43 protein-coding genes and 5 pseudogenes (1 of these 48 running past the window's edge) are annotated in these 57,671 nt (G+C 66.9%); 17 read left to right on the forward strand and 31 right to left on the reverse strand.

Annotation, left to right across the window (positions count from 1 at the left end; genetic code table 11):
• Window positions 1-674 precede the first annotated feature (674 nt).
• Both ACFY0U_RS39435 and ACFY0U_RS39440 read right to left on the reverse strand, forming a co-directional pair.
• The gene (locus ACFY0U_RS39435; protein ID WP_388644370.1) at window positions 675-1,346 is read right to left on the reverse strand and encodes a YdcF family protein; all 672 of its coding nucleotides are present in this window, start codon (window positions 1,344-1,346) and stop codon (window positions 675-677) included.
• Window positions 1,289-1,726: pseudogene (locus tag ACFY0U_RS39440) on the reverse strand (hypothetical protein); the annotation flags it as partial. The pseudogene ACFY0U_RS39440 and the gene ACFY0U_RS39435, both read right to left, overlap by 58 nt.
• Window positions 1,727-2,005: 279 nt before the next feature.
• Here ACFY0U_RS39440 and ACFY0U_RS39445 point away from each other — a divergent pair.
• From ACFY0U_RS39445 to ACFY0U_RS39455, 3 genes and pseudogenes are all read left to right on the forward strand, one after another.
• Entirely contained in the window at window positions 2,006-2,638 is a 633-nt protein-coding gene (locus ACFY0U_RS39445) for a hypothetical protein (protein WP_388644372.1), read from the forward strand.
• A pseudogene (locus tag ACFY0U_RS39450) lies at window positions 2,635-2,901 on the forward strand (ASCH domain-containing protein); the annotation flags it as partial. The gene ACFY0U_RS39445 and the pseudogene ACFY0U_RS39450, both read left to right, overlap by 4 nt.
• A gap of 716 nt (window positions 2,902-3,617) precedes the next feature.
• A complete protein-coding gene (locus ACFY0U_RS39455) occupies window positions 3,618-3,803 on the forward strand; it encodes a peptidoglycan-binding protein (RefSeq protein WP_388644374.1) in 186 nt (61 codons plus the stop codon).
• A 27-nt stretch (window positions 3,804-3,830) separates the two neighbouring features.
• Here ACFY0U_RS39455 and ACFY0U_RS39460 read toward each other — a convergent pair whose 3' ends face one another.
• The gene (locus tag ACFY0U_RS39460; protein WP_388644377.1) at window positions 3,831-4,682 is read right to left on the reverse strand and encodes an MBL fold metallo-hydrolase; all 852 of its coding nucleotides are present in this window, start codon (window positions 4,680-4,682) and stop codon (window positions 3,831-3,833) included.
• Between the two features lie 710 nt (window positions 4,683-5,392).
• Here ACFY0U_RS39460 and ACFY0U_RS39465 point away from each other — a divergent pair.
• Both ACFY0U_RS39465 and ACFY0U_RS39470 read left to right on the forward strand, forming a co-directional pair.
• Window positions 5,393-7,021: a serine/threonine-protein kinase gene (locus ACFY0U_RS39465; RefSeq protein WP_388644380.1), complete on the forward strand. Its 1,629-nt coding sequence runs from the start codon at window positions 5,393-5,395 to the stop codon at window positions 7,019-7,021.
• Between the two features lie 54 nt (window positions 7,022-7,075).
• Window positions 7,076-9,088: an FHA domain-containing protein gene (locus tag ACFY0U_RS39470; RefSeq protein ID WP_388644381.1), complete on the forward strand. Its 2,013-nt coding sequence runs from the start codon at window positions 7,076-7,078 to the stop codon at window positions 9,086-9,088.
• Window positions 9,089-9,322: 234 nt separating this feature from the next.
• Here the strand turns inward: ACFY0U_RS39470 and ACFY0U_RS39475 are convergent, their stop codons facing one another.
• Window positions 9,323-9,496, reverse strand: a complete 174-nt coding sequence (locus ACFY0U_RS39475) for a hypothetical protein (protein ID WP_388644384.1) — start codon at window positions 9,494-9,496, stop codon at window positions 9,323-9,325.
• Here ACFY0U_RS39475 and ACFY0U_RS39480 point away from each other — a divergent pair.
• The 3 genes from ACFY0U_RS39480 (at window position 9,495) to ACFY0U_RS39490 (ending at window position 11,488) form a co-directional block, all read left to right on the forward strand.
• Entirely contained in the window at window positions 9,495-10,016 is a 522-nt protein-coding gene (locus ACFY0U_RS39480) for a hypothetical protein (protein ID WP_388644386.1), read from the forward strand. The two genes, ACFY0U_RS39475 and ACFY0U_RS39480, sit on opposite strands and share 2 nt — an antisense overlap.
• Entirely contained in the window at window positions 9,952-10,485 is a 534-nt protein-coding gene (locus tag ACFY0U_RS39485) for a CbrC family protein (protein ID WP_388644388.1), read from the forward strand. Before ACFY0U_RS39480 ends, ACFY0U_RS39485 begins: the two co-directional genes overlap by 65 nt.
• A gap of 340 nt (window positions 10,486-10,825) precedes the next feature.
• Window positions 10,826-11,488, forward strand: a complete 663-nt coding sequence (locus tag ACFY0U_RS39490; protein WP_388644391.1) for a hypothetical protein — start codon at window positions 10,826-10,828, stop codon at window positions 11,486-11,488.
• A gap of 31 nt (window positions 11,489-11,519) precedes the next feature.
• Here ACFY0U_RS39490 and ACFY0U_RS39495 read toward each other — a convergent pair.
• From ACFY0U_RS39495 to ACFY0U_RS39505, 3 genes and pseudogenes are all read right to left on the reverse strand, one after another.
• A pseudogene (locus tag ACFY0U_RS39495) lies at window positions 11,520-11,657 on the reverse strand (IS5/IS1182 family transposase); the annotation flags it as partial.
• 79 nt (window positions 11,658-11,736) lie between these two features.
• Window positions 11,737-11,949 (reverse strand): annotated as a pseudogene (locus tag ACFY0U_RS39500) (relaxase domain-containing protein); the annotation flags it as partial.
• Between the two features lie 254 nt (window positions 11,950-12,203).
• Entirely contained in the window at window positions 12,204-14,135 is a 1,932-nt protein-coding gene (locus ACFY0U_RS39505) for a glycosyltransferase family 2 protein (protein WP_388644393.1), read from the reverse strand.
• Window positions 14,136-14,295: 160 nt separating this feature from the next.
• On the opposite strand from ACFY0U_RS39505, the gene ACFY0U_RS39510 reads away from it, so the two are divergent.
• From ACFY0U_RS39510 to ACFY0U_RS39520, 3 genes are all read left to right on the forward strand, one after another.
• The gene (locus ACFY0U_RS39510; RefSeq protein WP_388644394.1) at window positions 14,296-14,616 is read left to right on the forward strand and encodes a hypothetical protein; all 321 of its coding nucleotides are present in this window, start codon (window positions 14,296-14,298) and stop codon (window positions 14,614-14,616) included.
• A gap of 60 nt (window positions 14,617-14,676) precedes the next feature.
• Window positions 14,677-14,865 carry a hypothetical protein gene (locus ACFY0U_RS39515; RefSeq protein WP_388644395.1) on the forward strand — a complete coding sequence of 63 codons (189 nt, stop codon included), beginning with the start codon at window positions 14,677-14,679 and terminating at the stop codon, window positions 14,863-14,865.
• 417 nt (window positions 14,866-15,282) lie between these two features.
• Window positions 15,283-15,891 (forward strand): HEAT repeat domain-containing protein, encoded by a 609-nt coding sequence (locus ACFY0U_RS39520; RefSeq protein ID WP_388644397.1) that lies wholly within the window; start codon window positions 15,283-15,285, stop codon window positions 15,889-15,891.
• A gap of 33 nt (window positions 15,892-15,924) precedes the next feature.
• Here ACFY0U_RS39520 and ACFY0U_RS39525 read toward each other — a convergent pair whose 3' ends face one another.
• From ACFY0U_RS39525 to ACFY0U_RS39540, 4 genes are all read right to left on the reverse strand, one after another.
• Window positions 15,925-16,488 (reverse strand): DUF4265 domain-containing protein, encoded by a 564-nt coding sequence (locus tag ACFY0U_RS39525; protein WP_388644398.1) that lies wholly within the window; start codon window positions 16,486-16,488, stop codon window positions 15,925-15,927.
• Entirely contained in the window at window positions 16,385-23,317 is a 6,933-nt protein-coding gene (locus tag ACFY0U_RS39530; RefSeq protein ID WP_388644400.1) for a polymorphic toxin-type HINT domain-containing protein, read from the reverse strand. The genes ACFY0U_RS39525 and ACFY0U_RS39530 overlap by 104 nt, the downstream gene beginning before the upstream one ends.
• 100 nt (window positions 23,318-23,417) lie before the next feature.
• Window positions 23,418-26,954 carry a LamG-like jellyroll fold domain-containing protein gene (locus ACFY0U_RS39535; protein ID WP_388644401.1) on the reverse strand — a complete coding sequence of 1,179 codons (3,537 nt, stop codon included), beginning with the start codon at window positions 26,952-26,954 and terminating at the stop codon, window positions 23,418-23,420.
• 149 nt (window positions 26,955-27,103) lie between these two features.
• On the reverse strand, window positions 27,104-28,660 hold the full coding sequence (locus ACFY0U_RS39540; protein WP_388644403.1) for an integrin alpha: 1,557 nt from the start codon (window positions 28,658-28,660) through the stop codon (window positions 27,104-27,106).
• A gap of 325 nt (window positions 28,661-28,985) precedes the next feature.
• Between ACFY0U_RS39540 and ACFY0U_RS39545 the strand changes: the two genes are divergently transcribed.
• The 3 genes from ACFY0U_RS39545 to ACFY0U_RS39555 all read left to right on the forward strand — a co-directional run bounded on the left by ACFY0U_RS39545 (window position 28,986) and on the right by ACFY0U_RS39555 (window position 33,497).
• A complete protein-coding gene (locus ACFY0U_RS39545; RefSeq protein WP_388644405.1) occupies window positions 28,986-31,070 on the forward strand; it encodes a glycosyltransferase family 2 protein in 2,085 nt (694 codons plus the stop codon).
• Between the two features lie 192 nt (window positions 31,071-31,262).
• Window positions 31,263-32,000 carry a vWA domain-containing protein gene (locus ACFY0U_RS39550; RefSeq protein ID WP_388644407.1) on the forward strand — a complete coding sequence of 246 codons (738 nt, stop codon included), beginning with the start codon at window positions 31,263-31,265 and terminating at the stop codon, window positions 31,998-32,000.
• A gap of 504 nt (window positions 32,001-32,504) precedes the next feature.
• A complete protein-coding gene (locus tag ACFY0U_RS39555) occupies window positions 32,505-33,497 on the forward strand; it encodes a hypothetical protein (protein ID WP_388644685.1) in 993 nt (330 codons plus the stop codon).
• A gap of 99 nt (window positions 33,498-33,596) precedes the next feature.
• On the opposite strand, the gene ACFY0U_RS39560 is transcribed toward ACFY0U_RS39555, so the two are convergent.
• Entirely contained in the window at window positions 33,597-34,217 is a 621-nt protein-coding gene (locus tag ACFY0U_RS39560) for a hypothetical protein (protein ID WP_388644409.1), read from the reverse strand.
• Between the two features lie 392 nt (window positions 34,218-34,609).
• The gene (locus ACFY0U_RS39565; protein WP_388644410.1) at window positions 34,610-34,984 is read right to left on the reverse strand and encodes a hypothetical protein; all 375 of its coding nucleotides are present in this window, start codon (window positions 34,982-34,984) and stop codon (window positions 34,610-34,612) included.
• Between the two features lie 248 nt (window positions 34,985-35,232).
• On the opposite strand from ACFY0U_RS39565, the pseudogene ACFY0U_RS39570 reads away from it, so the two are divergent.
• Window positions 35,233-35,730, forward strand: a pseudogene (locus ACFY0U_RS39570) (C40 family peptidase); the annotation flags it as partial.
• Between the two features lie 542 nt (window positions 35,731-36,272).
• Here ACFY0U_RS39570 and ACFY0U_RS39575 read toward each other — a convergent pair.
• The 3 genes from ACFY0U_RS39575 to ACFY0U_RS39585 all read right to left on the reverse strand — a co-directional run bounded on the left by ACFY0U_RS39575 (window position 36,273) and on the right by ACFY0U_RS39585 (window position 39,460).
• Window positions 36,273-37,388 (reverse strand): HTTM domain-containing protein, encoded by a 1,116-nt coding sequence (locus tag ACFY0U_RS39575; RefSeq protein ID WP_388644412.1) that lies wholly within the window; start codon window positions 37,386-37,388, stop codon window positions 36,273-36,275.
• Window positions 37,378-37,974 carry a DUF5819 family protein gene (locus tag ACFY0U_RS39580; protein WP_388644414.1) on the reverse strand — a complete coding sequence of 199 codons (597 nt, stop codon included), beginning with the start codon at window positions 37,972-37,974 and terminating at the stop codon, window positions 37,378-37,380. Before ACFY0U_RS39580 ends, ACFY0U_RS39575 begins: the two co-directional genes overlap by 11 nt.
• Before the next feature lie 205 nt (window positions 37,975-38,179).
• Window positions 38,180-39,460, reverse strand: coding sequence for an ice-binding family protein (locus ACFY0U_RS39585; RefSeq protein WP_388644417.1), 1,281 nt, complete (start codon window positions 39,458-39,460; stop codon window positions 38,180-38,182).
• 800 nt (window positions 39,461-40,260) lie between these two features.
• Here ACFY0U_RS39585 and ACFY0U_RS39590 point away from each other — a divergent pair.
• Window positions 40,261-41,157, forward strand: a complete 897-nt coding sequence (locus tag ACFY0U_RS39590) for a helix-turn-helix domain-containing protein (protein ID WP_388644419.1) — start codon at window positions 40,261-40,263, stop codon at window positions 41,155-41,157.
• A gap of 477 nt (window positions 41,158-41,634) precedes the next feature.
• On the opposite strand, the gene ACFY0U_RS39595 is transcribed toward ACFY0U_RS39590, so the two are convergent.
• Window positions 41,635-42,363, reverse strand: a complete 729-nt coding sequence (locus ACFY0U_RS39595) for an SDR family oxidoreductase (protein ID WP_388644420.1) — start codon at window positions 42,361-42,363, stop codon at window positions 41,635-41,637.
• 76 nt (window positions 42,364-42,439) lie between these two features.
• Between ACFY0U_RS39595 and ACFY0U_RS39600 the strand changes: the two genes are divergently transcribed.
• Window positions 42,440-42,817: a MerR family DNA-binding transcriptional regulator gene (locus tag ACFY0U_RS39600; RefSeq protein ID WP_388644422.1), complete on the forward strand. Its 378-nt coding sequence runs from the start codon at window positions 42,440-42,442 to the stop codon at window positions 42,815-42,817.
• A 336-nt stretch (window positions 42,818-43,153) separates the two neighbouring features.
• On the opposite strand, the gene ACFY0U_RS39605 is transcribed toward ACFY0U_RS39600, so the two are convergent.
• The 14 genes from ACFY0U_RS39605 to ACFY0U_RS39670 all read right to left on the reverse strand — a co-directional run.
• Window positions 43,154-44,698, reverse strand: a complete 1,545-nt coding sequence (locus ACFY0U_RS39605) for an MFS transporter (protein WP_388644425.1) — start codon at window positions 44,696-44,698, stop codon at window positions 43,154-43,156.
• A 204-nt stretch (window positions 44,699-44,902) separates the two neighbouring features.
• A complete protein-coding gene (locus tag ACFY0U_RS39610) occupies window positions 44,903-45,973 on the reverse strand; it encodes a methyltransferase (RefSeq protein ID WP_388644427.1) in 1,071 nt (356 codons plus the stop codon).
• A gap of 113 nt (window positions 45,974-46,086) precedes the next feature.
• A complete protein-coding gene (locus tag ACFY0U_RS39615; protein WP_388644429.1) occupies window positions 46,087-46,989 on the reverse strand; it encodes an aromatic prenyltransferase in 903 nt (300 codons plus the stop codon).
• 67 nt (window positions 46,990-47,056) lie between these two features.
• Window positions 47,057-47,527, reverse strand: coding sequence for a hypothetical protein (locus tag ACFY0U_RS39620; RefSeq protein ID WP_388644432.1), 471 nt, complete (start codon window positions 47,525-47,527; stop codon window positions 47,057-47,059).
• A gap of 202 nt (window positions 47,528-47,729) precedes the next feature.
• Window positions 47,730-48,026 carry a DUF1330 domain-containing protein gene (locus ACFY0U_RS39625; protein WP_388644434.1) on the reverse strand — a complete coding sequence of 99 codons (297 nt, stop codon included), beginning with the start codon at window positions 48,024-48,026 and terminating at the stop codon, window positions 47,730-47,732.
• Window positions 48,027-48,116: 90 nt separating this feature from the next.
• Window positions 48,117-48,641, reverse strand: a complete 525-nt coding sequence (locus ACFY0U_RS39630; protein WP_388644436.1) for an anthrone oxygenase family protein — start codon at window positions 48,639-48,641, stop codon at window positions 48,117-48,119.
• Window positions 48,642-48,728: 87 nt separating this feature from the next.
• Window positions 48,729-49,217, reverse strand: a complete 489-nt coding sequence (locus tag ACFY0U_RS39635; protein WP_388644439.1) for a nuclear transport factor 2 family protein — start codon at window positions 49,215-49,217, stop codon at window positions 48,729-48,731.
• 31 nt (window positions 49,218-49,248) lie between these two features.
• Window positions 49,249-49,461, reverse strand: a complete 213-nt coding sequence (locus ACFY0U_RS39640) for an acyl-CoA carboxylase subunit epsilon (RefSeq protein ID WP_388644441.1) — start codon at window positions 49,459-49,461, stop codon at window positions 49,249-49,251.
• 11 nt (window positions 49,462-49,472) lie between these two features.
• Window positions 49,473-51,032: an acyl-CoA carboxylase subunit beta gene (locus tag ACFY0U_RS39645; protein ID WP_388644444.1), complete on the reverse strand. Its 1,560-nt coding sequence runs from the start codon at window positions 51,030-51,032 to the stop codon at window positions 49,473-49,475.
• Between the two features lie 5 nt (window positions 51,033-51,037).
• Entirely contained in the window at window positions 51,038-51,856 is an 819-nt protein-coding gene (locus ACFY0U_RS39650) for a 4'-phosphopantetheinyl transferase family protein (protein WP_388644446.1), read from the reverse strand.
• Window positions 51,853-52,191 (reverse strand): acyl carrier protein, encoded by a 339-nt coding sequence (locus ACFY0U_RS39655; protein ID WP_388644449.1) that lies wholly within the window; start codon window positions 52,189-52,191, stop codon window positions 51,853-51,855. Before ACFY0U_RS39655 ends, ACFY0U_RS39650 begins: the two co-directional genes overlap by 4 nt.
• A gap of 68 nt (window positions 52,192-52,259) precedes the next feature.
• The gene (locus ACFY0U_RS39660; protein WP_388644687.1) at window positions 52,260-53,183 is read right to left on the reverse strand and encodes an alpha/beta hydrolase; all 924 of its coding nucleotides are present in this window, start codon (window positions 53,181-53,183) and stop codon (window positions 52,260-52,262) included.
• 2 nt (window positions 53,184-53,185) lie between these two features.
• On the reverse strand, window positions 53,186-54,679 hold the full coding sequence (locus ACFY0U_RS39665; protein WP_388644450.1) for an FAD-dependent monooxygenase: 1,494 nt from the start codon (window positions 54,677-54,679) through the stop codon (window positions 53,186-53,188).
• A 32-nt stretch (window positions 54,680-54,711) separates the two neighbouring features.
• Window positions 54,712-57,671 carry the 3' portion of an FAD-dependent monooxygenase gene (locus tag ACFY0U_RS39670; RefSeq protein WP_388644453.1) on the reverse strand. It continues 238 nt past the right edge of the window, so 2,960 of the gene's 3,198 nt are visible here — the last part of the coding sequence; its start codon lies off the right edge, out of view — the gene reads right to left on this strand; its stop codon occupies window positions 54,712-54,714.

Genomic DNA, 57,671 nt, shown 5'->3' on the forward strand with positions numbered 1-57,671 from the left:
TCCGTGACGATAGCCGGATTGCTCCGCAATCCGGCCCAGGAATTCGCTCCGCGAATTCCTGAAAAGCGCACCTAGGCGACGGGGTCGCCTGCCCTGGGTTCCGGTCAATTCCCTTGATTGACTCCGCCATTCCAGAATTACCCTCCTTGAGATCACGTAATCTCAACTCCCCTCTAAAATACCGAAACTGATTCCCTCTCAATCCTCCCTGTTTCCCATTGAATTACGTGTGCCGAGAATATACCTGGGTTACTCCCCCGACAGCTATTGACCAGAGGCCGCGCCGAGCGCGGACCACCTACCGCCTCAGAGCACCAGGCCACGCCAGCCACGCCGCCCAGCGCGGAGGCCCCGCCGACGCGCAACACAGGAGACTCCGCCCCGATCCCCGATGCCGCCGCGCCCACCCGCCCCCCATCCTTCTTCTTCACTTGGGCAGGGAGCAGCGGCAGTAGAGGGGATGTCAGACCCCCGACCACGCGCGGGAAACCGGTTTGACCTGTGGATACATCGGTTCTGTCGGAGAGGTTCGTGCAAGAGATGTTGCAAGAGAAGACGCAGGAGTAGTCGCAGGAGAAGGCGGAAGAGTTGTTGCAGGGTTCGGTGTTTGGGTCCCCTCCTCGCACGCGTGAGTGCTCGGCTGGTGGATCGCGCACACCCCACCGGGCGGTGGATCAGGTGCCGATGAGGCGGCTGTCGAAGCCGGCCCGTAGAAGGCGTTCGTAAGCGTCATGCACATCCCCCGGTACGTCCTGCTCGACGGCGAAGCCGAGCTTCGGGTACTCGATCACCCGTTGCAGGTCGCCGACGAGCATGTCGACGACGAGCTTCTCGTCCCCGATGGACTTGATGTAGTCGTCCAACTCCAGCGGCTCGGAGGCGCACACGACCTGGGCGTCGGGCCACAGCTTGCGGCAGGTCGCGTAACTGCGACGCTCCATGTACGGCTTGGAGATCAGCAGCAGCGAGTCCACCTGGACGCCGACCTGGGCCAGCAACTCCCGCGAGAACGTGATGTTCTGGCCGGTGTTCGCTGCCTTCGGCTCCACCAGGATCACCTCGTCCGGCACCCCCAGGCCGAGCGCGTGCTCCCGGTAGTGGACCGCCTCGCCGCGCGGAAAGCGGGCCCGAGTGGTGGGGCTGTTGCCGCCGCTGAACACCAGGACGGGGAACAGGTCGGCGCGGTAGAGATCAGCGGCCGCACTCGCCACGCCGAGGTCGTGGCTGCCCAGGCCGATTGCCGCCGAGCAGGGGCGCAGTTCGTGTCCCATCTGGTGGTAGTTCCAGATCAGCGTCGCGTCGTGGAACTGCTCGTCGGTGATCTGGCGCTGCTGGTGCTGCGGCACTGGCACTCCCTGGCTCCTCCTTGCCGACCGTTTCGGATGCCCTCGATGCTGCGCAGCTGGTGGATCAGCCCGAACTGTTGGGCCACCTGTGCCGCCTGGTCGAGGACGGACAGCCCATCATTGCGGGTCGCCGCATCCGACAGAAGGATGTGCCCGTAGGCGGTGTCCAATCGCACGCGCTGCATGGGGGAGTCGACCGTGCTGGTGGTGCGTGCGATGTCGATGTAGTGCAGGGCCTGATCCAGGTGGCCGGCGCCGCGGTGGGCCAGGGCCAGCTTCTGGTGCGCCACGGACCAGTCCTCCGGCTCACCGAGTACCTCGAACTCACAGGTAGCGGCTGTCATGACCTCGGTGGCGTAGTCGTTGTCGCCCTCCTTCGGCATCCGCACCGAGGTCCTCTTCAGCGCCCTCGACAACACCCCGTACCAGCTGGCCACCGACCCGCTCAGCGGGTACCACTACCAACGGGCCTACGCCCAGGCCGTCGATGCACAGGCCCTCACCGACCTCGTCGACGCCCTCTACCTGCCCCTGTTCACCACCCTGTCCCGGCGCCTGGGCATCGCGTACCGCATCGAGACCTACAGCCGACAACAGGCCGACGAGCACTTCCGCCGTACCTGGCTGCGGCTCCTCCCCCGCCTCGACGCCGCCCGCTGGTGGCTCGCCCCTCCACCGGCACCCCGCACCTCCGGATTCCCTGCCCGCACGCGGGATGCGGCTGGGCCGAGAAACACGCCGAACGCACTCGCGTACGCCTCACCGACCGCGACAGCGCCACCGTCGCCGCGGTCTGCCTGCACCACGGCCCCTACCAGGCCACGATCACACTCACGTCCGGCGCCTACCTCGACCTGGCCACCCTGTATCGGAACCTGGTCAAGGAACTCGCCCTGACCAACCCGACAGCAGGCGGCACCCTGCACGTCATGGTCAAGGGCGGCGACTGGGTCTTCGGCTCCCTCCTCATCGACGAGGCCCTCCAAGCCGTCGGCCTCACCCACACCCAGCTCCCCACCCGCCTGTTCTGCCCCCAGATCGTCACCGACACCGGCGCGAAACTCTCCAGATCCCTCATCCGCGAAGGCCGCGCCACCTTGCCGACCGGCGCGGCGCCCTGGATGCTCGACACCCGGCAATGGCCCGGCAGCATCACCGAATACACCGACCAGCTGCTGGCCGTGACCGCGATCCTGCTGTCCGACCCCCGACACTTCTTCCGCTCGTACTCGGCCACCGAGATCAGCCGCATCATGACCGCACCAGCCACCAGGAGCGTTCCCTCCCCATGACCGACGCCACCACCCGCGTCCGCGAACTCAACCTGTACCGCCAGTACTTCGACCTCGTCGCCGCCGGCACCAAGACCATCGAAGTCCGGGTGAAATACCCGCACCTCGCCGACCTCACAGCCGGCGACACCCTCCGCTTCCGCATCAAAGACACCGACGAAACCTGCGACGTCACCGTCCTCCGGGTCACCGAATACACCGACTTCGAGACCCTCCTCGACAGCGAAGGAGCCGCCAACATCAATTCCGAACCGACCACAGACCCAACCACACGGCCGACCACGGCCCGCCCATCCCCGACCACAGACCCGACCATGCAGGTCAGCGACCTGCGCATGCGATGCGCAAGGGCTGCACAACCGGCCGATCGTTGCGCATCAACCGCAGCCAGCTACCGCCGGGCGGTTGCGCAGCCTGCGCACCGCCCTGACCGGCACGAAGGATCGGGAGGGCCTGCGCGGTGGTCGCACCACCGAATGCGCAGCCGCCACAGCCGGGCCGCAGCCAGTTCTGGCCACTCGTCGTCGGCGACGGTCCCGGAGACCGTCTTCTCGACGAACAGCTTCACAAGGCGGTGGCCGTGTTTCGCCTGTCCAGCGGCGCACGATGTGCTCCTGGTCCTCCAGCCCAAACCCGTCCAGCCGACCGCCCGTCGACACCCTGATGTAGCCCGCCAACCGCACCTTGGAGGCGGGGCCCATCCGCACTGCTTGGCGATGACGATCTGGTCGTGGCCCTTCAAGCGGGACGAAGTGGCGAGACCGCGGCGGGGGCTGTGGCCAGTGAAGCGGATCTCGATCCCGGCGCGCTCGCCGGCGCGGGTGATGATGTCCCCGATAGGCTCGGGTTGTAGTCCGTTTTGTGCAGGCGCCATGCGTACCCGTCGGGCCAATTTCGCTCGGGAGATCAAGCGAATAGAGGGGTGGTGTGAAGGGCAGGTTCACCGAACGCGGAAGGGATCGGGAACATTCAACGACGCTTGAATGATCTCGGATGGACATCCGCTCTTGTTGTCGATGGAATATTCGGCCCCAAGACCGAAGCGGCTGTGGGTTCCCAGCGGGAAACGGTCTCTCTGCGGATGGCGTCGTGGGAAACAATAGCTGGAAAAGTTTGTTCAAACCTGACCAGCATTCGCAACGTGCAGACGCCCCACCTGGCGTAGAGAAACGGCCTAGCGCCGTGGCCACAGTCAGGTTCCCGACGGTCGCGGTTGTTCCGGTGGTACCGAGCTCTCGGCGGCCGCCATCCACTGGTCCAGGTCGGCCTGGGTGAACTCTGTCCACGGGGGGATGTCGGGGAGCTGGCGCAGGAGGTCGTAGCCCTCGGAGATCCTCGGGCCGCGCAGGATCGGGACGTGGCAGCCGGCGATGACCTCGGCGTCCAGGCGTTGGAAGGCGTCCACGACCGTCCAGAACTTCCCGGTGTCCAGCAGCGCGACCCAGGGAGAGACCAGCCGTCCGCCGAAGAACTGGCCGTCGCGGAATTCGTCCGCGGACAGCTCCGCTACGTCCGGCACCGGGGTGGGGACGTTTGTGGCGAAGGTGTCGACGGACCACAGGACGCTGGTCCTCGAGTCGAAGAGGGCGCGGGTCGTGGGGTTGTCGAACAGCGGTGGTCGTTTGGCGACCAGCGTGCGGTCGCCCGCGTCGATCGTGTCGCCGTCGTTCATGAAGCGGCACCGGTTGATGGGGGTCTCCCACTCCTCGGCCATGCGGCCGATGGAGAACCATGTCGTCAGCAGGGTCGCGTTCGGGCATTCGGCGAGGACCGCCAGGAGGTTGCCCGCGTGGTCGCGGTCGTCGTGGGTGAGGAAGATCCACCGTACGTCCAGGGGATCCACGACGGACCAGGCCGCCTCCAGCCACTGGGAGCGCACTGCGGGAGCCCCGGTGTCCACGAGGACCGGTTCGGCTCCCCGGATCACCAGCGAGTTCATCGGAAAGTGACCGACCGGCGGGGCCTCGAGGGCCCACGGGATGACGAACGTATCGTCGGCGATCTTGTACGGCTGTAGAAGGTTGAACGTTTCCATGGTTGGCATCGCTGCTCTCCCTAGAACGGAGTCCCCGCAGCATCCATAAATCCAGTGCAGCCCCGCGGCGGGCCATCGTCAAACGCACCACGTGAACAGCCGCCCAGCCTGGACACCGACGACACCCTCCTGGCCGGCCGGCCCGCCGGGGAGAACACCTGCGACCCGCCCGTACTGCTGGTCAACGGCGGCATCGGCATCACGCCGCCGCCGTCCGCACCCGACCACATCGCTCACGCTCGGCCCGCCCGGCGCGCGCGCCGACAAGCCCTGACAGGGGCGAAAGCCAGTCCATCCCGCAAGTGTCCCAGCTAATCCGGGCCGGCCTCCCCGAGCGAATCGCTCGGCCCGGTCAGCACGGCGACGCAGCCGCATCGCCCGAAATGGCCTTGCCGGCACCTCGTCCCCAGGCGGGTCGGGCAGGTGCAGGGCGCAGGATGCGGGTGGTGGCGGGCTGGGGGATCTGGGCGGCGCGGCGGGCCAACCTTCAGCTTGCGGGTCTCACAGGGAAGCCTGTGGTGCGAGGGAAGTTCCGCACGACGCACGTTTACCCGGGTGCGGGATACGGCGGGTGGGTGGGGCTCTGCCCTCATCGATTCACGAGTGTCACAGGGCTGTCCGGATTGTTTCTGTCCGGCCCTCACGCTGCGCATTCAGTGGTCATCGACGTATTCATCATACTGATCCCGGCAGTTGGCGGAACAAGGGAGTTGGCCCTCATGCAGAACCAGGACGAGGCCTCGTCGGAGGCCGGCGGTGGGCGGCTGGTCGCCGGCCGGTACCAACTGCTGTCCGTGCTCGGCGAGGGCGGTATGGGCACTGTGTGGCGGGCCCGCGACCAGGTGCTCCATCGCGACGTCGCGGTGAAGGAGGTCCGTGCCTCCGTCGACCTGCCTGCCGAGCGCAGCAGGCAGATGCACGTCCGGCTGGAGCGGGAGGCGTGGGCGGCGGCACGGGTCAACGCCCGTGGAGTCGTGACCGTGTACGACGTGGTGAACTTCGACGACCGGCCGTGGATCGTCATGGAACTCGTCCGCGGCCGCTCCCTCGCCGACGCGATCAGTGCCGAGGGCGCCCTGGCGCCGAAGGAGGTCGCGCGCATCGGCGTCGAGGTGCTCGCGGCTCTGCGCGCAGCCCACAGTGCCGGCGTACTGCACCGCGATGTGAAGCCCGCCAACGTGCTGCTCGGCGACGAAGGCCGCGTCGTCCTGACCGACTTCGGCATAGCCAGCGTGGAGGGCAGCAGCGCGCTGACGATGACGGGTGAGGTCGTCGGATCGCCCGAGTACCTGGCTCCCGAGCGGGCATTGGGCCGGACACCGGGCGCCGCTTCCGACCTCTGGTCGCTAGGGGCCCTGCTCTACGCGGCCGTACAGGGACGTTCGCCGTTCCGCCGGACGAGTGCCCTGTCGACACTGCGCGCCGTCGTGGACGACGAGTTGCCGCCGCCGCACCGGGCCGGGCCGCTGACGGCGGTCATCGAGGGGCTCATGCGCAAGGATCCCGAGGAGCGGATGGGTCCTGAGGAGGCCATGGGTGAACTCACCCGGGCCACGCAGGCATTGGCGGCGCCGCCCGAGGCGGGGGCTGCCGCGGCGGCGGTGACGACGGATTCCGTGACGGGCGGCATCACGGCCGCGGTCACCGCGGCAGTCACGGCCTCGGAGCGGACCCCGACCGACGCGACCGCGGCTGCGAGCGACGCGACGGAGGTGCCCGAGGCCCAGACCGCGCCCGCGCCGCTGGGTATGTTCGGGCCTCCCCCGAACAGCGCGGCATTCGGGCCCAGCGCGGCAGCGGCAGCTCCGGCGGCGGGCTTCGGGCACGATGCCGGTTCCGCGCCCGCCCCCGCCCCGCGCAGCCGTCGTAACGCATATCTGGTGTGGGCGGCGGCGATCGTACTGGTCCTGTCCGGCGCGGGCCTCGCGTACACGTTCATGAACCAGGACGACGACAAAGCCACCAAGGACGCCGAAACCGCCGGTGGCGGCAGCGCGTCCAAGCCGGTGGCGGTGGCCGTCACGGGCAACGCCACCACGTACGACGGGAGTTGCCCGGGCGCAGACGGCCAGGCGCCCTGGTTCACCGCGACGTTCAAGACGGACCGGGCCCCGGTCCAGTTCTCGTACCGGTGGGTGTCCGACAACGGAGCTGTGGTGGACCGGGAGTGGCGGACTCTGTCATTCCGTGAAGGTGACCCGACGAGCAAGACAGAGACGGTGCGCCTGTCGACGTGGTCGCAGGAGGGAACGTTGAAGAGCGCGATGGCCGTCGAGATCAAGTCGCCGTTCGACACGAAGTCCAACTCTGTGCCGTTTTCCATCACTTGCCGACCGAACGGCGAGTGACAAGGCACCATATCGTTCATAACTGGACCAAGCCGTTTTCCCTAAGGAGTTTCCGTGCTGTCGGTCATCGTGGGACGCACCGGTCCATTCACCGGTCAGAGCGTGGTCCTCGGAGAAGCTCCACTGACGTTCGGGCGCAAGAGTGACAACGACGTCATCATCGTCAGCGTCAGCGCTTCCCGCTTCCACGCCGAGATCGTCACCGAGAACGGCACGTACGTCCTCCGCGACCGTGGCAGCAGGAACGGCACCTTCGTCAACGAACAGCGCGTCGAGCGCCATGAGTTGACACCCGGCGACACCATACGCATTGGCGACGAGACGTTCCTGTTCGAGACGCAGGAAGCCGTGGAGACGGTCATGGACCTCTCCCAGATGGACCTGCCGCGCGCCAATGCCGTCGTTGCCCCGGGGGTCCTCCGGGTCACGGTGACCGGCGGTGGCCCGGTCGGCCTCGCCTTCGCACTGCTGCTGGAGGAGGCGCTGACCGGACGGGTCGCGATTACCGTCTACGACGGCCGGTGGGTCCGCAGCGGCACCTCCGTCATCTGGAAGGACGCCACCCAGGGCAACGTCCGCCGCCAGCAGGTCGTCACCGTCCAGAGCCGGCAGTACCTGGCGCTGACGGAGGAAATGCAGGCAGCGATGTTCGGCGACAGCCGTCAGTTCTCCGAGATGTGGCCGCTGGGCCCCGACTCCGTGGACGGACAGCCGCCCCGCAACATACGCATCGCGTATATCGAGGACCAGCTGCTCGAACTGGCCAACCGCAAGTCCGCCATCCGGCTCGTGCCCAAGCGGTTCGATCCGACCGAGCAGGAACACCTCATCGCCCGTGACCACGTGCTGGTCATCAGCGAGGGCGGCCGCTCCCGCACCCGCGAGCACTTCGCCGACCGCTTCGGCATGGCCGACGCCTCGATCTACTCCCTCGACGGCGAGCACATCCAGGACGTGGTGCTCGGGCTCAAGGTCAAGTCCCGGCTGTCGGACCCGATGAGTGTGCTGCTGACCGTGGCGCAGAACCGGTTCCTGCTCAACTCGCTGCGCGGCGAGGGCTTCTTGAACATGCGACTCACCCGCGAGGAGGCACGCAATGTCATCGGCATCGACCCGGTGCGGCAGGTGTTCGAGGAGTGCATCGCGGCCCGGCCGTGCCTGATGAGCCGCCACGAGGACAACGAATTCGCCTGCCCGACCCACGGCACGCTGTTCCTCCCGGCACTGCTGCGCAGCTCACCGCTGTGGAAGCGGATCCTGGAAGGGCTGCGGCTGTTCGACGTTCCCGAGGAGGACCTCAGCGCGATCACTTCGTTCCGCCTCGACATGGTGCAGCGCCCGCGGTTCACCGCCCAGCTCACCCGGCCGGCCGCAGACCGTCCGGGAACGTACGGGTTCCTCCTGGGGGATGCGGCCAACGCCATCCACTTCTGGCCCGGACGAGGCCTCAACAGCGGTCTGGCCTCGGCCGTCTCTCTGGCCCGCTCCCTCAGCCGGGTCTGGCGCGGGCGGCCGCTGCGTGACGCGGACTTCATCCGGCACGAGGCGGCGATGTCGATGCTCCAGTACCGGCACAAGAGCCGCGCCTGGAATGCCATGGTCACGACGGACGAGCGGGGCGCGACCCGCGCGATCAAGGACATCATCGACGGCAGCATGGACGGTACGACGAAGCCGGCGGGAGCAGGTGCAGCACGGCAGAAGCCTTTTGGTCCGGCTGCGGCCCCGGGCTCGGCACCTTCGGCATCCTCGGCGTCTTCGGCATCGGCGGAAGCCGATCTGGAAGTCCTTCTGGACCGCATGCGGGCCATCCGCGAACGGCTGGCACCCCGCCTGCCTGGCCTGCCCGACGACGACGTGCTCCGGGCCCACCTGTCCACACTGGCGCCCGCGACACTGCGAACGCTCCAGGAGAGCGGTGCGTGGGACACGCTGATCGTCAGCGGCGAGGAGGCCGACATCGACATCTTCTACCAACAGGACGCACCGGTCTTCGTCCCGGCCGCTCCGCATCCGGCCCAGCCGCTTCCCGACCCTCGCACCTCGGTGCTGCTGGATCCGGCCTGACGGTCCGTTGCCTCGGCTGCCTCTGGTTCCCGCTTCGCCCGGCGCGGGAACCAGAGAGCGAGGCTGCCGTTCCGGTGATGCCCCCTTCAGGCACACCCGTCTTGACCAGTAGCCATCACCGGCCCCGGGTTGCGCCGTCGCACCAGTCGACCTCGTCTGTCAGCGGATGGATTGCCTACGCTGCCCGCGCCAACGGCCTGAGGCCGGACACGTTCGTCGCCGCTGTCAGGGTGTCTACCCGATCCAGATGACGTCCAGGACAGACAGGTGCCGGGTGAGCCGGTTGATCACGTAGACGACAAGGACGCGCTGCTTGAGCAGCTCGACCAGCTGTCCACACGGGCTTACTTCCCTTGGCCACGCCGGGTCTCGCCGGGTGAAGTGCACCCGCCAACCTGTGATCGACATGACTCTGGACGTTAGCCGCGGACAGCTCAATAGTGCATACCCGAAGTGGGACGGCTACCGTGCGGAGGCTGGCCGGTGGGCAGATGGCCGTGTCACCGTGCGCAGCCCCAACGGCAGCGATCTGAGCGGGGCGTTCCCGGAGATCGAGGAGGCCGTGCGGCGGCTGCCGGACGATACGGCCCTCGACTGCGAGCTGATCGTGTGGGAGGCGGGCCGGCTCGCGTTCGAGCGTCTCCAACAACGCATGCACCGCCGCAGTGCGGCCGCAGCCCGCGCGGCCGTGGAGTTCCCGGCGCACCTGGTCGCGTTCGACCTGCTGCGCGTGCACAGCGCGGATCTGACCGGCGGCGTCACCACACCACGTGTGAGCACCAGCGCCTCTATCCGGCGCCCGACCAGCGGCAATTCGCCCTCACTGCTTGATCACAAGACTGTCTTGCGAACACACTGCACCGGTGAGCTCAGAACTTCCCGCCTTCCGCTATCACCCCGATCCGCTCGCCAGCGGATCCGTCCGTGAAAGCACCGAGACTTGCGTGTGCTGCAACCGCGCCACAGGGTGGATCTACACCGCGACCTTCTACACCGCCCAAGAGGTCAGCGGACGCTTCTGCCCCTGGTGCATCGCCGACGGCAGCGCGGCCGAACGGTTCACCGGCGAGTTCACGGACTCCTACGGACTCGACGGCGTCAGCGAGGAGATCCTGCACGAGGTCACCCGCCGCACCCCCGGCTTCCACGCCTGGCAGGATCCGCACTGGCTCGTCCACTGCCACGACGCGGCCGCCTTCATCGGCGAGGTCGGCTACAGCGAGCTGGCAGCCCACCCCGAGGCCCTCGACCAGCTGAGGCAAGACCTGCGCATCGGCGGCTGGCACGACGCAGCCCAACTCGAGCAGTTCCTCACCCACCTTGGCGAAGGTGCCACCGCAATGCTCTTCCGCTGCACCGTCTGCGACACCCACCTCGCTTACGCCGACGCCTCATAACGGGCACTGAACTCGGCGGCACGCGAGATCGAACTGATCATCCCTTCAAAGGAACCGCACCCAAAGGACATAGGGCACCCCAGCACAGCAGTCCACGACCGACCCTATCGATCCGGAACGCACGCCAAGCTTCTCTGCCGAATGGCGGGCCGGCTCCCAACTGCCGTGCATACGACGTGCGATGGTGGGTTTCTGTACGACGCGAAGTTTTGCGCCCCCTTGCAGCCGGGGCAGGTCGGCCGGGCCGGGCTGGCGAGCGACGCAGCAGCCGCCTACGGGCGGAGGATCGGCAAGTGATGCGTCGTATCACTAAACTGCCGGGACAGTTCAGGGGGCATGCATGATCAAGACGTTCGCCATGACACAGGACTTTGCAGCCATCAGCTCGGCCACAATGGCAGCACTGCTCATCCTTGTGGCAACAGAGCTCGCCGCGTCGAGCAACCAACTACACGTCGTACGGCGACAGCTATTGATCGAGTACGGCCCCGCGATCCGCGCCAGCTTCGACGAGTTCTACAGCGGCACCCCCCTCACTCCGGACCAGAAGAGGAACGTCGAGCGAGAACTTCACCGGTACCGCAGCCGCAGCTACTCGCACGCATTCGAGTTGTACTGGCGTGTCAACTACGGGCTGGCTGCTTTCATGTGCCTGGCTGGGCTCGCCCTCGTGCTGCGCTGGTCAGCCCTCACCCAACACCCGAAGGGCTATACCACCGCCACCTTGACCCTCGTGGCGATCGCTGGCAGCACGTCGTTGCTCCTCATGGGTTTCTTGTTCCGACAAGAGGTCCGGGCCAGGCAGCGGCGGTACGAGGGCATGCTCAGCCTGTGTGCGGTTCTCCAAGTGCCGGACGCACAGGACGCCAACCGCATGATGACCCAGTGGATGAAGGCCATTGACGGGGGCGGCTTCTACGATATTGGTCAGGGGAATCCCCTTCTGATGACGGAGCGAATGCTGCGGTACCTGAGACGACATGGGCCGATGAACTTTCGGTAGAGCTCGCGTCCGGCTAGATGAATGAGCGTTTTCAGCGTTGCTTCTCCAGGCTGAGGACGGCCTTGGTGATGACGCTCACGCGGTTGGGACTGATGCGCGATCTGCGGAAGATCTGCCAGGACTTCAAGTGTGCCATGCCTCGTTCGGCAGGTGCCCGGGCCGCGGACAGGGTGACGGTGCAGGTCCTGCCCGCTGTTGGCGATGGACCGCCACTCGCCGTCCTCACACAGCGCCACGATCGCGATCGTGGTGTGCAGGTGAAAGTGCGGGTCGCCGGACTCCCCGGCCCGGACCGGGCGCGCGCTCTGGTGCTCGACACTCCAGGCGAGCGACCCGCCGGTAGCCAGCCGGACCGGCTCCCCATCCTCGCTGCCGACCGCGTACCCGGCCCACCGCTCCATCTGCCGGAAGGCGTCGCGCTTGGCCTCGTGGAACAGGAGGCAAGCGGCCTTCTCCCACATCGGCCGCGATCCTCAAGCCGTTGACGATCAAATGGTGTACGACCGGCTGCTGAACGAGATCCCGACGTGGCTGACCGACGCCCGCGCTGCCGGAGTAATTTCCTGACACTCCTCGGCTCAAGCCCTCCAAAGCCCGTGCGAGTCAACCACAGTTGAGGGACCGAAGGGACCGGCATCTCGGGTACAGGGTGCGCATCTCTCGAAGATCCATCAGGCGCGGTCTGCTGAGGCAGACCGCCCATGAACTCTGGGTGCTACCGTCCGAGCTGCTGCCGCAGGCGCCGCACCTGCTGGTGGTCACCCACCGAGTCGAGGAATCGGCGGCCACCGCCGGCCTCGTATGCCGGGCCCTCCAACCTCAGCACATCACCGTCGCGTACGACGGCGTACGCGAGCGGGTTCTCCGCCTTCAGAAGAGTGACAGGGTGGCGCCCGTCTGGGAGTTTCTTGAGACGGGTGGGCAGGCGCAGTCGTGCGGTGCCGTCGGCTCCCGGGGCGAGCTTGGCCTCGATCGTCAGGGTGGAGACGGTGACCTCGACCGGTACCGGAGCGCTGTCCGGTGAGGCCGCCATGTAGGGAAGTCCCAGCGATCGCCTCGCACGTGCGGGATTCGCCGCTACAAGACCGTCCGTGTCGGGTCCGAGTTCGCGCTGACGCTGGTCCACGTCCAGGGCGAGCTGGCCCTTGTTCGTCCAGTACGGGAGGGCGAGGCGGCCACCGGTCAGTGCAGGGCACGCGGCCGGGACGCTGTCCTCGTCGCCTCCGGTGACACGGAGCATGCGCTCAACGCCCAGCAGCTGAACATACGCCCACACGTCGTGGACCCCACGCTTCAGCGGCTGTCCACCGGCCAATCGTTCCGGGTCAAGGCGGAGCCGCCCGGACGCGACGAGCTGGGATCGCCCTTCCCCGAGGGGCTTCAGCCGCACCTCCATGTCGCCCTCTGGATACCACCAGTCCTCCCGGTCCCGGTCTTTCACCACGAGTTCCGCGTACGCCAGGCGGAAGGGGTCGCCGACCTCCCAGCCGTTCTCCGCTCCCGGGACGCCGTCCAGCAGATCCGGGTCCAACCACCGTTTCCCGTCGCGCTCGACAATGGCCAGGGGTTCGCCGTCCCCGCGCAGTAGATCCAGCGTGATGTCGGCGACCAGACAACCGTCTTCCCAACGCAGCCCGCCGACCTCACTGCGGGCCTTTACCTGACGGACGTGCTCGGCGAGCGTGACGGCTCCGTCGAAGTCTCCGCGCTCAAGCAGTTCGGCACGGAGCCGGGATACCGCGGGCAGCCCTTCACGTACGGGGGCCGGAAACTCCTCAAGGGCCAGTTCCCGGGCCGCCTCGAACCGCTGCCGCTGCTCGGCCGGGTCCTCGCGCAGGATCTCGGGCTCACGGGCGCGGGAGAGGATCTCGATGTGGTAGAGGCGGTGGAGCAGCCGGTTCTGGAGTCCGTCGATGTCGTCGGAGGGAGTGGTGCCGTCCTTGATCTGGCGGACGATGGTGCGGCAGTTGGGCCAGAATCCGTGCCGGGGGTTGAACCGGTGCTGGGTGTTGTTGCCGCCGTCGTCCCGCTTCATCCAGTAGTAGCAGGGGTAGTCGGCGAGGATCGAGATCCGTTCCGCCTTCAGATAGGCGGCACTGACGAAGAGGAGATCCTCCAGGATCCAGGGTCCCTCAGGGAACTGCAGGCCATGCTCCTCGACGAAGGCCCGCCGGAACATCTTGTGCGGCGACATGCTCTGCATGAGCTCGTCGTTCTCGATCGTGCAGGCGTCCACCGTGTGCCGGAACAGCCGACGGGGCCGCACCATCGTGCTGGACATCTTCCCGATCACAACATCGGCATCGTTCCGCTTCGCATGCTCATACAGCCGCTCCAGGGCCTCGGGCCCGAGCGTGTCGTCGTGGTCGACGAACTGAATGTACTCACCAATGGCGTACCGCATGCCGTGGTTGCGCGGGGCGCCCGGCCAGCCCGAGTTCGGCCGGGTGTGCACCTGAACGTTCGGGTATGCGGCCGCAATCTTCTCCAGCCGGCCCGGGGTGTCGTCCGTCGAACCGTCGTCGACGTAGATGACCTCGTACTCATCGACAGGGAGGCTCTGGCCCAACAGCGAAGGCGCACACTCGTCGATGTACTTCCCGGTGTTGTAGACGGGGACGATGACGCTGACCTTGGTTCTCGGCATTCCTCGAACTCTACCTGGGCGTCCTGTGTGTCAAGTGCTCGCGACTGGCGTCAACTACGTGAACCGAGGCGCCACCCTCTCACTCGCGCACACTGCACAGTCGCAATCACCCGACCACCCTGCGAAGCCATCAGTACGCTTTGGATATGGACTACGCGAAATGCGCGCGATCGCCGAGGACCTCGGGGCTCATGCTGAGCGTCTTGAGGGCGCCTGGAGCGTCGAGATCGGCCCGTCAGGTCCGACACTGGCCATGATGTGCCCGTCAAGGCGCCACGAGGGCACGGTGCACCGCATCTGCAAGCAGCTGGACAAGCAGCTTCTCACCACTCACCCCGGCTACATCTGCGCGAACGGCCCCGAGATCGAACACTCGGCGATCGGCCGCATGCGCCGTCCCGACGCGGTCGTCATCCCAGAGCACGTACTCGACAAAGAATGCCTCGCCGTCGACGCCACGGAAGTCCTGGCATTCGCATAGATCGTCTCGCCGTCCAATCCGAACAACGACTACGGCGACAAACTCACCGAGTATCCGGCCATGGGCATCGCGCACTACATGATCGTCGACCCTCGGACCGGGACCATCGAGGTGCACTCGGACCCGTGCAAGGATCGCTACAGCAGCAAGGAGCCGTACATCTTCGGAGACTCGGTGCCATTCGGCCCATGGGTGGTGCGGACAGTGGATTTTGGCCGTTATGGCAAAACGGAGAGCAGCGGCGCCTGACGCCCCAGCGGCCGCGTCCCGGGCGTCGCAGGCCATCAGCGAGCGAGGGCCGAAGACGGGTACTCCGTGCCCCTCGTAGGCCTTCGGTGTGACAGTGGCGGCCAGCGCGTCCGCCCCCTCGGGGAGGTTGCGTGCGGCGTGGACGGATGCTGCGATGCCTGGCGGAACTCCGCGCCTGCACAGCTGTGCTACGGCGAGCTTCGCCGAATATTCGAGGTCGACCGTCGCGCACACGTTCGCCCAGATCCCAGAACCGGATGATGCGGCGTCTTGAATGATCACGAGGCAACTGAAGTTGAGCGCTCGACAGAATTAGGGTCTTGCGGGAGGTAGCCTACCCAAAGGATTTAGTTGTTAATTCTTCAACATGTCATCTACTATTTTACATACCAGTGAGAGATATCGGGAGGATGGGCCATGGCACTGACCTTGGAAGACGCGCTCAACCAGCTGAGCGACAGGTCATCAGCCAAGCGTCGCTCAGCTGCGAAGCGGCTTCGTAAATTGGCGGACAGCACTTCGGGGCCAGCATTGCTCCAAGCACTCCAACTTGAAATCGCCGACTCTCGCACTTGGGAAACTCAATACGAAATGATCCAAGCCATCGGAGCCTGCGGTTACCGACCCGCCCTTGAGTTCCTTAGCGAACTAGCTCACCAACCCACAGAATTTTCTGCGCTACATTTGGCTCTGGGTGACTCAATTGTGCGACTACGAAGCCCCGAAGAAGGTTTCGCAGCCCCTCTGGGATGGTGTCTGGACAGAGGGTATCCATTGCTGATCGACGGCTCCCTGCGCGCCGTCGCTGTTTTGCACGCAGCCTTGGACATCGATACCGTCAACCGCGTCCTGGAATTCCTCGATCCGCTTGACCCATATGACGGACTACGCTACTGGGCTGCAGTCGCGGCTGCCGAATGGCCTGGCGACCGGGTCGGTGCGTTCCTGGAGTCCTGCATGGCAGGCCCCAGAGCGGACGTGGCCGACGCCGCAGCCACGTCCCTGAGAATCAGGAATCAGGTCTAAAGGGGCGACCCACCCCCTCCGGGAAAACATGAGTCAAGTCGTGTCTTCCCACCAAGCAAGGGGCCGCCCCTGCTCGTCGAATACATTACCGTATTCCCACTCCACCCCATCTTCGGGAAGTGCGTTCAAGATTTCCTCGATCGCCGGAAACCCGATCCTGACCGGAAAGGTCAGAACTACCAATGACTCGAGCTCGCCGTCGACCCGCCCGCCAATCTTGATCGCTGCCCGTTTGAGAGATTCAACAACGTCACCAGCAATCCCCGCATGAAAAACTTGGACGGCGACGTTCCCACCTCGTTCAACGACCTGCGCACTCTTATTGCACTCGTCGTACGCGATCACGTCGCCAGCTGCCACACCCCTGAAAAATCCAGGTGATAGGCAAACAAGATAATGACCGTCCCCTACCGACTTAACGGCGACCACTTCATCAGCAGTAGCCCCGTACTGGGACCTTACTTTCAGTCGCAGTCCAGCGAATCCGCTACAGCTAGTCCCATCTTCCGAAGCCAGCACCGCACCCTCCCCTCTCAGCACATGACATCCCCACAGAAGGCGCACCTCGGTTCTGAGCACTGCTATTGCATGCTGCACCTTCTATGCAAAGGTTCGCCGAATCCAGGTTGCCGCCGTTGGCCCTCGCCTCGTTGACATGGCCTATCTGGACGTTGTCAGGATTGGCGGTTTTCATTCCACAACGCCAACACTGCAGAGTACCGTCACCCGCTGCCTGAGCATCAGCAATCATCTTGCTCCGAATCGAGCTCGTGACACTCTTTTTCGCCGTCGGTCCGCCACGACTCGCGGCCATCTGCCCCGGCGAAGCAACTTCTCCGTCTCGCAGTACGAAGAGCGGAAGCTGGCAGGCTTGCGGTGCTCCTGCGTTGGTGTTGTGAACCAGGACAGGGGTTGACCCCGCCAGCACATAGTACGTGTGCAGGTCACTAACCGTAAGGTTGTAAACCGTCGCCGTCAGCGCCGTCCAGCGCTCCACCGCGGTGACCTGAACTCGGACGCCACTGCTCGTACGCAGCCACTGCCCGCTGTTGAGGTCGGTGGCGTCGATCCACTCGCCGAGTTCGGGTACCCAGAAGGGGTGCCCGTCAGTAGCGGTAACCGAGGCGGTCTTCGTACCACCCTTGCCATCGGCGTCGATAGTGATCTTGACAAGGTGCTTCAGACCAGAGCCCTTGATCTCGGCTGTCACGGTCTCGACGCGGGACTCGCCGGTCTCTGGGTCAGTGGCTAGGACCCTGTCGCCAATATCGACATCCTTGATGGCCTTGGTAGTGCCGTCGGCCATCAACACCCTGGTGGAGGGAGTGAAGCTGTTGCAGCCTTCGACCTCTTCGGCCGCCTTCTTGGTCTTTTTCCAGTCCTTGAATCCAGCCCAGAGTTTCTTGCCCAGCCCGTAGATCCGCTTGCCGAGCGCGTACGCCTTGTCGAGGCGATACCAGTACTTCGAGGCCAGCCGGCCAATCGGGCCGCCGCTGATGAGTGAGGAGATGATGTTGACGGCGGTCGCGCCGCACGAACCCAAACTGCCGGTCGTGAAGCAGTCCAACGCATCCGTGATGCCCAACTCGTCCGCGACGATCTGGGCTAGCTCTTTAGCTATCGCTATCGCACGCTGCTTGGCCGCATACACCGCGGCCTCAGCCTCACGCTTCTTGACCGCGGCCGCGGAGTCGGATCCCAGGGCCTCCTCCAGAGTCACGCCGGCAGCCGCCGCGTTCTGGGACACCGTTGTTGCGCCCGGCTCGTGCCCGGGGGTCGTGTTGTTGCAGAGAGCGCACGGTCGCGTCGGGCAGTCGATGTCGGCGCACGTGCCACTGGGGTCGGCGTTGACGACGGGATTGTTGTTACCGTACGCGTAGCCGTTGATCTGCTGTGGGTTGTCGTAGTTGATGACCGGGTCCGCCGAGATGAAGCGGCCGATGCCGGAGTCGTACTCGCGTGCCCCCAGGGTGGTCAGTCCCGTGGACTCCTGGATCGTCCCGCCCACGAAGCCCTTGTCGTTGACCCAGCCCGAGGACGATGACGTGGAGTCGTCCCTGGCGTTGCCGAACGGGTCGGTTCGGCGTCGGGTCGTCTCGCCCGTCTTCGCGTCGATCGCCAGCTGAGCCGTGCCCTGGTGGTCCGCCGCCAGGAAGTGGACGCCGTCCGCCTCCCGCATCGCGATGGTCTGGCCGGCGAAGGAGTAGTACCGGGTCGCCGTGACCTTGGAGGTGGTTTTGTCCAGGTGGAGCTCGGTACCTGGGAGGTAGAGCGTCTTCTCCTTCGGGGCGTCTTGAAGGATTCGCTCACCTCCCCCGTCGTACTTGTACGACGTCACCGAACCGTCGGCGTTCGTGACCGTAGTCAGTTCACCTTGCTTGTCCCAGCCCAGCGACTGGGTGTCGCCGTTCAGGACACGCGTCTTGGTATTGCCCGACACGTCGTAGGTGTACGAGTCCTTCGAGACGACCTGCGGGGTCGTGCTGGTCGCCGCTGTTGTCTCCACCACCGAAGACAGTGTGTGCGGGCCGGAGTCCGTGCCGTTCGGGCCGGAACCTTCGCTGTAGGTGTACGCCCGCGACGAGGTCGCCGCCCCGTTCAGGCCGTGGCGCACCTCGCTCGTACGGTTGTTGAGGGAGTCGTAGCCGTACTCGGTCCAGTACGGGGACGCCCCGCCGACCGTCGAGGACGACGCAGCAGAAGCACAGGCCGTGTCCGCCGTTCCCGTGCCGGACGCATCGTTGGAGGTCCCGGAGGACGTCCAGGCCTCGGTCAGGCGGCGCAGTCCGTCGTACGTGAAGCACTGAACATCGCTCGTGCCCGTGCCCGGGGTGTCCGAGATCGAGAGAACGTTGCCGGCGTCGTCGTAGGTGTAGCGCGCGTCGTAGCCCAGCGTCGTGGCCCCACCGGCCTTCACTGTGGCGTGCGTCAGACGGTTGGTGCCCACCTCGTACTCGTAGCCGAGTGTCGACTTCAGGGCATCGGTGCCACCCGTCGTCAGCTGCAGCGTCTTCAGTAGAGACGTCGCCGAGTACGTTGCGTCGGAGACATAGCTCAGGCCGCCCAGCGAGGTGGTCAGCCCGACGGACCGTTGCAGGCTGTCGTACTGGGTGGAGAGCGTCTCGGCCGGCAGGTCACCGGCCGCGGACATGCTCTGGGCCAGCACCGTTCCGTCGTCGTTGTACTGAGTCGTGTAGTCGTAGGTACCGCCCAGCTCTGGCTCGGCGGTCTTCGAGATCGCGTAGCGAGTGAGCGTCGGCTTGTAGTCGTTCTCCAAGTCGAGGGTCGGATATGTCACCGCGGAGTAGACCGCGCCGTTCTTGTAGGTGTACGCGCCGAACAGTTCGCCCTTGTAGACCGAGTCGTACTTGTTCAGCGACAGCCTGGTGCCGGTGTCCGCCTCGCCCTGCCAGGTCGAGACCACTCGGCCCAGTTCGTCGTACTTAGTCGAGGTCTTGTCGCCGTTGACCGTGACCGAGGTCTGGCGGTCCAGGACGTCGTACCCGAACGTGGAGGTGCCCGCGTCGGGATCGACAGCCGTCTTCCTGCGGCCCAACTGGTCGTACTCGTACGTCCACACGTTCCCGGCGTCGTCCGTCACCTTCGACAGCTGGCCGGCGTTCGTGTAGTCGTACAGCGTGGTGACCGCGTCGCCGTCCTTGGGGTACTGGATCCGGGTCGTGGTGCGGCCCTGGGCATCCGTGACGGCCGTCGTCTTCGTGTCGCCCGTCGGCGGAGTGGTGGTGACCCGGTCGCCGCCGTAGACGTTCGTGGTGCGGTACTCCTCGACACCCTTGGACTTGAAGATCGTGGCCGTGGCGCGGCCGGCACCGTCGAACTCGGTCACTGTCTGGGATTCGAGGTCGGAGTTGACGGGCTCGAAGAGCGTCGAGGAAGGGGCGCCCGTCGTGTAGTAGGTGCTGTTGGCTTTGAACATGCGGCCTGAGCCGTCGTAGAACGAGTCCGCCACCAGACGATTGCCGTTCGGCCCCTCGGTCTGTTCCTGGCGCGGGCGCAGCAGGCCGTCGTACAGCGACCATTCGCTGCCGTAGGACGTGCCGTCGTTCTCGATCTTCTGCGTGTGGATGGCCACCGGACCGCTGTCGGAGCGGACCAGGTACGTGTACTTGATCGACGGGGTCAGGCCGATACGGTCGGGCAGCCAGACGGAGGTCAGGCGGCCGAGGCCGTCGTAGGCCAGTTCGGTGCGCTGGCCGTTTTGGTCGATCTTCGCCTTCGGCAGTCCCCACTGGGGTGCGTACTCGGTGGAGGTGGTCCAGCCGTTGGTGTTCGTGACCGTCGACTTGGTCGCCAGGCCGTAGGTGTCGGTGTACGCGGTCGACGAGGTGTAGGTGGTGGTGGACGTGTAGGTCTGGGCGTCCTTCACCACCAGTGGGCGGCCGTAGTCGTCGTACGTGGTCACCGCGGTCGTCTGGTACGTCGCTGTTGTGCCGTTGTGCGAGGACAACCGCTTGGTCGTGGTGACGTCGCCCTTGGTCGGTGCCGCGCCGAGCGTCGTAGAACTGTCGTAGTAGGTCAGGTCGTCGGAGATGACGTCCTTGGAGCGGTTCGGGATGGTGGCGCAGTCGACGCCGACCTTCTCCACCCTCGACACGTACGCGTACAGGTGCAGGCTCGCGTTGTCCGCGTACTCGGTGCGGGTGCACTGGTTGTCGGCTACGCCGACCTCACCGTCGTCGTCGACCTGCTTCGCGCGGCCGGTCGTTTCGTCGTAGGTGGTGGTCGACTTGGTGTGCTGCCAGCCGCCCACGGCGAGGGCGGTGTACGTGTCCGTCGATGCCGCCGCGATGTAGCGGGCCTTGCGGGTGCCGAAGTCCTCCGTCTGGGTTGCCGTGACCGCGGTCCAGGGCACGGTCACCGACTTCTGGGTGATGTCGGAACCGTTGTAGGTGATCGTCTCCAGTTCCTGCCCGGCCTTCCAGTCGGAGTCGTCGTAGGAGACGCCGTTGGAGTCGGTGGCCGTTGCCGAGCGGGTCTTGCCGTCCTTGTCGACGTCTCCGTCGAGGCCGCGGAAGAAGGTCTGCTCGGTTCTGGTGTTGGAGGCTGAGTTGGTGCCATCCGAAGTGACGACTCGCACCTTGCCATAGCCGCGCCAGTCGCTCCAGGTGCGGCGCTCGGACGTGGAGATGCCGTCCGCCAGGGTCTTACGCCAGCCGGCGTTGCCGAGGTAGGTGTAGGACGTGACCTTGTCCGCGTTGCCGCCAGTCAGGTCCTGCTCAATGACGGACTCGACGACGTATTTGTGGAACCAGTCGACGATCGGGTCCTCCACGCCCGGCGGATTCCACTTCACGGGGAAGCAGCGCTTGGTGGAGGAGTCCTCGGCGGGCAGGTTGCTCGTGGTGCACTGCGCGTCGGCGTAGTTGACGCTGAGCATGCCTCCGGTCTCGTTCTCCACCCCGGAAAGCCGGAAGCGGTAGAAGGGGTGGAGGTTGTCACCCGTCTCATCCACGCGGTTGGCCAGTTGCTTGCCATAGAGCTCGACGGACGGAACCGAGACTTCGGTACCCGCCTTGCCCGTGTGGTCGATCCTGCTCAGCCACAGGGACTTCGAGGCGTCACCGTTGTCGGTGAAGTCCTGTGTCAGGCTCCACTCGTCGACCGGGTTGTACGTCGAGTCGCCGGTGCGGATCTGCGTGGTGACCTTCGTAAGCTTCTTACGGGTCCAGAACGTCGGCGAGTTCTGGCCGGCGCACTTGGTGTCGACCTTGCAGTTCCGGTCCCAGGGGACATCCGGCCAGTCTGCGGCGGTGGCGTCCGTGAGGTCGGAGGCCTCGCAGTCGGTCAGGTCACCGATGCAGCGCTCGGCCGTGGTGAAGACGACCTGGGCGGCCGGCTTGGTGGAGTACACCTTGCCCGAGCGCTGACCGTAGTCGATGCGCTTGAGGTAGCCGCCACGCGTGTAGGACTTGCCGTTCTCGCCGGTCTTCAGGCCCTGGGTGTAGTAGTTCGTCTCCTTGCCGTAGAAGAAGGACATGGCGTTGCCGTGCGGGTCGACGACATAGTCGAGGTTCCAGCGCCAGGCCTGGGTGCAGTACGCCTCGGCGAGCGTGGCGTTGTAGCAGGGCTCGCCGGAGTCGTCGCCGTACACCGGGACTGTCCAGGCGGAGCCGGTCTCCTCGTTGCCGCTGGCGTAGCCGGGCAGTCGGTTCTGGCCGAAGTAGTACTGGGTGCCGTCGCCGGCGGTGACCTTCCAATACTCACCGTTGTTGTCGCCGTTGGTGGCGCCGGTGAGGTGCTCGACCTTGGAGTTGTCGTCGGACTTGATCCGCCACTCGCCGGTCTTGTCGTCCTTGATCAGCTGACCGGAGGTGCCGCCGGTGAGGGCCAGGGTGGCGTTGTCGTAGGCCCAGCACTGGTCGCCGTTGGTGTCGTCGTGGCCGTCGTCGGCGCACGGCTTGTAGCTGCGCTCGATGTAGCCGGGGTCGTAGGAGAAGCCCTGGCCGATCCAGGAGCCCTGGTTGTTCGTGGTCGCCGTCTGGCCGTCGATCGACTGGGAGTTGTAGCTCAGACCGACTGTGGGATGAAGTCCGCCGGTCACGGGCGGAGTTGTCAGCGGGTAGTTCCAGGTGAAGCTGCCTGAGGAGGTGTCGACCCCCCACTGCGACGACGGAGAGAGGCTCGTCGCCGTGAAGTCGCCGCCGTCGCCGCTGTCGCCGGAGGTCGCCGCGAGGACAGTCGCCGAAGAGGCACTCGAGTCGGCGTCGAGGAGTTGGGCGGACGGGCCGGACGAGTCGCCAGCCGTCTGCACCGTCGCCGTCAGCGTCTGCTTGCCGGAGTTGTTGCTGCTCTTGAGGTACGTCGGTGTCGAGCACTCCTTCTTCTCCGGCGTCGTCAGTACACACTCCGGGTACTGGACGAGACGGAGTCTGGAGCCGTAGCTCCCGCCGTAGGCGTCGACGAAGTCCGAGTAGTCCAGGGTGACTTGAGCAGCGCCTCGGGCGACCTCTCCGTCCGTGCGGGCGACGGTCAGCAGGACTCCCTCGACCCCCGCTGCCTGAGTCGTCTTGCGGCCGAGCACCTCGACCCGCACGGAACCGGCGGTCTTCTTACCCCCGGCCGCTTTGACGGTCACCGGCAGGCCCTTGGCCTTGGCCGCCGTGCCGGAGAGTTCGACCTCGGCACTGCCGGCCTTGGGCCAATTGGCGTCCTCGGCCTCGTCGACCGTGGCCTTCTTGGCCTCGTCGACCTTCCTCAGGCGGTTGTACGTTGCGTCCTCGCCCCGTACCGGTTTGTCGGGTTCGCTCTGGATCCCGGCAGCGGCAACATCATTGTCCGCCGCGGCCTCGGGGGCGTACTGCGGTAGCAGACCTGTCGAAAGCGCCAGGCCTAGGACTATCGCCGCACGGCGACGGCCGCTGCGCCACGCCGGTCTGGCAGACCGGAACCAAATGGGCGAGGACATGACATCTCCATCGGAATCGGGGAGTGCGGAGGAACGGAAGCGGAGAAGGCTGGGGACGGGGGCGGGCAGCGTCAAAGCCGCCCGCCCAGCCGTCGGCCCGTTAAGCCGGGACCTCTTCGATGCTGCTGCCCGGAGACATTGCCGTCAGAAGGGCAACGAGCGAGGCGTCCAGCGGCCCCTGGAACACCCGGATTTCATCGACAGCTCCGGAGAAGTACTCGCCCGCTGCCGAGCCGGCCAGCGTCCGGCCGACCTGGAGGCTCGTCGTGCTGAAGTCCCAGGTGTTGTCCCAGGGAGCTTCGGCCACAGCGATGCCGTTGACGTAGAGCAACACCTCGCCGAAGACCGCGTTGTAGACAAGCGCCAGATGGTCGCCGTCACCCACGTACCCCGGTTTGCCTCCCTTGTCGAGCTCCGTGGTAATCACCGGGTTCGTGGAATCGGCATTGGTCACGACGAGCTGCCAGTGGGCATCGGAGGTGCTGTATTTCACCCTGATCGCGCTACCGTTTTTCCCAGACAGCGACAGGACCGTCTCGTCCGTGGCCGGGCTCGCCGCGGCGAGTCGCGCGCGAGTGGCAAGGGTGAAGCTGTCCTGTGCCGAAAGAATTCCTGCCGCACGGGTTGCGTACGCGTCGGTTCCGTTCAGCACCAGGTGCCCGTCACCCCACAGAGGTTGGGCCGGGGGCGTGCATTCCGGGTCGAGGTCCGCATCGCAGGAATCGTCGGGCACATAGATGGAGGCGCCGCCGCCCAGAGTCAGCCCGGTGCCGCCCGCCGTCTCCGGGGAGACACGGGACGTCACCTCATCCACCTGCCAGTACGCCAGCTGATGGGGCTGGATGCCGCCCAGCTCCTGACCCTCGGCATGCGGGATGACCCGGTCGTGGATCTTGACGTCGGCGACGCTGCCCTTGAGGTAGTTGGTGTAGCCGTCCAGAGAGATCTTGCGGCCGATCTGGAGGGCACCGGCAGCATTCCACGCGGTGTGCCGTGCTTCTACGTCTTCGGCGACGAGTTTGCCGTTGACGTACAGCATCAGGTTTCCGTCTTCGGCGTCGTACACCCCGATGAGATGGGTCCAGCTGGTGGGGACCGCCGCGGCGCCGGACACCTTCCAACTGCCGAGCGACTCCATGTCACTCACCGAGGTACGGAAGGTCCAGGACGCTGAGTCCACGTCATAGCCGAGTTCGAATCCCGGCAGAGCGGTCCCGTCCTGGCTGACCACGGTGACATTCTCCGTGGGGAGCGATGGCAGCATCACCCACGCGCTCACCGAGAAGGTGCCGCTGGTGTCGACGGCCGACGCGCCGGCGTCGAGATAGGCGTTCTCCGTTCCGTCGAACGAGGCCGCCGTGTCGGTGGAGCCGAGTGGCCCTCCCGCACCGAATGTCACGCCCGAACCAGCGGTGGCGTCGCCGGCGCCGCTGCTTCCTGCCGCCTTCGAAGAGCCCTTCGCATCGCCGAGCGTCCACGCGGCGACAGGCGCTCGCCCGTCGGCGACGAGGAACATATGGGACGTCTGCCCTTTCTGCGTGTTGCCCGCACCGTCGATGGCCGTGACGGTGAGGAAGTAGGTGCCCTCATCCGGGGGCATCCAGCGGATGGTGAGGGCGGCTCCGGCGCTCGGTGCATCCACCGTCTTCCCCGCCGCGTCGGCCTCGCTCACCTGCGGGCCGCTGAAACTGTAGGCATACTTCGTGACATCGGCATCGGGCGAGTCCATGGTGAAACTGCCGTAGTCGCCGGTGCCGGCATGCAGAGTCTCATCGTCGGGGTAGTCCGTCGACGTGATCACCGCAGGCTTGGGGCGGTTGGGGTCGTAGATGAACTCGCAACGGCTCTGATCACCGTCCGTGGACCAAGGACCGGACGCGTACTGGTCGTAGCCCCGAACTGCCCAGGCCACGACCGTGTCCCTGGGAACGGAGAAGCCCCCCTGGCCGTCACCCTCGATATCGGATCCGACGGTGTAGGTGAAGGTGGCCTGACCGGTCTGCTTGTTCTTCTGGCTCACATTGGCAGTACCGATCGCCTTCGTCTTCGCCGTGCGCTCGACCGTGCCCGAGCTACCTGTCCACCAGACCTTGAACTCGGCTTGCAGCGACTCCTGGAGACCCGCGTTGTCGTTGTGGTCGTAGTCCTTGATGACGACCTTGAGCTTCGGTGCCTCAGTCACGTAGTGCTCAGTCGACTTGCCGTACTCGCACTTGCCACCCGGCGTCATCTTCATCGCGTCTGTGTCCGGTTGAAGCGGCGGCCGGTTGTAGGTGACCGACACATACGCGTTGCCGCAGAACCGCTTCCAGTGCGAGTACGCGCTCTCGTCACCGGCCTTGAGCCGGAAGGTCGTGGAGTCCCAGCCGTTGTCGGCAGCCTTCTGAATGGTGCCCTTGACGTCGAAAAGCACGTTCTGGTTGGTGGAGGTGCACGAACCGGCAGGATTAGTAGGCGACTTGGTGGCGACAGTCTCCTTCAGTGACGGCTGGTTGTTCCAGTTCGTAGAGGAGTTGATCGCGCTGGCACCCGTGGAATTGACCCGGCCGAGCTGGACCTCCTTGCCCGACTCATCGTAGGTATGGGTCATCGTCACGGCGAACGAGGCGCTGACGATGTCCTTGCCTTCGAACGTCGCGGTCGGGACCGAGAAGAACTGGCGCTTGACGTCATTCACACTGCTCGACGCGCACAGCAGCGAGATGTTCCGCGGGCAGAGCCCGACTCCCTCGTCGTCGTCGAACTTCCAGTACGAGTTGGACTTCCAGTACGAGGACACCATCGTCCACCCGGTCCGGCTGGCCGTCTTGACCACGGGGTCGATGTAGACCGGAAAGACGGTGTCCGGGTCGCTGAGCAGATCCGCGTCGGGAGTGAGCGTCATGGTGTCCGACGTGACGTCCACGGCGACATCGGCGACCTGCGCACCGTCGGGCGGCGTGACCTGTTCCGCGGATAGGTCAGCCGACGCGGATGGTGTCGCCGACGGCTCGGTCGCCGCGTCCTGGCCCGAGTCCCACATCATCGGCGCCGGCGCCTCGAACACGGCGCCGCCCGCACCGGTGTCGGTGGCTGTCAGTCCGCCGTCCGGAGTCTTCTCCAGCTGCAACGACGAGGTGCTGAGAGGGAGTTTGAGCTCAGCCAGTTCGGGGTTGGCCGCCGCCTTCTCGTCCTTGACCACCAACACGTGTGAGAAGCCCTCGGCACTCGCGGTGACCTTGAGGTCGACCCCGGACAGGACGTCGGCGTACGTGGCGGTCGAACCGTCGATCTTCGGCTCGGGCAGCTTGTTCAGCCAGTCCAGGGAGAGCGTCCGCCCGTCCTTCGCGATCTCGGCGAACGTCGTGTCCCCACCGCCGGAGAAGGCCATCGTGGTGAGCGCCGCCTTGGGCGCGAAGGTGCCGTTCTTCTGCCGGACGAGCGTGGTATCGATGTCTGCCCACTTCCCGTCCTTGCGGGTGCGGACGGGCTGCACGTAATCGGTGACCGTGAACGTGCCGTCGGGGTTGGCGACGGTGGTGCTGCGCTCGTCGCGCAGACTCAGGATCTCGACCGGATCACCGGACTTCGCGGCCTTGGCCTGTGCGGCGGCCTGGGTGAGCGCTGGGCTGTCGTCGGCCTTGCCGGCCGCGGGCACGGTGGACGTGGTCGTCTGCTGGGCGGCCGGTGCACCGGTCAGGCCCGTCGTGAGCAGGGCCGCAACGGCCGTGGCCACGGCGACCGTCCGGCGACCGCCGCTTCTGCGGAGCTTCATTGTGCTGCGCTTCCTTCTTCCCGACCCGTTGTTCATCCGACCGTTCCGAACGCCACGCCCTCGTTAGGCAGCCCGCCGGAGCCGGGCAGATAAGTGGTGGTCCCGGTGGTGGTCGTCCCGTCGAGGTCGGTCCAAGGCATCACGTAGAGCGCACCCTTGGGTGAGTCCGCGGCCTTGCTGTAGGGCACACCGATGTAAAGATTGATGGAGCCGGACATCAGGGCCATGCCGGTGTAGTCGCGCCCCGCCGCGGCACCGGATAGTCCCGAACCCCGGGTGAGGACCTTGTCGGCGGAGCCGATTGCCGCATCCAGCGGTCGGAACACCTGGACGGCACCTGCGTCCTTGCCAGAACTCGTGTCCTTGCCGGGAACCCCGACAGCCAGACGGACCGTGGCAGTTGTGGTGACAACGTCGGTGTTGATGTTGGCGATGGTCACGCGCTGGCCGAGGTGGTCACCAACGACCGCGTTCCCCTCAACATCCGCAGAGGTTGCGTCGAACGCCGTGACCTCCGTATAGGCCCCGGACGGCCGGATCCGGAAGACAGCAGCGCCACCGGCGTCTGCTGTTGTGCCAACATCCTCACCCGGTGTGCCGACGGCAAGGAGCACATCCGAGTTGTACGTCTGGTCACTGGGCCTGTATCCCGTCAGCGAGACCGACGTTCCGAACCCGTCACCTGCCTCGGCGGTGCCGGTGACGCCGGCGGAGTCCTGGTCGAGCCCCAAGAGAGGCGTAGGCAGACCACCGGTCAATGTGTGGCTGAAGACGTTGACTCCGCCCGCGAACTTTGCCGCGCCGATCGCTTCACCGGGAGTTCCTACAGCGAAGTAGCGGTTCGTTCCGGACAGCGAGTATCCGAAGCGGTCGTTGGCCTCGACGTTGCCCGTCACGCCCGCGTTCTTCTGGCTGACGGAGATCTTCGTCGTGCCCTGGACATACTCGATGCAACCGGCGTCCGGGTAGGTCGTGCCGTTCGCGGTGACATTCTCGCCGGGCACACCAACTACCAGGTACGGCGAACCGCTCGAGGTTTCACCAGCCTTCACCGCATGCCCGAACCAGTCGTACGCCTCGGTGGACGTGGTCGAGTCCAACTCGGCCTGCGTGTAGCCCTCGATCTTGGACCCCGCGCCGATTCCGGTCGACGAGCCGTGAATGACGTACACCGCCCCGGCATCGACCAGTTGGGTTCCACCGCTGGAGACATCCTCGTACGGAGTGCCGACCACCAGATCGGTGCATCCGTCCCCGTCGGCGTCGTAGGCCGAACGTGAGAAGCCGAAGTGGTCGCCGGCCTCGGGAGTCGCGGCCATGCCGGTCGTGGCTTGAGAGATCTCCGCCACGCCCTTGCCGCCGCCAAGTACCACGCGTACCAGTCCCGCGCCTTTGGCTCCGTTCACGGTGGCGTTCGGATCGGCGATGGCCGTGTCGGCTACGCCGTCCCCGTTGAAGTCGTTCGCTACGCCAGCAGTGCAGGTGGCAGCCGAGGCTGGTGAAGACCCCAGCGCCGTGACCCCCGCAACCACCGTGAAAACGCTTGCCGTCGCAGCCAGTAGCCCGGCCAGACGTGTACGCGTACGCACACCCCACCCCTCGATCCCGCCCCGAGCAGACCCTCCCCGGCCCACTCTATGAAAGTTATAAGCGCAGACTAAATACGGAATTACTAAAGAGTGTCAACACCTGATTGCCAGCCCAGATGCACACAGCACACACACAAGGGATGGCCATCCACGGCCATTCGTAACGCATCGAACCAGAGGGCTCCGTTCCAGTCGAGACATGCATAAATCGACCATCCGGCCATGTGGCTCGAACCCCATCCGAGCTGCCACTCCTACAACCCGTCACCGGGTGGTCACGACCTCTCATGGTATCTTCACAGCCCCACATAACTCTCCCCCACAAATGGATCCTGTCGGCAATATCGGCGGCGACATTAAAGCTATCCAAAGAGAAGGGGGATGCACCCCTGATTTTTTGGAGAGCATCAAAATGACCAGGCCAATCGTTTCAGTTGTAATTCCCGCATACAATGCAATGCCCTATATTACGCGTTGCATTTCCTCCGTTGCGGAGCAAAGCATCGGCCAGCAAGCGCTTGAGGTGATCGTCGTCGACGACGGCTCGACCGACGGGACAGCTGCTGAACTGGACCGGCTGTCAGGCGTGTACCACGGACTGCTGCAGGTGATCCACCAGGAGAACTCCGGTGGCCCGGCAGCACCGCGCAACACCGGGTTGGACCTCGCACAAGGACGATTCGTCTTTTTCCTTGACGCCGACGACTACCTGGGGACCGAGACCCTCGAGCGCATGGTGGCGATCGCCGAAAGGAACGGCACCGACATCGTCCTGGGCAAAATGGCGGGTGTGGGCGGGCGCACCCTCCCCAAAACAATGTTCAAGCGCAACCAGCCGAAGACGGACGTCTTCAACTCCCGCGTCTACTGGGCCCTCAACCCGCTCAAGCTGTTCCGTCGCGACCTGCTGGAACGCCACGCACTGCGCTTCCCCACCGGCCTGCCCATCGGCGAGGACCAGCAGTTCGTAGCCCTGGCATACCTGCGCGCGTCAGGGATCTCCGTGATCGCAGACTATGACTGCATCCACTGCACCTTGCGGGAAGACGGAGGCAACACCACCGTCCTCAACCGAGGGTCGGAACCCCGGTTGCGGTTCCTGCCCCACATGGTCGACCTGCTCCTCGAGCACGTACCCTCCGGCCCCGGACGCGACCATCTGGCACATCGGCACCTGACGGTGGAAGTGCAAGAAATTTTGCGCGACCACTTGGTTCACGAGTCTCGCGAGACGCAGCAGAAGATGCTGCGTCAGCTGGCCGAAATCATCGAGCCGTTGTGGCACGACGGAATGAACGACCGGCTATCGGCGATGGCCCGCCTCCGGCTGCACCTGGTACGTCACCTCATGCTCGACGAGCTTCTTGAGGTGATCGCTTTCGAGCAGAGGGTCAACAGGACCAAGGTGGCCACGCCCGTCGTAGTGGAAGAGGGGCGCGCATTCGCGCACTACCCCTTCCTCCGCGATGCAGACCGCGCCATCCCCGACATCTGCTACGACGTCACCGCTCAGCTCGCTGTTCGACACCACGTCGACCGTGCAGAGATCAACGGCAACAGGCTGCACGTGGCCGGCCACGCCTACATCCACCGGGTGGAGACACACGACGTCACCACCGAGTTGGTCCTGCGTGAGCGCAACACGGGCGTGGAGTACCGGCTGCCAGTCACGCACACCGCAACCCCGGGTCTCGACGCTGCCGAAGACGCAGGCCGATTCAGGTACGAGCACGCGGGATTCGACGCAGTCATCGACATCGCGACAGCCGCCCACGGCGACCCCATCGGCGATGGTCTGTGGGACATATCCCTGGCGATCGGTGCCCAAGGCCTGTCACGAGTCGTCCGCATCGGCAGCAAACGAACCCCCGGCGTCTCCGCCAAGGCCTCCACACACGTCATGGAAATTGAAGGCGCATGCCGTGCCGTCACGCTCTATGCGACCAAACCGCACGGCAACCTCACCCTCGACGTCGGTGAGCAGAAGCACGACGTACTGCCGCACCTGACCGTAGCCACCGCTCGATGGACTTCCGACGAACCGCCCAAGCTGGAGTTCAAGGGTCGCTGCACCCTCACCGCCTACCCGGACGCCGCGCTCACCGTGACGCTGACCGACGAGGAGGGCAACGTCGCCACCTTCGCTGCCGACCGTCCCTCGGGGGGCAGCGACTTCGCCGTACTCGTACCAGTCTCTGAACTTCCAGGCGGCGTCTGGAGTGCTGAACTCCGACTGGGGAGTTGGGCTCTGCCCCTCCCGGAACTTGCCCACAGCCTCACACCCACCAAGTGGCACCGACGTGGCCTGCCTTGGTACGCAAAGCCAGTACCGGGCAGTGACTGCGCCCTCAAGCTGGAGGTAGCAAGGATCGATCTGGTGCAGACCATTATCAAACGCATCAGAGGGTGACGGTCTCCACGAGACCGGACGCCGGAGCCAGGGATACACGCGGAGCCGCCAGGTTGGGCCGTACAGCTCGACGTAGGCAGTCGGCCAGCCCGGTGCGCACCGGCTGTCGGCGCTCTCGTCGTACGGGACGCGGGCATCGCGCGTTTCCTCAACGACCGTCTCCCTGAGGCCGGATCCGCGAGAGTGACTGGCATGAACGGCATTGAGCGACTCCCTGCCATCAGTCTGGCCAAGGTTCAGGAAGCGGCGCCCGGTCTGGTCAGTCTTTACAAGAAGGCCGGGGCCAGCATCCGCGAACATGGGCTGGAAGGGCTGCGTGCCGCGGTCTACCTCGTTCTTGATCGATCGGGGTCCATGCGGCCGTACTACCGGGACGGCAGCGTCCAGCATCTTGCCGAGCAGGTCCTGACGCTTTCTGCGCACTTCGATGACGACGGCACCGTGCCGGTGGTGTTCTTCTCCACCGACATCGACGGCGCCACTGATCTCACGCTGGGCCGGCACCAGGGCCGCATCGAGAAGCTGCATCAGAATCTCGGGCACATGGGCCGCACGAACTATCACTGGGCCATGGACGCGGTCATCGACCACTACCTCGAATCCGGCAGCTGCTCCCCCGCCCTGGTGGTGTTCCAGACGGACGGCGGACCCACGAGTCGTATCGCGGCCGAGCGTTATCTTTGCAAGGCCGCCCGGCTTCCGCTGTTCTGGCAGTTCGTAGGGTTCGGTGATCCCGATGACAATGAGTTCGCGTTCCTGCGCAGGCTCGACACTTTGGCCGTCCCGGCTACCCGCATCGTCGACAACGCGGGCTTCTTCCACGCCGGCCGCGATCCTCAAGCCGTTGACGATCAACTGCTGTACGACCGGCTGCTGAACGAGTTCCCCACGTGGCTGACCGACGCCCGCGCCGCCGGAGTCATCCCTTGACGCTCCTCGGATCAAGGCCTCCAGACCCCGGCGGATCAGCCGTGTCGAGGGACCGGAGGGACTGGCATCTCGGATGGGTGTAGCCCCACGACCGTTTTGGAGGATGCGACGGAGTGGGCGACGAGGGTGAGGTCCGTCCAAGGTGCTCGCGGCCTGATCAATTCTCCGCGGTGTGGCAGCCGCCAGCAGAACCGGGTGGCCGGGGGCACTGCGCTGGTGTGGGGGTCAGCCGGCAGTGGGTGACTGTTCGCCCGAGGTGGCGGACATTTCTGAGGTCTGGCCGGCTGCGGTCGCTTCCGCTGTCTCGGCGAGGACGTCGCGGACGCCTCTCAGGTGCGGCGGCGGGTAGGGCAACCCTGTGGGTGGGTGGTGAGTCTTCTGAGCGGTCACGTTGTGATCGTGATCGGAGCCACGAGGAGAGACATCATCAACGCCATACGCAAGACCCTGACCGCCACCGCCGTCGTGGGTGCCGTCCTCGCGGGTTCCGCCGCCTGTGGAACGGTGGAGCAGCTGTCTGCCGGCAGGAAGCTCGAGCAGGCCTTCGAGAAGCTCGGGAAGAAGAAGACGCTCTCCTTCGAGGTCGACCTGAACACCGACGCCGCGTCCTTGAGGGCGCTGGACGCCGCGTCCGACCCCGAACCCGGGGAGGAGATCCCGGACGAGGTTGCCGAGTTGCTCAGCGACGCGAAGATCACCGTGACCGTGCAGTCGAGGAAGGCGCTCGACAAGTCCGGCGAGAAGGACCTCGTCGGTACGGCCGTGAAGGTCGGCACCGCGGACGGCGACCTTGTCGAGTACCGGGTGATCGGCGACTACACCTACCTCCGTGCCGACACGGACGTCCTGGGCAAGACGATGGGCAGCCCCCTGCCGGACGCCGACGAACTGCCCCCGGAGGCCGGGCCGATGAAGGACGTCCTTGAGGGCAAGTGGGTCAAGTTCAGCACCGAGGAGATGGACAAGGCCGCCGCCGGGGGTCAGGAAGCCGAGGGTGGTCCCGCGCCGTCCCTCGACGCCAAGACGCAGAAGAAGCTCGTCAAGGCCCTGCGTGAAGTCATCGCCCGTGAGGTGGAGTTCAAGACGACCGGTGACGGGGGCGATACCGAGCACGTCACCGCCACGGCCCCCTTCCGCACGCTGGTCACCGAACTGTTCGGCGAGATCCGGCCCCTGGTGAAGGACCTGCCGACGGGCATGGAGCTGCCGACGGACAAGGACCTGAAGGACGCTCCCAACGCCAAGGTGACAGCCGACTTCACCCTCAAGAACGGCGAGCTGGCCCAGGTGGACCTCGACCTCGCCAAGCTGGCCGAGAACGCCAAGGTGAAGAAGCTCGGCCTGACAGTGCGGATGCGCGAGGGCACCAAGCCCACCGCTCCGGCCGGAGCCACGACGCTCGACCTCGCCGACCTCATGAACGGCTTCCTCGGCGGTCCGGCGATGACCGATGCCGAGCTCGAAACGAGCGATCTCGCCGACGAGGGCGCCCTGTAAAGCCGAGTTCCGATCACGCGTGAGGCGCGGCGGCACCCGTCCTTTTCCGTCCCCCGTGACGGAAAAGGACGGCCCCGGCCTCTTGCGCCGGACGCCCCGTCAGTACAGCTTGTTGACCGCCGTGGTCGTGGTCTTCTTGAAGGCGGTCACGGGAGCGCCCTTGAAGTCGCCCATCTGTCCCCACTGCAGGACGGTGACGGTCCTGCCGTCCCGCCCGACCGAGAGCAGGTCGACGTCGTTCGCGCCCCAGGATGTCTCGGTGTGCAGGCCACGGACGTGGGCGCCCTCCTCGACCTTCAGCTTGCCGTAGTCCCGGCTCTCGGCCTCGATGTCGGGCGAGGCCTTCTCGATGCGTTCGGCGCAGGTGCGGATCAGGTCGTCGTAGTGCTTCGCCAGGGCCTTGGCCTGGGCGGCCGTGCCCGTCACCACGGTCAGCTGCACGGCACCGGTGTCCAGATCGGTCCTGAACGTGCGGTGCCGGTAGTCGTAGTCGAGCACGCCCTCCGTGCTCACGCAGAAGCCGAGTTCCTCCGGGAACCCTTCGGTGACCGGCCCGGCTGTCCACGACGACGTCGGGTGCGGCGGCAGCTGGGACGCCGACAGGAACTTCGGGACGGCCGCCTTCGGCGCGGCGCCAGCCGGTGCCGTAAGGACCGTGCCCGCCGCGACAGCGGCAACGGCGAGTGCGGTCAGAGCGCTCGTGCGGATGCGCATGGACATGAGTGTTCCCCCGTGAATGAATATGTGGACGTGGATACCGCGGCAAGTCCGGCTGGTCGGCCCGGACCCGGTCGGCGCGACACCAAGAGCATCACCGGTCACAGTCACCGGCCGCAACAACCGACAGCCGATCGCCCACCATGAAACCATCCCAGCCCATCTGACCTGCACAGACATGCAGTACCTGGGACACCGTCCCCGGCTGGGCGAGGCTCGTATGAGGACGAGGGAAGCCTGCGCCGGCACACGCCGACAGAGACGACACCGCTCGGGACGGCAGGGCGGCCGTTCTTCACGCTTCGAGGTGTTGAACAACGTCGCGTGAAGGAACGGCTGCTGGTGACGAACCAAGATCAGCGGGTTGGCTGGACAACCGAGGTCGAACAGCAGGGCTAGTTGTAGTGCGGCCTCAGATGCAGCGAGTTGATGGGACCCAGGTCGCGGTACTCGCCGTGACCGGCCGCGATCGACGACGTGCAGTCGTTCGCGTTGTAACTGAGGCACAGCTCGACCACCGCGCCGTCGTACTGGTTGTTCAGCACCCAGTGGTTGCCCACCTGGTTGCTCAGGTTGTGCGCGCCGTAGGTCCAGTAGATGTGGCTCGGAGACACGGCCGGGTTCTGGTTCTGCGGGTAGATGCAGACTGCGCCGTAGGGGCAACCTGCCCAGTCGGCGGCCGGCTTGGCCTGCGCGGTGCCCGTCGCGACGACGACGGCGGTCACGCCGGCGAAGGCCAATGCGGCGGCGCGCCTCAGCTTGGTGCGCATGGAAGATGAGTCCTCAGCTGTGAGATTGGGTGATCACCGGAGACCCTACGGAGCGGGTGGGCGGGGCAGGTCCTGACAGATGTCAGGGCCGGTGGGCAGCGCGAGTGCGTACGTTCGCGGGAGGCCACCGAGACCAGGGGGATGCTGTGGACGGAGTGCGCAGATCTTGGGGCACGGGGAGAGCGGGGTGGGGTGAACGGCCATGAGGGCGCCGGGTGCGGCTGCTGCTGGCCGCGCTCGTGACGGTGGTGAGTCTCGGCCTGCCGGTCGCCTCGGCGGCTCCGGCGGCCGCCGCCACGGGGTGCGCGCCGCTCCAGTCCGGTGCGAGCCAGGCGGCACAGGCGGCCGTCCAGGTCGCGTGCCGTTACGTCGGACGGCAGTACGCCTGGGGTGGCGGTCACGCGCAGGGCATGCCCGGTCCCAGCCAGGGCATCTACGACCACTGGTACCCGGAAACCGCCGCGGATCCGACGTACTGGAGCTTCGACTGCATCGGCCTGGTGCGCTGGGCCTGGTACAAGGCGACCGGCCGCGACATCATCACCGAGCGCACGACGCAGGCGACCTTCGCCGCGCCCGGGTACGCGCACACGAAGCTCCTCAAGTCCCAGGGGTCCGCCGTCCTGCTTCCCGGGGACATCATGTACTTCGGCGCCGACGGCGCCGGGCCCACGCACGTCGCGCTCTACCTCGGCAACGGAATGATGGTCGAGGCGCCCGAATCCGGCGCGAAGATCCAGGTCAACACCATCAACGCCCGCTGGGACCGCTACCAGGGCGCGTTCCGTCCGCACGCCGACGCCGTGCAGATGGTCTGGACGTGGGACGGTCGCGGCTCGTACCACAAGACGTGGGGCCAGCCCAATCTGCGGCAGGACTCGAACACCGGCAGCCGGATCAACTTCACCAACGGCAACGGCATCTCCGTGGAGGTGCGGGTGCTGTGCCAGCGGGTGGGCGAGCGGGCCACGGTCGACGGCATGGTGAACAACGTCTGGTCGTATCTGCCGGACTACCACAGCTGGATCAGCAATCTCTTCGTCCAGGGGCCGGCGTTGCTCAAGGACGTACCATCCTGCGGCGACTTCCCACCGATCGGCGGAACTCTGGCCGGCGCGGAGAACAACACGTCCTGCGGCGACGGTACACAGCCCGACTCCGCGGGTGCCTGGACGGCCAGGTCGACCACCGTCTTCGGCCGTACCGTGGAGCTCCGCTACGACGGCACCACGGAGTGCGCCTGGGGCCGCATCACGGGGGGCACGGTCGGCGACGAGATCTGGGGCCTTCAGTGGCTCGACGGTGCGGGCTGTGACGGCACGAGTGCCGGCTCTCCGCGCGACGGGGCCGCCGTGCCCCAGGCGTCCGGCCGCTTGCTCATGCGCCGCCACAGTGGTCTCAGCGACCGGTAGAAGCGGTCCGGCAGGAACACGGCGTCCGCGATGATCATCGCGCCGGAGAAGAGTGGCAGCCCCATGAGGACGGCGATGCCCAGATGCATGCCCAGCAGCATGGTCAGGACCGGGTATTTGAGCCGCCCGAACAGGACGAACGGGAAAGCGACCTGCAGCAGCACCGTCAGGTAGCAGGCGATGGCGATCAGTACGTCGTGCTCGTCCGCCATGAGGGAGAGCTCGGGCCAGGGCCGGAACAGGTCGAGGTTCAGGACGTAGTGGAGAGCGGTGCCGTTGCCCCAGGTTCCGCCCTGCACCTTGTAGAGGCCCGCGGATCCGTAGAGGAAGCAGACCTGGGCCGCGATGACGAACATGCCGCAGTTGTGCAGCACGGACGTCAGGGTCCGGCGGGAATCGCGGAGCCCGGCCGCAGCCCGAACCACCGGCGGGCGCGTGGGTTTCCCTGTGGGGACTCGGAGACGGGTTCTGCGCGCGTCCAGGGACCAGCGTCGGCCGCATGCGGTGAAGACCAGGTACACGGCCATCAGGAGGACGAGGTTGTCTCCGCCGTCGGTCATGAAGATGGCCCTGGAGTGGAACGAGGCCACCACGACCGCGAACAGCACGGACACCGCTCTGGTCCGCCAACCCACCATGAACAGCGCGGAGGTGACGAGTGCCAGCACGTAGCAGCTCTCGAAGTACGCCCGGCTGTCGGACAGGGTGAGGATGCTGGCCCACCCCGTCTGGTCGAACAGCTGCCTGGCCAGCTCGGGCGTCCATGGTGAGCCGGGGCCCCAGATCTCGTCGCGGTGCGGAAACTCGCGCAGCAGGAAGACGAGATAGAGCAGGCCGTATCCGATCCGGAGGACCGCGGCGGCGTACAGCGAGACCGGCCGGCCGGTCACGACGGTGAGCAACTCACCGATCCGCCCGGATACATGGCGCGGCGCGCCCGCATCCGCCTCGGGAGTGCGCCGACACGGCGGGAGCGACTGCTCAGTTTCCATGGGAGTCCACCTTCCACCAGGGCAGGTACCGCGTTTCGGCAGATCTCGGCGCCGTGGCGGACGCGTCGGGGCCGCTCGCCGCGGCAGGTGCGGCGATGGGCACGGTGATCACCCGCAGCTGGACGGACTCGAAGGTGCCGCCGCGGTGGTCGGCGATGCGATCCGCCGCGATGTTGGTCAGGTACCGCTGCACCATCAGCGCCCGCTCCGAGCGGGGCCGGTCGTCGCCACCATGGGTTTCGACGTACGAACTCCACGCCCGCCGCAGCATGTTCTGCGCCGTATGGCTCGGGAACGCGTTGTGCTCGACCGCGGAGTTGTCGACGGCGGTCAGGTCGAACCAGCCGCTCACCCGGACGGTGCCGTCCGGGGCGGTGTGCATGGTCCTCGCCGAGATCTGTCGGTTGACCGACTCCGGATCCGGTGCGAAGAGTCTCCAGTTCTGCTCGAACAGGGGGAAGACCCACGCACTGACCTGCCGGCTGTACTGCTGGGAGAGCGGGTTGGGGGGTGCCACGTGCAGGAACACGAACAGGACGTGGATCAGGGCCGCCGCCAGGCACAGGGCCACGGCGGCGCTCGTCACGGCTCTCAGGAGGATGGGCGGAGACTGCGAGGGATCTTGGAGCGCAGGGATTTCCCCTCCCCGGACCTTCTCCCTTGTCGGCTCGGGCCTCACGGGCCATTCCGTCCTGGCTTCTCTCACTGCTTCTCCTGAGATCTCGCCGGCGGCGCGCGACGGAACTGCCACGATCCGGCGCGCGCCGCTGGTCCTGATTGCTCACATGGAGCTAGTCAGACTTCTCGTGGTGATCTCCGTGGCCACTGCCGTGGCCCGCGGGTTTCCCGCCGGGGCCGTGGTCGTCGGGCTTTCCGCCGGGGCCGTGGCCCTCGGGTTTCCCGCCGGGACCGTGGTCGTCGGGCTTCCCGCCGGGACCGTGGTCGTCGGGCTTCCCGCCGGGACCGTGGTCGTCGGGCTTCCCGCCATGGTCGTGGTCGTCGGGCTTCCCGCCATGGTCGTGGCCGTTTCCACCGGTCGCCCCACCGGTCTGGCCGCCTGTCGCACCGCCGACGGCGCCGCCGCTGGTGGCGCCCGCTACGAGGCCGCCCAGCACGCCACCGGTGGTTCCACCGGACGTCAGAACGCCGCCCAGAACACCACCGGTTCCACCACCCGTCGGCACACCGCCGATGACGCCGACCGTGGTGCTGCCCGTCGTGCCACCTGACGTGGCACCGGCGATCACACCACCCGTGATCACTCCACCGGTGGTGCCACCAGTGCCCCCGGCCGCGCACGGCCCCAGGAAGATCCTGTTCGTGTCCAGCGTCACGGCGCCGTCACCGGTACCGCCCGCATCGGCAAGCAGCCGGCCGTTGATGGTCGCCCCCGTGGTGGCGCTGATCGAGGCGTTGGCCAGGATGGTGCCCACGAACGAGGTGTTGGTACCGAGCGTGGCCGAACTGCCCACCTGCCAGAACACATTGCACGGCGAGGCACCGTTGACGAGGCTCACCGTGCTGTTCTCGGCTGCCGTCGTCAGAGTCGAACCGATCTGGAACACCCAGACGGCATCGGGGTTGCCCTGAGCGTCCAGGGTGAGTGTGTCGGTGATCTGTGCGCTGCTGTTCGCCCTGTAGAGGCCCGGCGTCAGCACCTGGCCGCCGAACTCGTGGGGAGCGTCGTTGTACACCACGGGGTCCAGCGACTGTCCGGCGGCCTGGTTGTACGCCGTGGTCAGCTCGACCTTGGCCTGGCCCGCGTGGGCATCGGCAGCGTGCAGAGTCCCGGGCGGGGTCACAACGCCGGGTGGGAACCCGGTGATGGCCATATTGGGGCTCACACCGACGTTGAGACCATTGACCACCGTGGGGCCGGTGTTGGTGACCGTCGCACCACCAAGTACGCCGTAAGTGGCCAGCGTCGTACCGATCGGTACGGGGGTGGCAATGGCATTTGCGCGTGTCGGCGTCAGCGCGAGGACGACGGCGGCGATCACCACGGCCGTCACCGCCGCGATCCAGGCCGACATGGTTCGTCGTGGCGGAGCGTCAGGGATATTCAGCGTCATCGGGGCCAACTCCTTGGTACGGATGGTCTTGGCGGTTCCCGCTCGCACAGAATCGCCTGTTTCTGGCGTTGGAATATTACTGAGGAGTCTGCCGGTCGGTGATTTACACGAGCGGGTTATCCGGAATCGCCGAATGGGCCGTGAAATACATAGGAATACTTAATGAGTCGGGTGGCTCAAAAATCGGAACTATCGCCGGAGGCTGTCGGAAAGCGCACCACCCTGAGGCGGCACGACCCACGGTCGGACCGGCGCACCACGTCATCCGGCGCGCGGCAGGCGGCAGGCGGCAGGCGGCAGGAAAAGCGCATTCAAGAAATTGCTCGGGGAATTTCCGAGCCGAACCGTCCGCAGTACTATCAACTGCGGGCCAGTTCACTCTCCCGCGCAACCGCCCGGAAGGGCCAATCCGGCGTGTTCGCGCCGGATTCGCTGTCACCGTCGCCATCGGCGATACCGGGACCGGGAGGACGCCGGATGATGGCCACCATGCATATCCCCGCTTACGACAACGGCATGCCGAAGGCGTGACCTGGGATTCGCCCCGGGACCCCGGGTCCTGGACCGCCCAGGTCACCGTTGCCGCGGCCCCGCCGAACACCTGTAGTTGCACGACAAGTGCCTGTTTTCGATCCCTGCCGGTAGAACGCCTGGCGGCTCCGGCCGTGAGGCACGTGACGAAGTCACAGTCCATTTTGGCAGTCCGAAGAACACGACGGCATGGCGCATGATCAACAACGCTTGTTCCATGGCAATCTGCGGGCCAGCAGGATGACTTGGAGCCCGGAGGTACACCGCTCGTGGCGGCGAATAGCAATCCCACCGTCAGGAGACGTCGTCTGGGCGCTGAGCTGCGCCGGCTCCGCCTGGCCAGTGGGCTGAAGAGCATTGAGGTGGCCGAGCGGCTCATGGTCTCCCAGCCAAAGATCAGTCACCTGGAGAACGGCCGTCGAGCCATCAGTCCCCGCGACGTACGCGATCTGTGTGCGCTGTATGGGGTGGCGGATCAGCAGGTCATCGACTCCCTGATGCAGATGGCCAGGGAATCCGGACAGCAGGGCTGGTGGCACGCCTACGGCGACATCCCCCAGAGCGTCTATGTCGCTCTGGAGACGGACGCCGCCTCCCTCCAGACCTACGAATCCATGGCGGTCCCCGGGCTGTTGCAGACTCCTGCCTACGCCCATGCGGTCATCGGGGAAACGTTCCCGCTTCCCACTGTCGAAGAAGCCGGCACGCGGCTGAAGGTGCTGCTGCGCCGTCAGCACCGGATCTACGACCCGCATCGCCCGCTGCGCCTGGGGGTCGTACTGGACGAATCGGCACTGCGCCGTGTCGTCGGCAGCCCGGACGTCATGCGTGAACAGCTGGAGCACCTGAACGCCCTTGGCGCCGAGCCGTACGTCACGGTGCAGGTCCTCCCCTACGCAGTCGGCGCCCATCCGGGCCTGTCCGGACAGTTCTCCATCCTGCAGTCCGGGGACAGCACCGCGGCGAAGGTGGTGTATCTGGAGCGGTTCACCAGCGACCTCTATCTGGACAAACCCTCTGACGTGCAGCTCTACAGCGGGATGTATGACCAGCTTCAGGCCCAGGCGCTCGATCCCGACAGCAGCCGCGACTTCATCACCGACGCCATCAAGTCGTACATCGCCGTGGCGAGCCGGCCTCAAGCGGTTGGCGGTTCTGGCCCTTGAGACGGCAAGGGCAGGGGTGCCGAGGTCGGTGGCGAGGTCGGCTGATGACGTGTGCGGTACGCGCGGCACGGCACCGAACACAGCCGACGTCGCACCGTATGGAAGGGGCAGCCGATGTGTGATTCCTTGACGCTCCTCGGCACAAGGCCTCCAGACCCCGGCGGATCAGCCGTAGTTGAGGGACCGAAGGGACTGGCATCTCGGACGAACGCCGTGCTCCACTCCCCCGTCCCCAGCCACCGAAAGCACGCCACGACGCTTTCGCAGCCGACCAATTGCCCGCCACGTGTGCCTCCCCCAGCCCACACCGCCGACAGCTTCCACCGCCAACCATCCTGAGGACCCGTCGCCACACCCCAGGCTCCCAGGGCCGAGGGTGTCCCTGCCCCTAGGCGAGGAGAGGCAGACGCGGTCCCGTGTCTGCCCGTGAGCAATCCTGAGCAGTGCAAGGCAGGAGCAAACGGCCCGCGGGGCCCCTCAGGCCGTCATCAGCGCGGCCAGGGCGCGGTCCATTGCGGTGTTGAGCTCTTCCGGTGTCAGCGGCAGGCGGGACTTGACGTCTCGGCTCCACTGGTCGGCGAGGACCTCGGCGGAGTCCGCTTCGACACCGTCGAGCGCCGCGTCGGCCAGGTCCGACGGAGCGATCTTGTCCACGGGCCAGCCCGCCGCCATGTCGGTGTCGGCCAGGCCGAGGTGTACCGCTGTGACGAGCGTGCCCTGCTCGGCGAGCTCCAGGCGGACGCCGTTGGTCATGGCCCAGGCGGCGGCCTTGGTCAGGTGGTAGGCGTTGGCGCCCTTGCCCCCGAACCACGACATGGCGGACAGGACGTTGACGATCGCGCCCCCGCCGTTCCTGGCGAGCGCCGGCGCGAACTCCCGGATCATTGCCAGGTGGCCGAACATGTTGGTCTCCAGCTCGTGCCGCACCGCGTCCAGCGAACCGGTGACCAGGTCGGTCCCCGTGCTGATCCCCGCGTTGTTGATGAGGAGCGAGACGTCCGGGGCGGCCGCGGCGGCGGCCCTCACGGATGCGGGATCAGTGATGTCGAGGGGCAGCACCTCCACCCCGGGCAGGTCCACGGTCTCCGGTCGGCGGGCCGTCGCGTAGACCTTGCGGGCGCCCCGTTCGAGCAGGCGCTGGGCGAAGGCGCGGCCCAGGCCGCGGTTGGCTCCGGTGACAAGGGCGACGGAGTTGTTGATGTCCATGGCCAGTACGCTAAAACCTGACGCTAGCGTCAGAGGCAAGTGCTGATCGTCGGAGCCAGCGGTGAGAGGAATCACCATGACTGTCACAGCGGCCGCAGCCGAGCGGTTGATCCGCATCGGCGAGGTGGCACGAGGTGCCGGCGTCTCAGTGCGCGCCGTGCGCTACTACGAGCAGCAGGGGCTGCTCATCGCGGAGCGCAGCCCGTCCGGCCAGCGCCTGTACCGGCAGGACGCCATCCCCCTGGTCCGCTTCTTCCAGCAGATGTTCGCCGCCGGCCTCACCAGCCGGAGGATCACCGAACTCCTGCCGTGCTGGGACGCCGGGCACACCGACGCCGACCAGCGAGCCATGCTGCGAGCCGAGCGCGAGCGCATCCAAACCAAGATCGACGACCTTCAGGCCGCCCTGGACCACCTCGACAAGGTCATCGCGATCACGGACACGCATCCGTAGACGCGGTCTCGGCCAGACGTCTCATCAGCGAACTGACCTCGCTGTCCCGGTTGGGGCGATGAGGAGTCGTTGAGGGGGAACTGCTGTTGGACGCTGGATCCGCCGGTCGGGCTGTCGCCAGGTAGCGAGAAGGATGTCTCGGTTGCCGCAGACGTCAGGACATCAGTTCAAGGTCGTGTTCCCCACGTGGCTGACCAGATCACTGGCTGCTGACCGCAGTTGAGGGACCGTAGGGACTGACATCTCGGATGGGGTTGCTGCGTGCCCAAGAAGGTTTTTCATTAGGGACAGCGCAGCGCCCCCGGGCAGGGCCAGGGGGCGTTGTGCTGGTGGTGGTCAGTTGTGGGTGGGTGAGAGTTCGTCTGCGGTGGTGGGCTTGTCTGTCTGCTGGGTGGCGGCTGCTGCCGCGTTGGCTGCTTCGGCGAGTGCGTCGCGTTTGTCTGTGCTGACTTTTTCCATCAGGAGGGTCAGCACGGTCGCTACGACGAGGATGCCCGCGGCGACGTAGATACCCGTCGCGAAGCCGTCGGCCAGTGCGGATGCGGGGGCTGTTCCCTCGTGGATCTTGTCCTCTACTGAGCGCAGGGCGAGGGGGACCATGGTGGCCAGGCCGAGGGCGGCGCCTACTTGCTGCATGGCGGTCTGGGTGCCGGAGGCCAGGCCGGCGTCCTGGCCGGTGACCTGGTGGAGTGCTCCGTTGATGAGGGCGGGGTATCCGACGGCGTTGAAGAAGCCGAACAGGACGAGTCCGGGGAGCACTCCGCTGGTGTAGGCGGCGTCGGGGGAGAGTCCGCTGCCGGCGACGACCAGGGCGACGGCGCTGCCGAGGAAGGCGATGAATGCGACTGCCTTGACGCCGATGCGGGGCATCAGGGCGGTGGACAGGCTCATGCCGGCGCCCATCGCGATGGTGAGGGGGATGTAGGAGAGTCCGATCTCCAGGGGTGTGTAGTGGAGGGTCCCGCCGAGGTAGAGGGTCAGCAGGAAGACGTAGGTGTGGAATCCCGCGAGCATGGCCATGCTCGCGACGTTGGATGTCACGCGCGTGCGGTTGGCGAAGAAGCGCAGCGGGATCATCGGGTCGGGTGTGCGGGCTTCCCAGGCGACCAGGAAGATCAGCAGGCCGATGCCGCCGAGGAGCGGCACCAGGACCGTGGAGGAGCCCCATGAGTGGTCGGCGGCCTCCAGCAGGCCGTAGACCACGGCGACCAGGCCTCCGGTGGCGCTCAGTGCGCCGACGACGTCGATGCGCTGGCCTGCGCGGACCATCTTGGACTCGCCCAGCACCCGGGGCACCGCCAGCAGTGCCCACAGCACGACGGGGATGTTGATGAAGAAGATCCAGCGCCAGTCCACCAGGTCGGTGACCGTGCCGCCGATGACGGAGCCGAGTGCTCCGCCGAGGGCTGCCATGCCGCCCCAGATGCCGAGCGCCTTGGTGCGTTCACGGGCGTCGGGGAAGAGCACCGGGATCATGCCGAGTGCTGCCGGGCCGGCCAGGGCCTCGCCGAGACCCTGGACGAACCGGCCGCCGATCAGCATCCAGGGTTCGGTCGCGAGTCCGCATGCGGCCGAGGCCAGTCCGAAGATCAGCACGCCGGTCATGAAGACCCGTCGGCGGCCGAGGAGATCGGCGAGGCGGCCGCCGAGCAGGAGGAAACCACCGGCGGTGAGTACATAGGCGTTGACGACCCACGCAAGGTTCTGATCGGAGAAGTGCAGATCAGTCTTGATCTGGGGCAGCGCGATGTTCACCACGGTGACGTCCATGATGAGCATGAACTGCATCGCGGTCAGTACGCCCAGTGCGATCCATCGCCGCGGATCGCCACCGGCCTGGTGGCCGGCCCCGCCTGTCGAGTCTTTGGCTACGGTACTCATACCTACGTAGTTCCTCCGATTGGTGTCGAGCGGCTCGCGCGGCAGAGGATTTCGCGACGGTAGAGCGGGTTCGCGCCTGCGGAAATAGGGACCTCAACGCCGAAGGACGGGACCTGGCATACGGCATCAGTGTCGCGCGGGCCGCTCAATGCCCACTTGATGTCTGCTTGAGCTACTCGGCTGCGTGCCGCCGCCTGGGCACGGTCATGCGAGCTTGGTCGCGGAGAGGATCGCCTGGACGGGGATGACGTCCGGCGGGACCTCGGAGGCGTCCTTGGTGACCGCCTGCGTCACCTTGAACCCGGCCTGTTCCAGCAGACTCTGATACACCGACAGTTTCTGTGGACCGCCCTGGCCCATCGCGGCACCGAGGAAGAACGCCGGGAAGAAGTCGACGTTGTAGTTGTCGCTCTCCCGGATGTCCTCCGGATACACCGGCACCAGAATGTGGATCAGGCCCCCGACATCCAGCGAGTCATAGACGCCCTGAAGGATTTTGAGGACGTTGCCCGCGTCGAACATGTCCAGGAAATGCTTGATCAGCACGACGTCGAATCCCTCGGGGATCCCGTCGAAGACATTGCCGCCGATGAACGACAGATGCTCCTCAAGCCCCTCCGCCCGGAAGTTCGCCAGCGCCCTGGACTCCTTGTCCGGCAGATCGAAGGTCGTCACCGACAGACCCTCGGACCCCTTGTGCCGGTACGTGTGGATCGCCCCAAGCCCCGTGTTCCCGGCGACATCGAGGACCCGCGCACCGGCCGGAACATCGATGTTGGCGAAGAACCACGGATCGATGTTCGCCGTCACCGTGTTCATCAACTTCAGCCAGGAATCGTTCAGATCCTGGTGATCGGCCACCGCGTCGTACAGGGTGCCCTCGGCGCCGTAGAGCTCCTTCAGGCCGACGACCGTGCCGGTCCGCACCGACTCGGTGAGGTAGAACAGCTGCCGCAGCGCCGTCACCTTGATCAGGTTCATGTACGCCAGCGCACGCTTCAGGTCGCTCTCGGCGACGTGTGCCAGGGCGTCCAGGGTGTAGGTGCCGGAGTCCTGGTCCTGGGCGATGAAGCCCTCCTTGACCAGCAGAAACAGCAGCTGCTCCACGGCGTCCGGCTTGGCGCCCACGGCTTCGCCGAGTTCGGTGGCGGTCTGGGCGGGCTTGTCCCGGAGGCGGTCGATGATGCCGAGTTCGAAGACGGAGAGCAGGGTCATGAACCGCGAGGGGCCCACCATGTATTCGCGAAACCGTGCGAGGGTGGCTTGTGACGTCATTTCAGTGATCCCTTCCGATTTTCTGGTTCCGGTTGAGCTTTAACTGATGACGGCCACATTTAAGGGGGGTCCATGGGGCCGAGCCCATTGCTGCTTTGCTTCCGGCAGTTCGGTTATCCGATGTCGGAGACCAGCAGGACGTTCTCCACGTGGGGCTTCCATTTGTAGAACGACTGCAGCTTGTGGTACTCGCCGGAGGGCGTCGCGGCGATCGCGTAGACGAACTGGGGTTCCGCGGTGAGGGACGGTGCTTCTCGCACGTAGCGCTCGATTTTCGGTTCGATGCGTACGGGGAGCGTCATGGGATCCTGGGTCATGGCGGCGATGGTGATCCGTTCCACGCGCGGGGAGTTCCAGCTGAGGGTGGCGTAGATGCCGAAGGCCTGTGTGCACAGGCTCAGCAGCCGTTCGGTCGGTTCGGGCAGTCCGGCGTCGCGCAGGATCGACCGGATGCCGTCGGCGGTGAACGTCTGGGCCGGTGCGGCGCCGAAGTACAGGTTCAGGGTCTGCTGCGGGTAATCGATCCCGATCAGGCTCACACGGTCGGCCAGGCCGTAGCGCTGGAAGTAGTCCAGGTGGGCTGCCACGCTGGGGGGCATCGATTCCAGGTGGATCAGGTCGGACAGTGACTGGAGCGCGTCCGTCGGGAAGAACGACCAGGTCTTGGTGAAGCCGGCGACCACGCCGAAGTCGATGCCGCTGCTCTCCACCGGGAAATCGCGGTGGAGTTCACCGAGCAGGCTTCCTGACGGGTGCGTCGGCTTCTCGATCAGGCCGCGTTCCACGGCCACGGCCAGGGGGTCGACGCTTTTCGGGATGCTCGCTATGCGGCAGTCGAGGTCTCCGTCGTTGCGTGCCCATGTCGACACCCGGAAGGCGATGATGGCCTGCGCGATGCTGTCCTCGAACGCGGCCAGGATCGGGTGGATCCGTTCCCGTGAGCAGGGCACGTCCAGCAGTCCGGCCGTCTCCTCGATGGCTGAATACAGGTCCGCCAGTTCTGTGGTGTTCGACATACATTCCTGCGCTTTCCATGCTGGGCACGGCCGGAAGGGGAGGGAGGGTGGAAGGGGGCGGAGGGGCTCAGCCGACGAGGTAGCGCTGGATCGTGGGGGCGACGAGCTTGACGACGTCCTCCACGGGGAGCGACGCGATGGGCTCCAGGCGCACCATGTAGCGCAGTGTCATCAGGCCCCAGACCTGGGCCTGTGCCGCGTTGATGTTCTGCGGCGGCACGCCGAGGAGATCCGCGAGCTGCTGGAGGTCGGGGGTCTCGCTCGCCCCGAGTACCTTGCCCAGCTGCTTGAACAGCTCCGACCTCGGGGTGGACATGAAGGCGCGCATGGTGGCCTTCTCGTCCTCGCTGTTCATCGAGGCGGCCATCTGGGCCAGCAGGTGCACCCGCGCCTCGGGGTTCTCCCACAGGGCGAGGGACGCCCGCAGGACGCCTTCGCCCAGGTGGTCGAGAGGTCCGGAGAGCGACGCCCCCGCGGCTTCGCCGACCGCTCCCCCGAGTGCTTCCAGGGTCGCTGTGGTCTGGTTGGCTTCCGACATGTCTCCTCCAGTGACAGACGCAGACCCGTGACGGGTGAACTCTGCGACTGCGCTCGCCATTTGGTGGTAGTTCGCCATCATCACGCGTCTTTGGCCGAAAACAGCTAGAGGCGGACTGGACCGGCATAAACGGAAAAAAGGCTCCCGCTTCGCCGGGGAAGCCGGCGAAGCGGGAGCCTGGGAAGGTCTTGGAGGGGCGAGGTCAGACGGCTGGTACGCCTTCGAAGATCAGGATCCTGCCCCTGGTGTTGCGGACGCGCAGCGGGACGATCTCCTGGTAGGCCGGGGAGTCGTACCAGCGCTGAGCCGCCTCCGCCGACGGGAACTCGATCACGCCGGTGAAGGCCTTGCTCTCGCCCTCCAGAACCTGCCAGGGGGCACCTCGGACCAGGTAGCGGCCGCCGTGCGGCTCGATCGTGGAGACCAGTTCGGCGCTGTACCTCGCCACCATCTCGGGGTCGCCGGTGAGTTCGGCTTCGGCTATGACGTAAGCGGTCATGTCTCGTCCTCGTGGGTCGCGAACGCGCCCGGCCCGCCAGCGGGTGCTGGCGGGCCGGGCGCGTGGGATGTCTGGAAGAAAGAGGCCTGACTAGGAGCGGGTGGCCAGGGGGGTCTCGGCGGGAGTCGTCGTCAGTGACCTGGCCTTGTGGGTCAGGGCAGAGAAGGACAGCAGGGCGAAGGCCACCAAGGACGCGATGGTGCGTACCGCGTGGCTCGTCTGCCATTCGTCTCGGACGTCTGCCCAGTCCGACGGAGGGGCCGTGACCGTCCAGTCCTTCTGGTCCGCGTTGATCGGAAGGTTCACCACGATCGTCAGGATCAGGATCAGGAGGAACAGCGCCAGGGCCGCCAGGGGCAGGTAGAGGGTGGGGCCCTTCGCCTTCCAGGCGCCTGTCACCAGGATCGCCGTCGCGATGATCGTGGGGATCAGGGTGGCTGAGGCCAGAGTGTCCAGGGAGTCGAGTTCTACCTGACGGACCTGGGTGTAGACCTTGCCGTCGTAGTCGCGCAGGGAGGTCTCCAGGACCATCACGCAGACCAGGAATCCGGTGAAGACTCCGCCGAAGAGCAGGCCTATCCAGCGTGCGGTCGTGAACAGCGGACCTTGCTTCATTCGTCACTCCAGGGCGGCTGTGGGGTGGTGTCGCTGGCGCTCACTCCGTCAGGCTTCCACAGGTCTGGTCGAGTCCCGGTGGAGATTTCAGGCGGCTGCCGTCTTGGCCTGGGGGGCCTCGCCCGACTGCCAGACGAGGTCGAAGTCGAAGCGGTGGATGCGCCAGCCGTGGGGGGTGCGGCGGGCTTCGGCCTCATAGTGGCCGCCGATGGTGAAGTCGGCTGCCGGCCGGTCGGCCTGGCGGACGTGTACGGCCATCAGGTGAGCGGCCACGCGGGCCTCGTCGCCGTCCAGGTCGACGGTGTGGTTGGCGCTGATGTGGTGGGTGCGGGCGAAGGTCGTACGGGCCATCTGCTGGAAGTCCGCCAGACCCTCCAGGCCCTTGAACTCGCCGAAGGGGAAGGTGAGATGGACGTCCTCGGTGAAGATCTTGTCCAGCCAGGCGTCGCTGCCGCGGTCCTTGTCGAGGTGGTGGACGTAGCGGTCGCAGAGCTGGGTGAGCTCCAAGCGGTCGTTGAGGAGCTGTAGTTGGCGGTGCAGGGTTTCCAAGCCGGCCTCAGGCTGGGCTGTAGGCATCTTCTAGTCCTTCTCTAGTGAGGCGTGCGGGTCAGGCTGCTCGTTGGAACTGGATGCTGCGCCAGGCTCGGGGCTGGAACGGGGTGGGCTGCTGGCGGTGCCAGCGGGCCGCCGTGGGTGGTCGGCGGACCTCCGCGGGGTCGGGCGGCGCGCTCATCAGGCGCTGGTGCAGGACCGCTATCACCGCGGCCAGTTCCTCGGGGGTCGGGTTGCCTCGCTCGATCTTCAGCTCGAGAGGTGTCATCGGTGGCCCTTTCACTGGGGTGGGGTGCCGTGTTTGCGGCGGGGCAGGGACGCGTCCTTCGCGGCGAGCATCCTCAGGGCGCTGATGAGTGACAAGCGGGTGTCGGCCGGGTCGATGACGTCGTCCACCAGACCGCGTTCGGCCGCGTAGTACGGGTGGACCAAGTTGCGCTTGTACTCGTCGATCTTCTGGGCGCGCATCTCTTCCGGGTTGTCCGCTGCTGCTATCTCTCGGCGGAAGACCACGTTCGCCGCGCCTTCCGCGCCCATCACCGCTATCTCGTTCGTCGGCCAGGCCAGGGCCACGTCCGCGCCGATCGAGCGGGAGTCCATGACGATGTACGCGCCGCCGTACGCCTTGCGGAGCACCACCGAGACCCTGGGGACCGTGGCGTTGCAGTAGGCGTACAGGAGTTTCGCGCCGCGGCGGATGATGCCCTCGTGTTCCTGGTCCACGCCGGGCAGGAAACCGGGGACGTCGACGAGGGTGACCAGGGGGATGTTGAAGGCGTCGCAGAACTGGACGAAGCGTGCGCCCTTTTCGCTGGCCTTGATGTCGAGGACGCCGGCCATGGAGGCGGGCTGGTTGGCGACGATGCCGACCGTGCGGCCGTCGAGGCGGGCGAAGGCGCACACGATGTTGGGGGCCCAGGCGGCGTGGACCTCCATGTACTCGCCGTCGTCGACCAGTTCCTCGATCACGGTGCGGATGTCGTAGGAGCGGTTGCCGTCCGCGGGGACCGTGTCCAGGAGGGTGGGGCAGCTGCGGTCGGCGGGGTCCTCGGTGAGGGTCTCCGGGGGGAGTTCGCGGTTGTTGGCCGGGAGCATCGAGATCAGGTAGCGGACCTCCGCTATGCAGGTCTCCTCGTCGTCGTAGACGAAGTGGGCGACTCCGGAGGTGGCGGCGTGGACGTCCGCGCCGCCCAGGCCGTTCTGCGTAATCTCCTCGCCCGTCACCGCTTTCACCACGTCGGGGCCCGTGATGAACATCTGGGAGATCTCCCGGACCGTGAAGACGAAGTCGGTGAGGGCGGGGCTGTACGCGGCTCCGCCCGCGCACGGGCCCAGCATCACGCTGATCTGCGGGATGACGCCGCTGGCCTGGGTGTTGCGGCGGAAGATGCCGCCGTAGCCGGCCAGGGCCGAGACGCCTTCCTGGATGCGGGCTCCCGCGCCGTCGTTCAGGGAGACCAACGGGGCGCCTGCCGCTATGGCCATGTCCATGATCTTGTGGATCTTGGTGGCGTGGGCCTCGCCGAGGGCGCCGCCGAAGATGCGGAAGTCATGGGCGTAGACGAAGATTGTGCGGCCGTCGACGGTGCCCCAGCCGGTGACGACGCCGTCGGTGTAGGGCCTCTTGTCCTCCAGGCCGAAGCCGGTGGCCCGGTGGCGGCGCAGGGCCTCGATCTCGGTGAAACTGCCCTTGTCGAGGAGGAGGGCGATGCGTTCGTGGGCCGTCAACTTGCCCTTGGCGTGCTGGCGTTGGGTGGCGGCGGGGTCGGGGCCTTCGAGGATGCGGTCTTTGATCTCCTTCAGTTCCAGCGTCGCCGCGGTGGACGGTGTGGTGTGCATGGCCATCACTCCCAGTTGGGGCAGACCTGCCGCTCGGCGGCGATCCGTTCGGTGGCGTCGTCGGTGTAGAGGCACTCGGTCGGCAGGCGGCGGGCGAGGATGTCGGGTGGGGCGGTGTCGGCGGGGGCCGCGATGGCGACGGCCGCCACGTGGGCGGGGCAGCTGGGCATGTTCTCGATGCGCCAGCCCCTGGGGCGGGCGGGGGCGTCCGGGTCGGTGCGCTCGCCCAGGTAGTCGGAGTTCAGTTCGCGACCCAGACCGGTGCCCAGGCCCTTGAAGTAGGCCTCCTTGCGGGTCCACAACCGGCCGAAGGCCAGGGGCTGTTCGGCGTCGGGCAGGGCCCGCAGTTCCCGCTGTTCCTCCGGGTGCAGCTCGGGCAGGCAGAGCTCTACGGTCTCCTGCGTGGGCACGCGCTGGACGTCCACTCCCAGGGGGGCGTCCGCGATGCTGATCAGGGCGATGCCGTGGCTGTGGGAGAGGGAGAAGTGCAGGCCGGTGCCGTGCAGGACGGGGCGGCCGTGCGGGCCGCCGCAGCAGGGGCAGGTGTCCCGGCCCAGCGGGAGCTCGGCGGGCGGGATGCCGGTGTAGGCGGTCAGCAGGCGGCGCAGCGCGATGTGCGCCATCAGGTAGGTGAGGCGGTCCAGGGGGCGTACGAAGGCCGCCGCCCGTTCTCGTTCACGGTCGTCCAGTTCGCTGGTGACCATGTGCTCGGGGTGGTCACCCGCCCATTCGGTGCCGATCACCCACAGATGGATCTGGCGGGTGTCGACGGTCAGCCGGGGGGCCTTGCGCAGGAGTGGGGCGGTGGTGCGCGCTGGGCTCATCGTGCCGTCCCGTAGGCGGGTGCGGACACCGACTCGGCCAGCAGGGCGGCGATCTCGCCGACCGTGTCGTCGCGCAGCAGGTCGTGGGTCTTGATCCGGACGTCGAGCTCGTCCTCCAGGCGGCGCTTGAGGCACAGCGCGGTCAGGGAGTCCACGCCGAGGGCGCGCAACGGCCGGTCGGGGCCGACCCGGTGGGCCGGGGGCACGTCGAGGACGTGGGCCAGTTCCCGGCAGAGCCAGGAGACGATCGTCCGGGTGCGGGCGTCGAGGTCCATGGCGCGCAGCGCGGACGGTGCGGGTGGCCGTACGAACAGCGGGGTGCTGGTGTGGTTCATGGACTGGTCGCTTCCGTCGAGGGGGGCGCGGGGCGGTGGTGTGTGTGTGGGGGTGGGGGGTTGGGCTGTCAGGCGGCCGCGGGCAGGGGCACGGGGGTGCCGGTGACCGCGTGCCCTGCGAGGCACTCCTCGAGGAAGGCGAGGGCGCGCAGGTGGTAGGTGTGGGCGGTCCAGCCGAGGCTGATGTTGTGGCCGGCCTGCGGCAGGCGTTCCACCAGGACGCGGGGTGCGCGCGGCAGCAGGCCGGCCAGTTCGGTCAGGGTGTGCTCGTCGTGGCGCCACCACTTCTCGTGCTCGGCGAACGTGAACCGGACGGGGACGTGGACGCGGGCGGCGACCGAGGTGAACCGGGCGGGCCAGGACCGGACTTCGGCGCGTTCCCGCTCGGGCATGGGCGCGACGGGACAGGTGCGGAACGTGTCGGGCGGGTACAGGCGCAGAGCGCCCCAGTTGTGTTTCCAGTGGCCCTGGCCGCCGGCCGAGGGCAGGTCGTCGGCCGGTACGGCCAGGCGGTGGCCCAGGCCTGAGATGTCCAGGCCGAGCAGGGGCGCCGGGAGGCCGTCCGCGGCACAGGTGAGGGCGAGTTTGCCGCCGTAGGAGTGGCCGAGGACGAAGACGCCGGCGCCCAGGTCGTGTGTCTGCGCGTAGTCGGCGAGGGCCGTGCGGACCGTGGCCGACTGTTCGGCGAGGGTCTGGCCCGTCGGCAGGGCGGGTGTGGAGGCGCCGTAGCCGGGGCGGTCCAGGGCCAGGACCGTGTAGCCCAGGCGGGCGCCGAGGGTGAGCAGGGACTGGCCGGGGTGGGCCCGGGCGTCGAAGTAGCCGGCCGTCATGCCGCCGCCGTGCAGGGCGAGGACGGTGGCGCGGGGGGTGTCGGTGGGTGGGGTGGTGAGGAGGGCGGAGAGGGGGATGCCCGCCGCGTCGAGCGTGATGCGGCGGGGTCCGGGCGGGGCGTCGGCTGTCGGGCACGCCCCGCCCGATGGTGGGAGGTCCACGGTCACTCCGTACTCCTCGATGTGCTGTCATCCGGGTCGCCGAACCAGCGGTGCAGTGCGGTGCGCAGTCCTGTCGGGTCCGGGGTGGTGCCGGTGGCCCAGGCGATGTAGCCGTCGGGGCGGACCAGGAGGGCGGTGGTGGCTGTCAGGACGGGTTCCGTCTCCTGCGGGCGGACCGTCGCCGTCGTCACCCGGTCCTGCCAGGGGGCTGCCGCCTCCCGCAGGGACGGGTCGTCGGTGAGGTCGATCAGGACACCGCGGGCCGGGTGCAGGAGTTCCATCGTGGTCGTGGGGCCCTCGGCGCCGGTGAGGGTGCGCGGGGGCAGGCGGCGGCCCAGGAGCGGGTGGGTGCCCTCGCCGACGTCGTAGCGGACGTCGAGGCCGGAGACCAGGCCGGACAGGTGGCGCTTGACGTCGTCGTACTGGATGAGCTCACCCATCAGCTCGCGCAGCGGGCTCATCTCGGGGCCGCCGACGAAGAGCATGCCCTGGGCGTGGGTGTTCATCAGGAGGCGGGCGCCGGCCGCGTGACGCTCGCTGTGGTAGCTGTCGAGGAGGCCGATGGGGGCGCGGCCGCGGACCTCGGCGGCGAGCTTCCAGCCGAGGTTGGCGGCGTCCTGGACGCCGGTGCTCAGGCCCTGGCCGCCCGCCGGGAGGTGGACGTGGGCGGCGTCGCCGGCGAGGAGGATGCGGCCGCGGCGGTACTCGGTGACCTGGCGGGTGGCGTCGGTGAAGGAGCTGACCCAGTGGGCGGTGCCGGCGCTGATGTCCTCGCCGGTGATGTGCTGCCAGGCGTCGGCGACCTCCGTGAAGCTCACCGAGCGCTCGCGTTCGCGGCCGGGTTCGACGTCGGGGACGACGATGATGCGGTCCACGCCGTCGCCGAGCGGGGCGGCCATCACCATGCCGCCGGGCAGGCGTTCGCCGAGGAAGCGCGGGCGCAGGTCGCAGCCGGCGACGTCGGCCAGGTACATGGTGCGGGTGGCGTCCGTGCCGGGGAAGGAGAACCCTGCCGCCCGCCGCACCGGGCTGCTGCCGCCGCCGCAGCCCACCAGGTAGGGGGCGGTGAGGCGTTGGACGCCCTGCGGGGTGGCGACGGTGATCTCGACGTGGTCGCCCTTCTCGTCGAGTTCGAGGAACTCCCAGCCGCGCCGGATGTCCGCGTCCAGCGAGATCGCCCAGCGTTCCAGGACGTCCTCGGTGTGCGACTGCGGGACGCCGCGGGCCCCGAAGTGGGCGTCCTCAAGGACGGTGTAGTCGAACTGCACGCCGCCGAAGTGGCCCATGGGGGCCTTCTCCAGGTCCCCGAACCACGGCAGCAGGCCGCGCTGTTCGAAGACCTCCATGGCGCGTGCGGTGAAGCCGAGCCCGCGGGACTGGCCGGTGGGCCGCTCCAGGCGTTCCACCACGACGACGTGGGCGCCGCCCAGGCGCAGTTCCCCGGCGAGCATCAGACCGGTCGGGCCGGCCCCGACGATGATGACGTCGGCGTCCATGGTCTCTCCTCTCCCCTACTCGTGAGTGGTGGTCAGCCGAACAGTTGGGCGATGTGCTCGGGCGCTTTGGTGCGGCCCCAGTCCAGGGCCTGGCCGAGCAGTTCCCGCGTGGCCTCGAAGCACTTGTTGTCCGGGTCGCCGAGCGCGAACGGCTCCGGCAGGAACTTCGACTCCCGCAACTGCTCGAAGAGCAGCTCGGCGGCCTCGCCCGGCTCCAGTCCCCCGGCCTCGACGGCCTGGCAGGTCGTGCGGGTCAGGGTGAGCAGGGAGCTGATGTCCTCGCCGACCGGTGCGGGCAGACCGGGGGTGGTGGTCTTCTCCAGGTCCTTGAGGATCTGGTCGTCCTTGTGCTCCATGAAGCGGCGGTACGCCCGCTCGACGGTCATCGTCGGCATGATGCTGGTCGACTCCCACACCCGCGTGACCGCGTTCCACAGGTCGTAGTGCTTGAAGCCGACGAAGGAGCTGTAGACGAGGTCGTCGTGGACGTCGTACAGGCCCTGCTGGAGGCGGTCGATGTACTCGAAGCGCTCGGTGGACCAGTCGCCGTCCTTGGTGGCCTCTATCAGGCGCCAGGCCAGGGAGTTGACGACCTCCAGGGTGTTGGTCAGACCTCGGGAGTACAGCGCGTCGATGAAGCCGGCGGCGTGCGCGGTCAGGCAGTAGCGTTCGCCGACCGTGCTGGAGGAGGAGTACTGGAGGCGGCCGGTGGCGACCCAGGGGCGGACGGCGCGGGCGTCGGTGAACTGCTCGGCGATCTGCGGGAACTTCTCCAGGAACTCGTCGAACTCCTGCTGCGGGGTGAGATCTTGGGACCTCGGGAACTTCCGCTCGTCCAGGGTGAGGCCCACGCTGCACAGCGGGCTGATCGCGCCGTCGTGGTTGTCGAAGGGGATGACCCACAGCCAGCCGCCGTCGAAGACGTGGTGCAGGGTGCCGTGGTGCCAGGGGCTGGGCTGCTTGTGCGCGGCGGCGGAGGGGGCGTCGTCGTAGGCGGTGACGCCGACCATGTGGGTGAACAGGGTGCGGGAGTGGTGGCGGGCGCGGGTGGGTTCCTCGCGCAGCCCGAAGGCGTCGGCGACCGGGGAACGGAAGCCGCTGCCGTCGACGAGGTACTCGGCGTGGTATTCGGTGCCGTGGGCATCGCGCAGGACCGCTCCGTCGGGGCCGGTCTCTATGTCGGTGATGCGGGTGCCGAGCAGCGGGGTCGCGCCGTGCTTGACGGCCAGGTGGAACAGGTAGGCGTCGGTGTCCTGGCGGAACAGGTGGCTCTCGGTGCGCTGCCACTCCGGGACGACGAGCTGGTTGATCTCGTCGGGGTTCTGGTCCTGGCCCTCGCGGTGGTAGACGAAGCCGAAGTTCTGCTTGCGGCCGCTCATCGGGGAGACGTGGTCCTGGATGCCGCGGAAGCTGGCCATGTGCACGATCTCGGGGACGTCGTAGCGTTCGCCGACTATGCGGGTCATCGCGGAGGTGTACGGGATCGTGGACTCGCCGACTGCGAAACGGGGGTGGGTGCCGGCGTCGATGAGGAGCACCTTGACGCCGTTGCGGGCGAGGACCGCGCCGAGCATGCCGCCGGCCATGCCCGCGCCGAGGATGGCCACGTCGTAGCGCTCTTGCGGCGCGGGGGCTTTCGTGTTCATGGGGTCGCCCTTCGGGGAGTGGTTGGTGGCCTCGGCTTCGCCTTCGGCCTTTGGGGTCCCGCCCGCACCACCCGTGCGGGTTGTGGATTCGGGTGCGGGTGGCCCTTGTGGGGCGGAATCGCCGTTGGCGGCTGCCGGTTCGGGGGTGGTCATGGGGGTGCCGAACCAGTGGGTCAGGGCCTCCGGCAACGGGGTGTCGCTCGCGGATGTCCAGGCGATGTGGCCATCCGGGCGGAGGAGGAGGGCGTCTGTGGCGGGGAGGTCGGCTGTGGCGGTGAGTGTGGTGACGTAGTCCGACCAGGGGGCCGCCTGCTTGTGGAACCGGGTGGCCTTCGGCGTCAGGAGGAGGAGCACCGGGCGTGCCCGGTGTAGCAACTCCGTTGTTGTGTACTGGTGGTGACCTACCGTCAGGTTCGTGTTCGGTAGGCGTACGCCCTCGTCGCCGTAGCTGATGTCCAGGCCCGCGATCATCGAGGCCAGGTGGGTGCGGACCCTTTCCGAGCTCAGGAGTTCGGTGAACAGGGTCCTGGTCGAGTGGGATTCCGGGCCGCCCAGGAGCAGTTGGGACTGGACCTTGATGTTGGCCAGGACGCGGCGGCCCACCTCGTGGCGTTCGGTGTGGTAGGTGTCCAGCAGGTCGGCCGGGGTCCTGCCCGTCGCTACCGCGGACAGTTTCCAGCCGAGGTTCACCGCGTCCTGGAGGCCGAGGTTGAGGGCCTGGCCGCCGATGGGCATCTGGCGGTGGGCTGCGTCGCCGGCGAACAGGATGCGGTCGTGGCGGTAGGCCGACAGTTGGCGGTTGGCGTCGCCGAAGGAGTTCACCCACAGCGGGGTGCCTGACGTGATGTCCTCTCCTGTTACGCGTTGCCAGACCTCGCAGACCTCCGCGAAGTCCGGTTCCGTGGTGCGGAGTTGGGCCTCGCGGCCGAACTCGTGGACCATCACTCGGGTGACGCCGTCGCCGCGACGGGCGGCCACCGCCATGCCGGCGGGAAGGCGCTCGAAGCGGCGGTTCAGGATGTCGATGCCCGCCACGTCCGCGCGCAGCAGTTCGCGGTGGGCGTCCTCGCCGGGGAAGTCGGCGTCCAGCAGACGGCGTACGGTCGAGTTCTCGCCGTCGCAGCCCACCAGGTACGCCGCCCGGATCCGTACCGGCCCGCCGGGACCAGCGGCCACCGCCTCCACGCCCTCGCCGGTGGTGCGCAGGGCGCGCAGGGTGTGGCGCCGCTTGATGCGCGCGCCCAGGCCGGCCGCCCAGTCCTGGAGCAGGCGTTCGGTCTCGGTCTGCGGGACCTTCCACTGACCGGGGTGGGTGCTGGGCAGGGTCAGGTCCAGGGGGATGCCGC

This window comes from Streptomyces sp. NPDC001536 (assembly GCF_042894505.1).
Lineage (GTDB): Bacteria > Actinomycetota > Actinomycetes > Streptomycetales > Streptomycetaceae > Streptomyces.

Coding starts and splice junctions, on each gene's coding strand:
- ACFY0U_RS39520 (WP_388644397.1), top strand. CDS start 15,283: ATGGCACTGACCTTGGAAGACGCGCTCAACCAGCTGAGCGACAGGTCA.
- ACFY0U_RS39620 (WP_388644432.1), bottom strand. CDS start 47,527: ATGTCGGAAGCCAACCAGACCACAGCGACCCTGGAAGCACTCGGGGGA.
- ACFY0U_RS39615 (WP_388644429.1), bottom strand. CDS start 46,989: ATGTCGAACACCACAGAACTGGCGGACCTGTATTCAGCCATCGAGGAG.
- ACFY0U_RS39575 (WP_388644412.1), bottom strand. CDS start 37,388: ATGGAAACTGAGCAGTCGCTCCCGCCGTGTCGGCGCACTCCCGAGGCG.
- ACFY0U_RS39610 (WP_388644427.1), bottom strand. CDS start 45,973: ATGACGTCACAAGCCACCCTCGCACGGTTTCGCGAATACATGGTGGGC.
- ACFY0U_RS39530 (WP_388644400.1), bottom strand. CDS start 23,317: ATGTCCTCGCCCATTTGGTTCCGGTCTGCCAGACCGGCGTGGCGCAGC.
- ACFY0U_RS39505 (WP_388644393.1), bottom strand. CDS start 14,135: ATGCCGAGAACCAAGGTCAGCGTCATCGTCCCCGTCTACAACACCGGG.
- ACFY0U_RS39490 (WP_388644391.1), top strand. CDS start 10,826: ATGATCAAGACGTTCGCCATGACACAGGACTTTGCAGCCATCAGCTCG.
- ACFY0U_RS39605 (WP_388644425.1), bottom strand. CDS start 44,698: ATGAGTACCGTAGCCAAAGACTCGACAGGCGGGGCCGGCCACCAGGCC.
- ACFY0U_RS39635 (WP_388644439.1), bottom strand. CDS start 49,217: ATGCCTACAGCCCAGCCTGAGGCCGGCTTGGAAACCCTGCACCGCCAA.
- ACFY0U_RS39550 (WP_388644407.1), top strand. CDS start 31,263: ATGAACGGCATTGAGCGACTCCCTGCCATCAGTCTGGCCAAGGTTCAG.
- ACFY0U_RS39645 (WP_388644444.1), bottom strand. CDS start 51,032: ATGCACACCACACCGTCCACCGCGGCGACGCTGGAACTGAAGGAGATC.
- ACFY0U_RS39475 (WP_388644384.1), bottom strand. CDS start 9,496: ATGTCGATCACAGGTTGGCGGGTGCACTTCACCCGGCGAGACCCGGCG.
- ACFY0U_RS39465 (WP_388644380.1), top strand. CDS start 5,393: ATGCAGAACCAGGACGAGGCCTCGTCGGAGGCCGGCGGTGGGCGGCTG.
- ACFY0U_RS39515 (WP_388644395.1), top strand. CDS start 14,677: ATGGGCATCGCGCACTACATGATCGTCGACCCTCGGACCGGGACCATC.
- ACFY0U_RS39560 (WP_388644409.1), bottom strand. CDS start 34,217: ATGTCCATGCGCATCCGCACGAGCGCTCTGACCGCACTCGCCGTTGCC.
- ACFY0U_RS39480 (WP_388644386.1), top strand. CDS start 9,495: ATGACTCTGGACGTTAGCCGCGGACAGCTCAATAGTGCATACCCGAAG.
- ACFY0U_RS39510 (WP_388644394.1), top strand. CDS start 14,296: ATGCGCGCGATCGCCGAGGACCTCGGGGCTCATGCTGAGCGTCTTGAG.
- ACFY0U_RS39460 (WP_388644377.1), bottom strand. CDS start 4,682: ATGCCAACCATGGAAACGTTCAACCTTCTACAGCCGTACAAGATCGCC.
- ACFY0U_RS39585 (WP_388644417.1), bottom strand. CDS start 39,460: ATGACGCTGAATATCCCTGACGCTCCGCCACGACGAACCATGTCGGCC.
- ACFY0U_RS39640 (WP_388644441.1), bottom strand. CDS start 49,461: ATGACACCTCTCGAGCTGAAGATCGAGCGAGGCAACCCGACCCCCGAG.
- ACFY0U_RS39630 (WP_388644436.1), bottom strand. CDS start 48,641: ATGAAGCAAGGTCCGCTGTTCACGACCGCACGCTGGATAGGCCTGCTC.
- ACFY0U_RS39595 (WP_388644420.1), bottom strand. CDS start 42,363: ATGGACATCAACAACTCCGTCGCCCTTGTCACCGGAGCCAACCGCGGC.
- ACFY0U_RS39565 (WP_388644410.1), bottom strand. CDS start 34,984: ATGCGCACCAAGCTGAGGCGCGCCGCCGCATTGGCCTTCGCCGGCGTG.
- ACFY0U_RS39665 (WP_388644450.1), bottom strand. CDS start 54,679: ATGGACGCCGACGTCATCATCGTCGGGGCCGGCCCGACCGGTCTGATG.
- ACFY0U_RS39655 (WP_388644449.1), bottom strand. CDS start 52,191: ATGAACCACACCAGCACCCCGCTGTTCGTACGGCCACCCGCACCGTCC.
- ACFY0U_RS39625 (WP_388644434.1), bottom strand. CDS start 48,026: ATGACCGCTTACGTCATAGCCGAAGCCGAACTCACCGGCGACCCCGAG.
- ACFY0U_RS39545 (WP_388644405.1), top strand. CDS start 28,986: ATGGATCCTGTCGGCAATATCGGCGGCGACATTAAAGCTATCCAAAGA.
- ACFY0U_RS39650 (WP_388644446.1), bottom strand. CDS start 51,856: ATGAGCCCAGCGCGCACCACCGCCCCACTCCTGCGCAAGGCCCCCCGG.
- ACFY0U_RS39600 (WP_388644422.1), top strand. CDS start 42,440: ATGACTGTCACAGCGGCCGCAGCCGAGCGGTTGATCCGCATCGGCGAG.